Source organism: Gordonia sp. p3-SID1431 (assembly GCF_025143765.1).
Classification (GTDB): domain Bacteria; phylum Actinomycetota; class Actinomycetes; order Mycobacteriales; family Mycobacteriaceae; genus Gordonia; species Gordonia hongkongensis.
This window is the reverse complement of record NZ_JAMBDT010000039.1, coordinates 1-42,522: the sequence shown is the minus strand read 5'-3', so window position 1 is coordinate 42,522 and position 42,522 is coordinate 1. Positions and strand designations below refer to the sequence as shown.

At 65.6% G+C, this 42,522-nt stretch carries 51 protein-coding genes and 1 pseudogene; 42 read left to right on the top strand and 10 right to left on the bottom strand.

Annotation, left to right across the window (positions count from 1 at the left end; all coding sequences use genetic code 11):
* Positions 1-379: 379 nt before the first annotated feature.
* From M4D77_RS12115 to M4D77_RS12090, 6 genes are all read left to right on the top strand, one after another.
* Positions 380-2,539 carry an FtsK/SpoIIIE domain-containing protein gene (locus M4D77_RS12115; RefSeq protein WP_259936303.1) on the top strand — a complete coding sequence of 720 codons (2,160 nt, stop codon included), beginning with the start codon at positions 380-382 and terminating at the stop codon, positions 2,537-2,539.
* A gap of 29 nt (positions 2,540-2,568) precedes the next feature.
* Positions 2,569-2,967, top strand: a complete 399-nt coding sequence (locus M4D77_RS12110) for a hypothetical protein (protein ID WP_259936302.1) — start codon at positions 2,569-2,571, stop codon at positions 2,965-2,967.
* A gap of 47 nt (positions 2,968-3,014) precedes the next feature.
* Positions 3,015-4,178 carry a hypothetical protein gene (locus M4D77_RS12105; protein WP_259936300.1) on the top strand — a complete coding sequence of 388 codons (1,164 nt, stop codon included), beginning with the start codon at positions 3,015-3,017 and terminating at the stop codon, positions 4,176-4,178.
* A gap of 79 nt (positions 4,179-4,257) precedes the next feature.
* Positions 4,258-5,646, top strand: coding sequence for a hypothetical protein (locus tag M4D77_RS12100; RefSeq protein WP_259936299.1), 1,389 nt, complete (start codon positions 4,258-4,260; stop codon positions 5,644-5,646).
* A 106-nt stretch (positions 5,647-5,752) separates the two neighbouring features.
* Entirely contained in the window at positions 5,753-5,932 is a 180-nt protein-coding gene (locus M4D77_RS12095; protein WP_259936298.1) for a hypothetical protein, read from the top strand.
* A 34-nt stretch (positions 5,933-5,966) separates the two neighbouring features.
* On the top strand, positions 5,967-6,458 hold the full coding sequence (locus M4D77_RS12090) for a hypothetical protein (protein WP_259936297.1): 492 nt from the start codon (positions 5,967-5,969) through the stop codon (positions 6,456-6,458).
* 73 nt (positions 6,459-6,531) lie between these two features.
* Here the strand turns inward: M4D77_RS12090 and M4D77_RS12085 are convergent, their stop codons facing one another.
* A complete protein-coding gene (locus M4D77_RS12085; protein WP_075864035.1) occupies positions 6,532-6,735 on the bottom strand; it encodes an AlpA family transcriptional regulator in 204 nt (67 codons plus the stop codon).
* Positions 6,736-6,820: 85 nt separating this feature from the next.
* Here M4D77_RS12085 and M4D77_RS12080 point away from each other — a divergent pair, with 85 nt between their 5' ends.
* The 8 genes from M4D77_RS12080 (at position 6,821) to M4D77_RS12045 (ending at position 11,639) form a co-directional block, all read left to right on the top strand.
* The gene (locus tag M4D77_RS12080; RefSeq protein ID WP_259936296.1) at positions 6,821-7,195 is read left to right on the top strand and encodes a hypothetical protein; all 375 of its coding nucleotides are present in this window, start codon (positions 6,821-6,823) and stop codon (positions 7,193-7,195) included.
* 22 nt (positions 7,196-7,217) lie between these two features.
* Positions 7,218-7,844 carry a hypothetical protein gene (locus tag M4D77_RS12075; RefSeq protein WP_259936295.1) on the top strand — a complete coding sequence of 209 codons (627 nt, stop codon included), beginning with the start codon at positions 7,218-7,220 and terminating at the stop codon, positions 7,842-7,844.
* 219 nt (positions 7,845-8,063) lie between these two features.
* Entirely contained in the window at positions 8,064-8,462 is a 399-nt protein-coding gene (locus tag M4D77_RS12070; RefSeq protein WP_075863463.1) for a hypothetical protein, read from the top strand.
* A gap of 7 nt (positions 8,463-8,469) precedes the next feature.
* Entirely contained in the window at positions 8,470-8,700 is a 231-nt protein-coding gene (locus tag M4D77_RS12065) for a hypothetical protein (RefSeq protein ID WP_259936294.1), read from the top strand.
* A complete protein-coding gene (locus M4D77_RS12060) occupies positions 8,697-9,440 on the top strand; it encodes a hypothetical protein (protein WP_075863461.1) in 744 nt (247 codons plus the stop codon). Before M4D77_RS12065 ends, M4D77_RS12060 begins: the two co-directional genes overlap by 4 nt.
* A 129-nt stretch (positions 9,441-9,569) precedes the next feature.
* Positions 9,570-10,016 (top strand): helix-turn-helix transcriptional regulator, encoded by a 447-nt coding sequence (locus M4D77_RS12055; RefSeq protein WP_075863460.1) that lies wholly within the window; start codon positions 9,570-9,572, stop codon positions 10,014-10,016.
* Positions 10,017-10,083: 67 nt separating this feature from the next.
* On the top strand, positions 10,084-10,779 hold the full coding sequence (locus tag M4D77_RS12050; RefSeq protein ID WP_247452238.1) for an MBL fold metallo-hydrolase: 696 nt from the start codon (positions 10,084-10,086) through the stop codon (positions 10,777-10,779).
* Positions 10,773-11,639: an SAM-dependent methyltransferase gene (locus M4D77_RS12045; protein ID WP_075863458.1), complete on the top strand. Its 867-nt coding sequence runs from the start codon at positions 10,773-10,775 to the stop codon at positions 11,637-11,639. Before M4D77_RS12050 ends, M4D77_RS12045 begins: the two co-directional genes overlap by 7 nt.
* 7 nt (positions 11,640-11,646) lie before the next feature.
* Here the strand turns inward: M4D77_RS12045 and M4D77_RS12040 are convergent, their stop codons facing one another.
* Genes M4D77_RS12040 through M4D77_RS12025 form a run of 4 tightly spaced genes read right to left on the bottom strand, consistent with a single transcriptional unit; the run spans position 11,647 to position 14,202 of the window.
* Positions 11,647-12,603: a hypothetical protein gene (locus tag M4D77_RS12040; protein ID WP_247452239.1), complete on the bottom strand. Its 957-nt coding sequence runs from the start codon at positions 12,601-12,603 to the stop codon at positions 11,647-11,649.
* A 3-nt stretch (positions 12,604-12,606) separates the two neighbouring features.
* Positions 12,607-13,161, bottom strand: a complete 555-nt coding sequence (locus M4D77_RS12035) for an ImmA/IrrE family metallo-endopeptidase (RefSeq protein WP_075863456.1) — start codon at positions 13,159-13,161, stop codon at positions 12,607-12,609.
* Positions 13,145-13,546, bottom strand: a complete 402-nt coding sequence (locus M4D77_RS12030) for a hypothetical protein (protein WP_247452240.1) — start codon at positions 13,544-13,546, stop codon at positions 13,145-13,147. Before M4D77_RS12030 ends, M4D77_RS12035 begins: the two co-directional genes overlap by 17 nt.
* A gap of 26 nt (positions 13,547-13,572) precedes the next feature.
* Entirely contained in the window at positions 13,573-14,202 is a 630-nt protein-coding gene (locus M4D77_RS12025) for a hypothetical protein (RefSeq protein WP_247452241.1), read from the bottom strand.
* A gap of 528 nt (positions 14,203-14,730) precedes the next feature.
* Here M4D77_RS12025 and M4D77_RS12020 point away from each other — a divergent pair.
* From M4D77_RS12020 to M4D77_RS11965, 13 genes are all read left to right on the top strand, one after another.
* Positions 14,731-15,120 carry a hypothetical protein gene (locus M4D77_RS12020; protein WP_247452242.1) on the top strand — a complete coding sequence of 130 codons (390 nt, stop codon included), beginning with the start codon at positions 14,731-14,733 and terminating at the stop codon, positions 15,118-15,120.
* A complete protein-coding gene (locus M4D77_RS12015) occupies positions 15,117-15,416 on the top strand; it encodes a WhiB family transcriptional regulator (protein WP_075863452.1) in 300 nt (99 codons plus the stop codon). The genes M4D77_RS12020 and M4D77_RS12015 overlap by 4 nt, the downstream gene beginning before the upstream one ends.
* A 998-nt stretch (positions 15,417-16,414) precedes the next feature.
* Positions 16,415-16,606, top strand: a complete 192-nt coding sequence (locus tag M4D77_RS12010; protein ID WP_259936293.1) for a hypothetical protein — start codon at positions 16,415-16,417, stop codon at positions 16,604-16,606.
* Complete coding sequence (locus tag M4D77_RS12005; protein WP_259936292.1) at positions 16,603-19,218, top strand: hypothetical protein; 2,616 nt, start codon at positions 16,603-16,605, stop codon at positions 19,216-19,218. Before M4D77_RS12010 ends, M4D77_RS12005 begins: the two co-directional genes overlap by 4 nt.
* A 17-nt stretch (positions 19,219-19,235) precedes the next feature.
* Positions 19,236-19,487: a redoxin NrdH gene (locus M4D77_RS12000; protein ID WP_247452245.1), complete on the top strand. Its 252-nt coding sequence runs from the start codon at positions 19,236-19,238 to the stop codon at positions 19,485-19,487.
* Positions 19,488-20,128: 641 nt separating this feature from the next.
* On the top strand, positions 20,129-21,004 hold the full coding sequence (locus tag M4D77_RS11995; protein ID WP_259936291.1) for a ParA family protein: 876 nt from the start codon (positions 20,129-20,131) through the stop codon (positions 21,002-21,004).
* Positions 21,001-21,435 (top strand): ParB family protein, encoded by a 435-nt coding sequence (locus M4D77_RS23875; protein WP_396266578.1) that lies wholly within the window; start codon positions 21,001-21,003, stop codon positions 21,433-21,435. Before M4D77_RS11995 ends, M4D77_RS23875 begins: the two co-directional genes overlap by 4 nt.
* 64 nt (positions 21,436-21,499) lie before the next feature.
* Entirely contained in the window at positions 21,500-23,194 is a 1,695-nt protein-coding gene (locus M4D77_RS11990; RefSeq protein WP_259936290.1) for a hypothetical protein, read from the top strand.
* Positions 23,194-23,970, top strand: coding sequence for a hypothetical protein (locus M4D77_RS11985; protein WP_259936289.1), 777 nt, complete (start codon positions 23,194-23,196; stop codon positions 23,968-23,970). Before M4D77_RS11990 ends, M4D77_RS11985 begins: the two co-directional genes overlap by 1 nt.
* Before the next feature lies 1 nt (position 23,971).
* Positions 23,972-24,265, top strand: a complete 294-nt coding sequence (locus M4D77_RS11980; protein WP_259936288.1) for a hypothetical protein — start codon at positions 23,972-23,974, stop codon at positions 24,263-24,265.
* A gap of 131 nt (positions 24,266-24,396) precedes the next feature.
* Positions 24,397-24,963 carry a MerR family transcriptional regulator gene (locus tag M4D77_RS23795; RefSeq protein WP_075863882.1) on the top strand — a complete coding sequence of 189 codons (567 nt, stop codon included), beginning with the start codon at positions 24,397-24,399 and terminating at the stop codon, positions 24,961-24,963.
* Between the two features lie 36 nt (positions 24,964-24,999).
* Positions 25,000-25,473 (top strand): hypothetical protein, encoded by a 474-nt coding sequence (locus M4D77_RS11970; protein ID WP_259936287.1) that lies wholly within the window; start codon positions 25,000-25,002, stop codon positions 25,471-25,473.
* 4 nt (positions 25,474-25,477) lie between these two features.
* On the top strand, positions 25,478-27,436 hold the full coding sequence (locus tag M4D77_RS11965) for a ribonuclease catalytic domain-containing protein (protein WP_259936286.1): 1,959 nt from the start codon (positions 25,478-25,480) through the stop codon (positions 27,434-27,436).
* Between the two features lie 776 nt (positions 27,437-28,212).
* On the opposite strand, the gene merB is transcribed toward M4D77_RS11965, so the two are convergent.
* Positions 28,213-28,857, bottom strand: a complete 645-nt coding sequence (merB, locus tag M4D77_RS11960; RefSeq protein ID WP_247452260.1) for an organomercurial lyase — start codon at positions 28,855-28,857, stop codon at positions 28,213-28,215.
* Between the two features lie 91 nt (positions 28,858-28,948).
* Here merB and M4D77_RS11955 point away from each other — a divergent pair, with 91 nt between their 5' ends.
* From M4D77_RS11955 to M4D77_RS11890, 14 genes and pseudogenes are all read left to right on the top strand, one after another.
* Positions 28,949-29,461, top strand: a complete 513-nt coding sequence (locus tag M4D77_RS11955) for a TetR/AcrR family transcriptional regulator (RefSeq protein WP_259936285.1) — start codon at positions 28,949-28,951, stop codon at positions 29,459-29,461.
* Entirely contained in the window at positions 29,458-29,802 is a 345-nt protein-coding gene (locus M4D77_RS11950; protein ID WP_247452258.1) for a multidrug efflux SMR transporter, read from the top strand. The genes M4D77_RS11955 and M4D77_RS11950 overlap by 4 nt, the downstream gene beginning before the upstream one ends.
* On the top strand, positions 29,799-30,128 hold the full coding sequence (locus tag M4D77_RS11945; protein WP_247452257.1) for a multidrug efflux SMR transporter: 330 nt from the start codon (positions 29,799-29,801) through the stop codon (positions 30,126-30,128). Before M4D77_RS11950 ends, M4D77_RS11945 begins: the two co-directional genes overlap by 4 nt.
* A 333-nt stretch (positions 30,129-30,461) precedes the next feature.
* On the top strand, positions 30,462-31,739 hold the full coding sequence (locus M4D77_RS11940; protein WP_259936284.1) for an IS256 family transposase: 1,278 nt from the start codon (positions 30,462-30,464) through the stop codon (positions 31,737-31,739).
* A gap of 36 nt (positions 31,740-31,775) precedes the next feature.
* A pseudogene (locus M4D77_RS11935) lies at positions 31,776-33,061 on the top strand (integrase core domain-containing protein).
* Between the two features lie 48 nt (positions 33,062-33,109).
* Positions 33,110-33,439, top strand: a complete 330-nt coding sequence (locus M4D77_RS11930; RefSeq protein ID WP_259936283.1) for a hypothetical protein — start codon at positions 33,110-33,112, stop codon at positions 33,437-33,439.
* Between the two features lie 146 nt (positions 33,440-33,585).
* Positions 33,586-34,206, top strand: a complete 621-nt coding sequence (locus tag M4D77_RS11925) for a hypothetical protein (protein WP_259936281.1) — start codon at positions 33,586-33,588, stop codon at positions 34,204-34,206.
* Positions 34,207-34,219: 13 nt separating this feature from the next.
* On the top strand, positions 34,220-34,426 hold the full coding sequence (locus tag M4D77_RS11920; protein ID WP_259936280.1) for a hypothetical protein: 207 nt from the start codon (positions 34,220-34,222) through the stop codon (positions 34,424-34,426).
* A gap of 16 nt (positions 34,427-34,442) precedes the next feature.
* Positions 34,443-34,760: a hypothetical protein gene (locus tag M4D77_RS11915; protein ID WP_259936279.1), complete on the top strand. Its 318-nt coding sequence runs from the start codon at positions 34,443-34,445 to the stop codon at positions 34,758-34,760.
* A complete protein-coding gene (locus tag M4D77_RS11910) occupies positions 34,760-35,464 on the top strand; it encodes a hypothetical protein (protein WP_259936278.1) in 705 nt (234 codons plus the stop codon). The genes M4D77_RS11915 and M4D77_RS11910 overlap by 1 nt, the downstream gene beginning before the upstream one ends.
* Positions 35,465-35,475: 11 nt before the next feature.
* Positions 35,476-35,676: a hypothetical protein gene (locus M4D77_RS11905; protein WP_259936277.1), complete on the top strand. Its 201-nt coding sequence runs from the start codon at positions 35,476-35,478 to the stop codon at positions 35,674-35,676.
* Positions 35,677-35,994: 318 nt separating this feature from the next.
* Positions 35,995-36,432 carry a hypothetical protein gene (locus tag M4D77_RS11900; RefSeq protein ID WP_259936276.1) on the top strand — a complete coding sequence of 146 codons (438 nt, stop codon included), beginning with the start codon at positions 35,995-35,997 and terminating at the stop codon, positions 36,430-36,432.
* On the top strand, positions 36,429-37,229 hold the full coding sequence (locus tag M4D77_RS11895; RefSeq protein ID WP_259936275.1) for a zeta toxin family protein: 801 nt from the start codon (positions 36,429-36,431) through the stop codon (positions 37,227-37,229). The genes M4D77_RS11900 and M4D77_RS11895 overlap by 4 nt, the downstream gene beginning before the upstream one ends.
* 174 nt (positions 37,230-37,403) lie before the next feature.
* Positions 37,404-38,603: a hypothetical protein gene (locus tag M4D77_RS11890; RefSeq protein ID WP_259936274.1), complete on the top strand. Its 1,200-nt coding sequence runs from the start codon at positions 37,404-37,406 to the stop codon at positions 38,601-38,603.
* A gap of 602 nt (positions 38,604-39,205) precedes the next feature.
* On the opposite strand, the gene M4D77_RS11885 is transcribed toward M4D77_RS11890, so the two are convergent.
* A complete protein-coding gene (locus M4D77_RS11885) occupies positions 39,206-39,826 on the bottom strand; it encodes a hypothetical protein (RefSeq protein WP_259936273.1) in 621 nt (206 codons plus the stop codon).
* Between the two features lie 155 nt (positions 39,827-39,981).
* On the bottom strand, positions 39,982-40,140 hold the full coding sequence (locus M4D77_RS11880) for a hypothetical protein (RefSeq protein WP_259936272.1): 159 nt from the start codon (positions 40,138-40,140) through the stop codon (positions 39,982-39,984).
* 469 nt (positions 40,141-40,609) lie between these two features.
* On the opposite strand from M4D77_RS11880, the gene M4D77_RS11875 reads away from it, so the two are divergent.
* Entirely contained in the window at positions 40,610-41,443 is an 834-nt protein-coding gene (locus M4D77_RS11875; RefSeq protein WP_259936271.1) for a hypothetical protein, read from the top strand.
* A gap of 36 nt (positions 41,444-41,479) precedes the next feature.
* Here M4D77_RS11875 and M4D77_RS11870 read toward each other — a convergent pair whose 3' ends face one another.
* Entirely contained in the window at positions 41,480-41,998 is a 519-nt protein-coding gene (locus M4D77_RS11870) for a hypothetical protein (RefSeq protein WP_259936270.1), read from the bottom strand.
* 201 nt (positions 41,999-42,199) lie between these two features.
* Positions 42,200-42,522, bottom strand: a 323-nt coding sequence (locus M4D77_RS11865) for a hypothetical protein (RefSeq protein WP_259936269.1), incomplete at its 5' end; no start/stop codon positions are given.

The following is a 42,522-nucleotide window of genomic DNA, read 5'->3' as shown; positions in this document are numbered from 1 at the left end:
GACCCTACGCCGCCGCTCTGACGTCTGGGAAACATCTCGCAGCGCGTCGGCGTGTCGGAGACGGTCAGCCCGGGCCAGTCGCACACCCGACCCGCAAGCGAAGGCAGGAACCAGGGCGCCCATCTCCAGCCGCCAAGGGAGACGCAAACACGCCGAATGTGCAGTTATTTGTGTGTTGTGTTTGCCTGATGTGGTTAGCTTGATTGCAATGTCGGAGTATTCGAATGATGGGTTAGCGATGGGAAGTTCGGGGTCCTCTGATCCGGCTGCTCGGTTCGTGCAGCAGGTGGTCGATGACATCGGTGGCGCATTGACGCACCGCGCCCAGCGGCCTCGTCAGAGCGGCACTGATGGTGCCGGAGTTCGTCTGCCATCGTTTGTGCCGGTCAGTCCGGCGATAGCTGCCGTCACCGTGTTGGCCGTCGAAGCTGATCCGCTCGGTGACTGGCTCCTGAACACCGCGGGTGATCTACCTGTGACGGCACAGGTGGTGTCGGTGCTCGACCAGCTGTCGGGATGGCAGGCAGCCGCGGTCACCGCCACCGTGGGGGCGGTCGCAGTAGATGGGCTGCGCTGGTATGCGTTTCGGCATCGTCGCGCGATCACCAACATGGTTGCTTCGACCACCCATCTGACTCCTAAACGGGTACGGGTTCGACATCCAGCGGGTATCACCGCGCCGCGACGAGTGATCGTGTCGTTCACCGACGGGTCGGTCATCAGCGATCGGCGGTACAGCGAACTTGTCGATGCGCTGACCAAGTACGCCAACCGGTACCGCGGCGACTCGCTGGCCCGCCGGTTGCTGCGGGCGCGAGTGTGGGAGATGCAGGTCGAGTGGCAGGCCGGTAGCGCCCGATTGGTGATCACCCGTGACGACCCGGAATCGCAGACCGCAGGGATGAGCCCGATCGTGCAGCGGCTGACCGAAATTCTCGACGAGAAGTTCCCGCTTCCCGAGGCCCGGATCACCCATATCGACCGCGACGAGAGCGGGACCGAGATCGGGTTCACGATCTCCTACAAGACCACCCTGTCAGCGGCCTTCCCGGGATTGCAGCAGAAGCTGCGAGAGTCGCTGGTCGCCAGTCTGCCCCGGCACGTCACCGAGGACGGGGCGTGGAACTGGTTCGTGGCGGTCATCCCCGAGGAGAACCAGCTCACCATCCGGCTGGCCAAGCCTCTGCCCAGCGGCGTGCGGCACCTGCCGCTGAGTATCAGCGACTACCGGGAGATGAACGACAAGCAGCTCTACGACATCCCGTATGCCACCGCGGCTGACGGGGTGCTGGCGACCTGGAACATCCACAAGTCCTCGTCTCGCGGTCACGTGCTCGCGGCAGGGCGAACCGGTGGCGGTAAGACCTCGCTGATCCGGACCCTGATCACCGAAGCGATCGCGCGTGGAGTGCCGGTGGCCGGCGCGGTGGATGTGAAGATGCTCGAACTCGATGGCTTCGATCAGTACCCGGGTGTGGCGTCGGTGATCTATCACGTCCGCCAGATCGTCGAGTTCATCAACGCCGTGCACGCGGAGATGGTGGCACGCCGGGAGTTTCTGCACCGTCTGCGTATCCCTGACGAGAACCTGCCGCCGTTCATCGTCGTGCTCGATGAGTTCTTCGTGATGAGTGCGTTCCTGCGGCGCGCGGCGGCCTACAAGGGCGACAAAGACGACCCTGACGACGAGCAGGCCGTGTTGGCGCGGTTCGTCAAGAACTCCAACCCGCTGGGCAAGATCGGTGAGATTCTCGCGCTCATCCGAAGCTTGCAGGGCCGCATCATCCTGGGAGTGCAACGCCCTGACGCCACCAACTTCGGTGAAGACGCGACCTCGGTGCGCGACAACTTCGGCACCCGCATCTCGCTGTCGAGCCTGTCGCAGCAGGGCGCGGAAATGATGTGGGGTGATGCCCACGTGGGACGCGACGTCGACGCCAGTGTGCCCGGGCGCGCCACCGTCGCCGACGCCGAAGGCCGGCCGATGCACGCACAGGTGCACTGGACACCCAACCCCGACATGCACCCCAACCGGTGGAACCGCCTGGACTCCGAGGACCAGGAGATCGTGACCGCACTGCGCGAGGCCGCCATCGCAGGAGCCCAGTTGCAGAACTTCGTGCCCGAAGTGCGTGAGCACCTACAGAAGGTCGGCGGGTTGATCCGCACTCCCGGCGATGGGCCGATCATGGCGTGCTTCTCCTCAGAGATGCGCACCTTCCTCACCGAGCAGCGCGAGGCAACCCCCGAACCGCCGGCACCGATCGCCGGCCTCGACCCGACCACCGCCGGAGACGACGGCGTCTACGCCGCCGACCTGATCGAGGGCATGCGGGTGCACGTCGACGACGACGGAACCGTAGCCACAGTCGTCGCGGTTACCCGGGTCGGCAAGAAGCTCGTGCGCGCGAAGCTGCGCGACGACGCCAATCCGCGCGTCACCCTCAACGCCGAGTTCGCACCCGACGAAGTCGTCCTCACCGCCGAGCCGGGCGAGGCCGACGCCATCGATCTCGACAAAACCAGTTCTGTCGCTTAACCCACCACCGAAGAGAGGACACCTCTGTCATGGGCATCCTGCGTTCCATCCTCACCCCCGCTCCCGACGAAGTGGCTGCCGTGCGCACCGCGCTCGACGCCAAAGCCACCAGCGAGCCTGTCGTGCGGGAACAGCGCGCCACCCTGTCCAAGCCGGTCCCGACCTGGGCCGCGCGTATCGACGACAAGACCGAGATCTCTCACGCCAGCCTCGACGAACTCGAGGCCGCGATCACCGAACGGTTGCAGCTGCTGGAGACCTACCCCGCCGGACCGCGGCGAGACAAGGCCATCGAGCGGCATCGCCAAGCCGCCGCGCAGATCGACGCGTGGCGCCAAGAGCTACCCGCCGACGTCGGCACCGAGACCCCCGGGGACACCAGCGACCACGGCGTCAATCACCACGAGCACGCCCTGTCGGCCATCTGATCGGCCCCGCCCGACTGACCCCTCGACCTTGATCTGAGGTTTCTCCGATGAGTGCATCCACTGTCGACAACGCAGTGGTGGTCACAATCACCTCGGCCACCACCGCCACCACTGACGGCATCGAGTTCAGCGCTATCAGCGGCGCCGAGCTCCAGGAACAGATCCTCGACTACGCCCACCACCTCGCGGCGAGCGACGATCAGCCGGTCCTGCTCGAGCTACGCAATCCTGCAACCGGGCGCGGCGATGTCATCGAGATGACGCCCGACGGCACATGGCACCCCGCCCACGCCGCCCCAGAACCCGAGCATCCCGAGGCCGCTCCGATGGAGCCCAGCGCTCCCCCGCCGGTCGAGATGCACGAGCACCCAATCGCTGACGATGGCGGGCACACCGGCGGCCAGATCGTCGCACCTGCCGCTGCGCCGGACGTGCCCCCTGTTGTCGATGAGCAGCTGGCCCAGCCTGCCGCTGATGAGGCCGCGAGCCAGCCCGGCACTGTTGAGGCAGTCGAGCAGGACAGTCCCTGGCGCGGGGTCACCCCCGGTCACGTCAGCCCGAACGCGCGACCCCGCTCGACACCGACCGCCGAACGTCGCAGTCGAGGGCCCCACGTGCCACCACCAGCTGGTGGTCGTCTGCGTACCGTCTGGCGGCGCCACCGCACGCCGCTGCTGGTGATTGGTCTGATCACCCTGGTCGCCCTGGTCGGTATCGGGGTCGGCGCCGGGCGGCTCATCGGCGCTGCCGGCGGCGACGCCACACCTCTCGACCCGGCCACCGCGCTAGCTCCACCCGTCGCCACCGCCGACCCGACCTCTGATGAAGTCGAATGTCCCTCTCGCACAACTGGCGCGCTCACTACCGGCCGTGACCCGGGGAACCAGACGAGTGGGCCGAACGCGATCAAAGCGTTCAACTACGGCTACTACAAGTGGCGCAGCGGAAACGCTGCTCGCGCGGTGGTGTCGTCGAACGCCAAGGTCGGCACCGCCATCACGTTGCAGAGCTACATCGACGTGCTCGACCCCAATATGCGCTACTGCCTTGCCATCACCGAAAAGCGCACAGGTCCCCGCAACACCACCGTGTACGAGGTCGTACACACCATCATCCCGGCGGCCGGCGGTGAGCGTCAGACGTTCCGCCAGGACGTCACCACCACTGTGATCGGCGGCAAGCACTGGGTCTCCGAGATCGACGACAAGTAGAAGTTCCCCGACTTCGGTCCTCAACCGATTCTCCTCACTCCCACGACACCATTCATCACCACCGAAAGGCGCTTCTGACATGTACATCACCTCGCCGGTTCCCACCGGACGTCCGGGCGGCGACGCATTGACACCTCCTCGGGCCGTGCGACGAGGGCGGGCTGCTGTCTCCCCGCCGTCGCCGGCACTCATGCGTAAGGTCATCGCGGCGGTCCTTGTCGGCGGCACGATGACCGGAGCGGTACTCACGACTTCCCCTGCGTGGGCCATCAAGCAGGGCGGAGCCGACCCCGACAGCTCGACCAGCCAAGGTCCGAGCCAAGGTGGCGCTGATCCAGGCCAGCCCGATCCAGGCAGCGACAGCACCCCTCCGCCACAGGCGCCGCCGCCGGCCTACAACCCGGGGCCGGGTGTGATCCCTGCACCGCCGCAGGAAGCGCCGTATCAGCCCTACGTCGAGCCGCAGGTCTACAACGAGCCGACCTATGACCAGGCCTACAACCCCGCTCCGCCGCGGGCCTACACCCTGCCGCGCCCGGTCGCCCCGGTCCGCCCGATCGCCCCACCGCCGAAGACGCTGCGTGTCGGCAACTTCGTCATCGAGGAAGACCAGCTCAAGCGTGACGCGCCGTGGCTGACCGACGGTCAGCGCAACTCGATCAACGCCTGGTCGGCCTACGGCGAAGCCAAGATCGCCCAGGGCCTCATCAGTGTGGGTGTGCCCGAAGACGAAGCCTCCCGCCAGGCCGCGTCCACCATCATCGGTGTCGCGCTCGGCGGCACCGCCGGTGCGGCGGCCGCGGGTATCCCGGCCGCGGTCGTCGGCGGCATCGCTGGGTCGCTGATCGGTCTCGGTGTGGGTGCCGCAGTCGGCTCGTTCCCCGCGCCGGGGCCCCAGACCCCGGGTGCGGCGGCCGCGGGCGCAGCCATCGGCGCTGCCGCCGGCGCGGCAGCCCTGGGCATCCCCGCTGCGGTCCTAGGTGGTGTGGCTGGTGGTGTCGCCGGCGGCGCGATCGCACACGCCCTGGGTGCCGGTGACCCCGGCGCCCGTCCGGACCGCCCCCGGCTCCCGGGCGAGCCCGAACCGGTGCGTCCGCAGCCGCGCAAGCCGCAGCAGCAGGTCGTGATCGACAACCCCGGCGCCAACCAGTACGAGGTGCACCTGCCCGCCGACCAGGCCGCCAAAGCCGGTCTGCCGGCCGTGCACTACCAGGTCAACATGCGCGGAGATGTCAACGCGCAGGTCAACGTCGGTGGTCGCAATCTGGAAGCCAACTGGAGCGGTGAGCAGGCCCGCGCCCCGTATGCCGCGCTCGGTGCGGCGAAGGACCAGGCCGAAAAGACGGTCAACCAGTGGACCCGCCAGGCCAGCGTCCAGCTCAAGCAGGTCGTGCCCGGCATCGACGTCGACTGGCCCCAGGAGAAGAAGCAGCCGGCCAATCCCGGCCCCAGACACGCCCGCCGGTAACGAGGGGTGCGGGCGCAGCATGCCGGGACGGGCCACTCATGGTGGCCTGTCCCGGCATCTATCCCCGTTCACCGTCCTTCCCGCGTGCACCCACAGGAGGCCTGACGTGTTCACCCACAGCCTGACGACCTACCAGGACCGGCGCCTGGGGATGCAGTACCGGGCAACGGTCTACCTCGACGGTCAGTGGTGGATGGAGTGGACCGGCGGCCTCGACTACGTCACCGACCATCTCGCCGCCGCGGTCCGCGATCCTGCGCCAGCTCGCGAGAACCGCGATTTCTGATCACTTTGACTCGATTGAAAGGACCGCTCCGACAATGATCACCGGCCACACTTCAACATTCCGTACCCAAACATTGCTGACGGCCGTGCTGTTACTGAGCGTGCTGGCCACTGCACTGGCCATCGGGGCGGGTGCCGCGACCGCCCGCCCGACCGAAGCGCCGCGGCTGTCGGCCTACGGTGATGAGATCTGGACCTTCGGCAACCACGCGAACTGCCGCGGCACGATCCACGTCAGCGCCAAGACCGATCCCCGCCAGCCCGGGAAGCTGTTCGTCACCTACCGCCCCGGACGATTCACCGGCGACGGCCCAGGCTGGGCCCGCAACCCGGTCTGCACCACCCGTGTCTTCGCCAACTGGACCATTCCCGCCCGCTACCACTGGAGCGCACCGGTCAGCGCCGGCCCCCGCGGCGGCAAGGCAGTCACGCAGGTCCTGCGCACCGGAGCAGGGCTGCACGGCATCGGTTTCGCCACCCCCGCGGTCCCGCAGAAGCCCGTCCAGTACACGCTGTTCGTCTCGTAGTACACATCAACGGACACAACAGGTTCGGCCGGAGAAAGCACCGTACCCATGATCAGGTTTCTCAGAACCTCGTTCAGCGTGGGCGAAGATCAGTGCGGGCGCCGCGGCCGAGCCTGTTGTGGATCCAGTAGTCGACCGTCTCAGCCTTCCAGCCCCGGTTTCGTCCGACCAGCGCGTCAGGGTCGGGCAGGAGTCCTTTGCGCAAGTAACTCTTCATGGTCGCCACGGACAGCCCTGCGCGATCGGCAAATTCCGACAGCGACAGGTAGCGGTGCACGTCTAGGAACAATACCTCCTTTAGGCTACACATTGACCCCTAAAGGGGGTATTGTTCGGCTGCGGGTCAACGGAAGGGAATGACGATGAAGGCCTTGGTTCTTACCGATCGCGGTGACGCCGAGTACGTCGAGCTGCCCACCTCTGATCCGGAGCAGGCGTTGCGGGAAGTCGTTGGCGGGCCGCTCAATCCACTGCCGCTGACCCACCTCGCGGATCACCTGGACCTGTGGACACTGTTCGAACCCCTATCCACGGTGACTGTCGGTGGGATCGGTTACAACGATGTGGCCTCCCAGATCGCCACAGCCGGAGTCGGCACACCGCGGGCGGTGATCGGTACCGCGGTTCTCACCGCGCACACCGACTCGGGCATCCTCGCCGCGCTCTCCCCGCACGACTGCGCCGCCCTGGACCGCATCATCGCCGAGATCTACACCGGCTACCGCACCGCCGGATAACCCCCACCTCGAGGACGAGCTGATGAGCATTCACTCCGCACACCCCGCCGGCGACCCGGCCACCTGGACGGTGGCCCAGCTCGCCGAGCACCCTGCCGTGCGCACCACCTTCACCGTCATCGGGCATTTGAACCCGCGGGTGTTCGAGTCGATCGAGTTCTCCCTGGCCTGCGACGAGATCGCCGCCGTCAATCAGATCCCCGCGCCCTGCGGGCTTTTCGCCGCGGCGATCCGCCACCTGGCGGCCACCGCCGCGCGAGAGGTCGATTCCCGCGAGTCCGATGTCGACGCGCACCCCAGCGAAGACGATTTCGAGTACGTGCCGACCGCACGGGCCGAGCTGCGCATGCTCATCGCCCAACACCAGCGGCGCGTCCTGGCATCCAATCGCGACGTCGACGCCGAACAGCGCACCGTGCACGCCGCGGTCGCCCGCCACCTCAACTACTGCGATCCCCGCAACTACGGCGGCGTCGACGGGCTGCCCGACGTCGAGGTCCGCGACCTCATCGCCGCCTCGATCAACCAGCAGATCCGCGCCACCGCCCACCCCGCGATCCGTGGGCACCTGTACGGCGCGCGCCTGCTGCTGACCGGCGCCGTCGCGCCCACACTCGTCGTCCTCGACCCGCAGGAGGCCGTGCAGTGACCACTCCGACCGGTGACTCCTAGGGAGGACACCATGAGCATGACCCTGACCGCCACTGCGCCTACCCAACTGGGCGTCGATTGTGACTGTGACTGCCACCGCGAGGACCGACACTGTGAACGCTGTTGCCTCGACCCCGACGCCGGGTTCTGCGAGGACTGCGCCTACTACCTTGAGCTGAGCCGCCACAGCCGCACGGTGCGGGGGCGGTGATCGACGGTGACCCAGTTGAGCCTGAACCTGCGCGCCCACGACTTACCGCCACGCTGGGACGGTGACCCGGTCGACTGGTCACCCTGGCAACCGATGCCCGCGGTGACCCTCTGTCCGCCACCACGCACACAGGGATGCGGCAATTGTGGTTCGGCGACCAGGCCGTTCACCTGCTACGGCACCCGCACCATCGCCTACGGCCCCAACGTCATCCCCATCGGCCGGGGCCGTCTGCGCGACCGCCACATTCACGCCCGGCTGGTCGTGCACCGCTGCCCGGACTGCCTCCACGACACCGTCTTCGACCCCCGCACCGGCCAATGGTGGGACCTCGACGACAGCGACTACCAAGACGCCGGCTCCTGGGAACCGACCACAGGCCCCGGCACCCACCACGAGGAGTGACTTAACCATGCCCGGTGCCTACTGCCGCTACTGCGACCACCGATGCTTCGTCGACCGTGTCCTGCCCGACACCGGTCGACGTCTGCACATGGCCACCTGCCCGGCCGGGAAAGCCTATGACCGCAGCGTGTCTGGCTTCGACGCCGACACCGCGATCAATCCGGCGGCGATCAGTGACGACGATCCGCAGGCGGCGGCCACCGCCTCCCGACCGGCAGCCGTCAGGAGTGCTCGGTGACTGCCAGGCTGTCAGCCGATGAGCGAGACCTGCTGCGCGAGTGGGTCCACGTCATCGCCCCGGTCATCGCCAACCCGGGCGAGGAGTGCCGTCGTCTACGCGAGTCGCGCAGAAGCGGGGGAGGGTTCGGCCGCAACTACGAGGTGACCGGTCAACGGTTCACCGGCACCTGGGCGCACTACGAGGTGACCGACCGATTCACCACCGGCCTCCACGCCGGACAACCCTCACGCCTTCGGTTCGAACCACCACACCGCGAAGTGTCGATCACCCTGACGCGCCTGCGCCGGTGGGCCGACGCACTGCCCGCCGAGCTGCGTGAGCGCGCACAACATGCCTGGGCCACCCGCAGCCGCAACCTGACCGCCCTCACCTCGATCGCGCTGGAAGCCATCGACCTGCACGCTCAGACCGAACTCGAGGACGCCCGCGGCGAATGGTTCACTACCCTGCCCTGCACCCAACCGCCGGCACTCTCACCGCACTGCGCTGACGCCGGTCACGTGGGCTGCTGGCATGGCCACGCTCGGCCGAGCTACGTCAGCGTGCGTCACGCCGCCGCGCGCCGCCAGCACGGCCCCCGCGGATACGTCGCCACCTTCCGGCCAGGGTGGTCGCGCTACACCGAGACCACCTCGGCTCGCATCGTTGTTCCCGCTGACCACTACACGTGCGAATGCAGTTGCCACACCGACGGATACGCCGGACAACAGCTCGACCTTTTCGTTGAGATGCGTTGACGTAAGCCAACCTCACACTCGCTGCCGCATCTGACGTCGGTGGCGCTGCTCACTCCTTCAACAAGCTCATTGCACAGTTTCGGAACGGTGATGCACTGCGCATCGGGACGTGTCTTATATCGTTCGCATATGTCCACTGGCGGTTTGGAAGACTTTGAGCCGGCACGACTGAAGCTGCTCCGCGAACGGTCGGGATTGACCCGCGCTGATATCGCTGTGCGGTGCCAAGTGACGCTCGGCACCGCCCGTAGTTGGGAGGTCGGCCGCAGCGTGCCCTCCGAGGTCAATGCGCTGCGTCTAGCTGAGGCTCTCAGCATTCATCCCGCTGACCTGACGAACACCCCACGTAACCAGCCCACGCTGCGCCAGCTGCGGCAATGGCGGGGCCTGCGGGGCGAGGATGCCGCCAACAACGCCGGAATCGGCACCACCCCGTTGTACAACGCTGAAACCTACATCTCCCCCATTCCCGAACACATCCGCTCAGCGCTCGCCGAAGCGTATGGCGTCACGGAGAACCAGATCACCGCGGCGTGGAAGCGCGGACGCAAGCTACGGTTCGGCGACGTCGAGTGAGGCGCGCTGGTTCGGGGAACGGCGACGTCGTCGCCGTGGAACGATCCTGTTGTTGCACCATAGAGGCATGACTTCTTCGTCGATCCCTGTCTCCGAGTACACAGCCGGGGGCCACGTCACTCCTGATCAGAACCCGTTAGTGCGTCAGATAGCTGGCGGCCGGATCATCAAAATGTCGGTGGGCGGCGCAGACAACAACGTGTACCTGCTGCAATGCGCAGCTACGGGAAAGGCGTTGCTGATTGATGCCGCCAATGACGCCGAGCGAATCGTCGAGCTGGTACGCCAGGAGTGTCCCGCCGGACTGGAGCTTGTAGCAACCACTCATGAGCACATCGACCACTGGTGGGCGTTGCCGGACGTCGTCAAAGCGCTCTCCTGTGCGACGGCTGCGTCGAGAGCTGCGGCCTCCGAGCTGCCGGTCACTCCCGATCGCACAGTTGCCTCAGGTGACACCATACGAATTGGCGAGTTGCCCCCTGTAACAGTGATCGAGGCGCGCGGTCATACGCCCGGCTCCATCATCTTGGCTTTCACCGACGCGTCGGGGCAGAGTCACCTCTTCACCGGCGATTCGTTGTTCCCTGGGGGCCTCGGTAAGACCGCCGACGCTGCGGCTTTCGCGAGTCTCTTTGCCGACGTCACCACGCAGGTATTCGATCGATATCCCGACAACGCGATTGTCTACCCCGGCCATGGTGACGACACCACTCTTGGTGACGAGCGACCTCACCTCGAGGACTGGCGGTCCCGAGGATGGTGAACGCTGCGGGGTCGGCCGCTGGTGACTGGACAGAGGGCATCAGCGCAACGGCAGTGTTGACCGCCAAGATGCGCGCCCTGGAGCTCGAGTCCGAGAATCCACTCGTAACTGATCTCGCCGCGGCGCACCTGGTGGCCGCGTCAGGTCTTGAGATGGGCGCAGTAAGCCTCTCTGAAATGACTGGTCAACGGCTCTTTGAGTCGAACGTCGTGCGTACTTGGTGGCTCGATGAACAGATCGGGAGCGTGTTGTACAGCGCCGTCCAGCCTCGTCAGGTGGTCATCTTGGCTGCTGGTCTCGACAGTCGTGTGACTCGACTTTCATTCCCCGCGGGCACCACAGTCTTCGAGATCGATCTCCCACAGATTTCCATGTTCAAATCGACGGTCTTCGCCGAGGAACCATCGATCGAGCTTGCCGCGACCTGGCGGCAGGTCACCGCTTCAATCACTGAACCCGGCTGGTCTGACCAACTTGTCAAGGCCGGCTTCGATCGAGCGGAACCGACGATCTGGGTAGCTGAGGGCATTCTGTTCTACCTCAGCGATGCCGAGACTTCCTCGGTCCTCTCTACCGTCAGCGGATTGAGCGCGTCGGGCAGCACACTCTTGGTGGCCCACTTCGGGCCAGGATCGAGATCAGATGCACAGACCCGCGAGATGAACTCAACAGCAACACAATCGGGGTATGGCTTTCAATCCGTCGTCGAAGACCCAGCGAGCTGGCTTGGCGACTACGGATGGACAACCGACGCTACGACCATCGCGCGAGTAGCTGAGAGTTTGGGCCGCAGCATCGATTACGGAGAGCCGGAGCGCGCTGGCGCTGAGGTCACCTGGCTCATCCGAGCCGACCGGTGAGGTCTACTCACACCCGCGTGGCGTCAGCGATGTCGCTCAGTTCCACCTGCAAGTTGTAAGCCGTCAGAGGGTCTTTGGCTGCTCTCCAGAGGTGAAGTCGGTTGCTACTCGGGATCGCGACCCCGGGAAGGGCGAATTGTGGATTTGAGTGTCGCGCGCGCTCCCACTGCGCAGCCGAGCGACGCAGTGTGCGATACCGGCGATACCGGCGTGGAAGTTGGTTCACCGGATAAACCAGCAAGGTCGCTCCAGCCGACACGACGATGAGAAGTACCAAGGCGAGTGATATCGATGGTGCGTGATCGAGGTACCAGTTGCGGGTGTTGCCATCGGAGGCGTTCTCGACGATGAGATTGAGCATCTTGTTGCCGATGTAGAGGGCTGCCGAAGCTGCGGTGGCGGCCCAACCGAGCAGTGTGAGGCCGAACGGGCCTGTCAGCGGAACGATGGTCAAGGCATTGAGGGCCAGAACCAGGTTGACGACCGCTGCTGTGGCGATGACACCGAGGAAGATGCTCCAGTACGCCCAGGTCGACATGGACCACGGTTGGGGAATGCCGTCGGTGATGTAGGAAGTCGGCCCGCTTCGTGGAATCGGTGACCACAAGAACGTGGCCACCATCGCGACGATAATTGCCAACTCCGCCAGCAACCCGCGTCGCCAGGACGGCTGGTAGCCGGTGAGGCTGAGCATGAACACCACGGCCGGCACAGACACCAAGGCTCCCAACGTCATACCCACCAGGGTCATGAGATTGTGCTGCCCAGTGAGGGCATAGAGCACCGTTTCGCCGAAGCTGTCGGCGATTTCGGGTGTGCGAGCAAGCTTCGCAAGGGCGATGAGCGCAGCCACCTGGGTGAATGCCCACCAGCTTGGCGAAGCGTTCGGCGGGACATTGCACATGCGGTAGAGGACCAGCAGCAGCAGAGAACCGCACAACGCGATCGTGACGACGAGTGCCATCGTCTACTGCCAGCCGAAGACCCGGGAGGCCTGAACAAGCATCCTGCGTTGGGTGGGCGTGGCGTGGTCAGGGACAAGCACGTCCCGGTATTGATCCGCTTTGGAGATGAGCAGCCGGGCAAACCATTCAGCCTGTTGCTCGAACGGGTGCTCGTAGTTGCATCTGGCCAGCGGTGAGCACTGCATTGATGCGACGTGCAATTTGAGGACTTCCCTGGGGACGCGCGGAAAGATCTCTTTGAGATAGTCGGCACGCTCGTCGTCGGTCAGGGTATGAGCCAGCAGGATGTGCCCCAGCTCGTGCGAAATTGAGATCTCGCGCTGGACGTCGGTCAGCTGGTCGCGGATATAGACATAGTCGGCGTGAGGCTTCGGGAACCAGGCGGCCGAACAGTGCTTGGCCAGATCATCAGGCAGGCGGCGCAGAGCGATCGGCCTCCCTCGGCTCAGAGAGACCTTCGCTACCAGCGACTCGATGGTCCAGGGACGGAAGAACGGCAGCGATTCGACAACGTCGTACGCGGCGCGGTAATTGGGATCGTCACGAAGCGAGGTCACCAAGACTGTCCATCGCCTCCGGAGATAGTGGCTTGCTAGAAGCTCTCAGCGCGACGAGTCCTGTCTCATTCGCCGCAAGACTCCACACGGTCCTTGCCTGGAGTGCAATTGGTCCGTACTTCTCGACATCGTCAGAGATCATGATGTCCACCGAGTCGGGTTCGCCCCACCCCAGGACTTCGGCGAGAGCTTGTCGATGCACCTCGCTCGGGGTTTGTCGTCCGTCGAGCCACGACTGGACGGTTCTGGGGGCCATAGCCTCGCCAAGGTGCTCGCCTAGCCGATTGGCCAAGACCTTGGCGGAATCATCTGCCAAGGTCTTGTTCGCCACCGCTAGCTGGATCAAGAGGTGCAGCCGGTCGGCAAAGCTCATCGGTGCGTTCACAGGGGATCACTCCTCGAGGAATGTCGTTAGTTCGTCGTGCGGAGCATTATATCTTTGCGTTTTGCAGCCAATCGGGCCTCGAAACTCGGCACGAGGTGGTGCGCATCGCTTGGCAAAACGAGCCCTGCCAGCCAGCGTCGATACAGCTGCTCGATTCGCGTGCCGTGGTCTTCGGCTAGCGGGGCGGTCAGGTGAGGCCGGAAGGTCACTCCGATCGCTGGCGGTATCTCTGAGCCTGGGCCGCCCACGCGTTCGAGCACCTCGGTGACGTAGACCGCGGTCAGTCGCTGAACAGCGTGGCGGAGGCCGGAGCTGAATTCGGATTCGGGCTGTTCAGAGAGCAGACGATCAGCTGCGCGTACCACGTCGTGAATAAGGTCGACTGGCATCGCTACGGTCGCGAACGACAGGCTGTTCTCCAGGCTCGGCCGGGACACCTCTTCGCGCCGCGCCGCCGAGGTACCAGCATGGAGGGTGCTCGCCGCTGTTCCTTCCGGCCACCGCAGACCTTTGTCGATCTTCTGAAGGGTCGTGGGGCGGGGCGGCGCGGTATCAGGCGTAGGGGCCTCGATACGCGCCAAGGTGGTATCGGCCGGCCCGCCGTTTTCGTGCACCTGTAGACGCGTCAAGCCCAACGTGCGTCGGCGTTCACTCACCGCACTCGCCAGTCTCTGCAATTCCTGTGGCACCTGTGGCCCATCCGCCATAAGTGGAACCGTATCGGATTGACCTAACCACTGTGTGGCCCCCACAGGCGGAAGCGTGTCATGAAAACGAGGATGAAGCCTCATAAGCCACGTAAGATCCACATTTTCCATAGTTTTGTAGTGTATATGACCCACGCTGGGCCGTGCGTGTAACGGTTGTGCACTGAGAAAAAGTGCCTTAGTGTGATGCTCGCATGGACCAGAGTTGCTGACTACTGGACACTAGGGCGACACAAGTGGGTGATAAGGGCACGAAACTCCAGGCACGTCCGCCCAGTCAGGCAATTTAGACGCCACGCAGAAAACTTTTTCACGTCGCACTCGAAGCGACACCACCAGATCGATCCATCACACGCCTTGGGGGCCACTCACATGACCCAACACAGATTCGACAGCGCTACTGCATCGTTAGCCGTGCTCTCGGTTGCAGCGCCAGCACCACAGCCAGGGACGCTTGACTGGCCTACTCCACTCACCGTGGCAGAGTTCCCGCACATGGTTCTGGCGGTAGCTGGGACTGTGCACACTCCTCGGGGCCAGGAGCTGTCCGCTGACAGCGCGTTCGCCACGGGAGTGGCATTGCTCGCTGCGGCTTGGTGGGCAGGGTTCCGCAGCGCCAGTCAACTCACCGAGGCCGAGCAGGCTGATGTGGTGGTTCTGCCGGCACCGGCAACACCCGCTTGGGGAGACCCCGGATATCTCTACTTCTTCTTTCCCGGCAGCTACGTTGCCGTCCGACCCGAGACGGGCACCGTAATTGTCGGAGACGGCACCACGTTGACCGCACCCCTGGCGTGGGCCGAAGGCGCGGCGACAGTGGCGGCTGCACGCTTCGTCGCCAACTCTGATGAGGCGGTAGTGGCGTGAACGCCGATCACCGCCGCGTCGGCGGCTGGGCAGACCTCGCAGCGGAGATTCTCGATACCGATCCCTCGCCGCGTGACTGGATTGGCGATGCTATCTGCGCGCAGACCGATCCCGATATCTTCTTCCCCAACAAAGGACAGTCGACTGCCGCTGCCACCCTGGTGTGCCAGGCATGTCCAGTCAAGACCGCCTGCGCGCAGTGGGCCGCGGATGCTGGTGAGCGATACGGCGTATGGGGCGGTATCAACACCCGCGCCCGTGATTCCGTCATCGTGGCCGGGGCGAAGGCGAGCTGATGATCAGCAAACAGCCGACACCATGCGCCCGACAACCCGAGCAGTGGGACCTCGACGTTCTCATCCACTCCCCCGCATCAGCCCATCAGTCCCTGGTGGCATGCCTGCGTTGCCCGGCCCTACAGCCATGCCGTCAAGACCTCGCAGACAGCGGTGTCGCGCCCCGCGGACTGATCTGGGCAGCTGACGCCTACGGCGACGACGGCGAACGTATCCCTGTCCACGCACTCCTGGCGTATCTGCGGCGACGCCCGCCCAGACGCGAGAGCGCACCATCTGGCAAGCCAACCCCAGGAGCCGCCGCATGACTCGCCCATCGCCCGTGCCGAGGTTGGCAACCCGTGGCGCGCCTCCATCGTCGAAGGTCACGAACGTGAAACGATCACGCTTGGACCCATGTCTACACCTAGCGAGGAGGCCTCTGTCATGTAGCCGACAGCACGCGAATGTCTTGCGTAGCAGTCGTTTTGCCCGTAGCGGGGCGGAATGGGAGCCGCCGTAGGACACCAGCGAGCGAATAACTACACAGCGATGGAGACACCGGTCCCCCCGAAGGGGAGTACACGGATTTTCGAGTGGGGAGCGAAGTTAGCCGCTTCGCTTCACCCCGAGAACTGGTTCGGAATCTAGTTAGCGCTAGACCCCGGGAGCCTCCCTAAAAGGAAGGAATTGCCGCCTCAGGCACTTCTGATGGTAAAGCACACCCTCGGCACGGGCAACCACCGTTGCCGTGTCGCCTCTTTCACATCTCCCGCGCAGACATCACCGCTGGTCACAACGCTCGTTGGAGCGTTGGGTGAGGTCTGTGTGGGAACGCCCCGACCACCTATCCGGTGACTGTCGGGGCGAACGCCCCTACCAGCGTTGTCTTCGATACCCCGCACATAGCCGTATCAGCGTTCGCGGCGACGTGTGGGAGTAACCGTTCAGCTCGATTGGACGGGGGCGCACACACCACACCAGCGGCGCTCACGCGTGCGCGTCAGGCAGCTGTGTCGATGCTGGCGCGTTGCCACACGCTGAGCCTGACCCAGCTGATCGCGGCCGTCGACGCACCACCGCCGGCGACTGTGATCGACGCCGTGCTCGAGCTGGTGGAGACCGGTGTCGCCGATCTGTATCGCCACCGGGTCGATGGCCACCTCGTGGTGGGAACACTCGCGACCACAGTCACAGGTGCCCGGCGATGACCGCCACCCTGCCCGCGCAGGCTGTCGCCAGCACTGATGGGTCGGCACCGTCTCGTAGTCCGGAACATGCTGAGCCACAACGGTTGTTGCCGTCGGCGTGGGCGGCGTATTGCCGGTTGCTGACCGTCGACGGTGCTGCGGTGCGGGTGCTCGACCGCTCTGCGGTGGACAACGAACCGGTCCCGGTCGCTGCCGGGTCGCTGGAGGATATGTACGCCGTCCTCGACGGCCGCGCCGAGACCGCGGCGCTGGTCGCTCCGTTGCGACCGGATCTGGTGGTGGTCGACCTCGACGGCTGCGCCGAACAGATCCTGCCGCCGTTGCGCGACGCCGCCGATATCGCCGGCGGGGTCCTGGTCTATCGAGCCGCGTCTGGGTCCGCCGACTCCTGCCATGCGGCGTGGGCGTTTCCCACCAGCCACGGATGGACGGCATTCACCGAGGCGATCGTCGCAGTGCGGTCGTGGGCCGGGCTGGATACACGGGCAGTCGATGTGATCGCTGGCGGTCGCGGTGTACGCCTCCCTGGCTCAGCGTCATTGAAAGCCGCTGGCGGGCGGTGCGTCCCACTCTCCCTCGACGACGACGCACTCCACGCCCACGCAGGCGTGGAATCCGGCCACACCCCTGCCCTGTCCCCTGCCGAGGCGCTCACACAGACGGCCGCGGCCTTGGCTAGCGTGACGGTGACCTACACGCCCCCGCTCTCGCCTACCCCACCCAGCGTCAACGCGGTGGCCGCCGCACCCGGGCAGTGGCGGCCGCACAAAGAGTTCACGCCCACCCAGCGGGCTGCGCTGGAGGCGCGACCGGAGGTTGGTGAACGCTCCGAGGCGGCAGTGGCCGCGTTCGCAGCACTGTGGGATGCCAATATCCGCGACTGGCAATCCGCCCAAGAGTTCTTCGACCTGCCCGTGTTCGCCAAGTACCGCAGCCGCGCCGACCGCGGACACACGTTCTTCCAGGCCCAGCTCGACCGGTGGTCCAACTTCCGCGGCCCTGTCGACCCGGCCGACCAGGATCTGTGCGACCAGTGGCTCACCCGCGCCCGCCGCTGGATCAATCACCCCCACCTGGAAGCCGCTCTCTGCGCAATCGTCCACCACCGCTTCACCGACGGCCGCGGACTGCACTCCCGACCCATCTCATGCCGCGACCTCTCCCAGTGGCTCCACGGCGGCATCACAGCCCCCACAGCAGCGCGCTACCTCCGCGAACTCACCACCAAAGGAGTTCTCGATCGTGTTCAGAGATCCGGGTATGACAACGACGCCACCGACGCTCACCACTACACCCTGCGCCACCCCGGAACAGAGACCACAGACCTTTACCCAGGGGGTGTGCCACATGACAGGACACCCCTAACCAGCGCACTCCCCCTCCACCCCGTCTGGTCAACCCTCGGGCAACGCTGCCGCCAGCTCTACCAAGCGCTCAGCTCCCCCACCCCCACTGTGACCGCCACCCTGGCCGCCCACAGCGGTCTGGCTCCCGGCGACCGAACCTTCGGAGCCCTCGCGGTGCTCCACCGCCTAACCGAGGCGGGCCTGATTACCCGGGTGGGCCGCGGCCGGGGCACCGCCTGGACCCGCACCTCCCTGACCCTCGATGACGCCGCCGCCGCCCTCGGCGTCACCGAGCGCGCAGCTGCCGCAGCCGCGGTCACAGCCGCCGAGCGTCGCGCCTGGCACGCCCCTGACCAGGAACAACGACGTCGGGCGCTGTCAGCGCTGCATGAGCTGCGTCGCGTCTGCGACGACATCACCACCACCTACCCCGATCTCGCACCCCCTACGACGCCCCCCGACGCACCAACGGCGGCCGAGCGCCCAGCCACAGGGGCCCGGCAACTCGTGCGTGCAGCACGCACCGCGCTCACCAGCCGAATCGCCGACGCGCTCACCCCACAACGCAGAACCGCACTACCACCGTCACGAAAGGACACCCCGCGCATGCCGCCGACCACCCCACACCGAGACCATCAGCCACCGCAGCAACGACGTCGACGCACCGGCGTTTCCCGTACCGCGGCACCGGCGCCATGGGTATGTGCCACCGACACAACAACATTCGCCCGATTCCTACAGGCCGGGCGCCACCGGATCGAAGTACGCCGCACCGTACTCGACCCACCTCAGGACGGGCTGATCGACCTCGGCGACATCCCCGCCGGCGTTCAGGTCCGTATCACCGGTTGCGCAGCCGTCCTGGTCGCCAGCGGTGCCGTCCACGCCACCGACACCGCCCACGTCGAAGCCCACGGCACCACCACCGTCCACACCTACGGCCGGGCCACCGCAACAGGATTCGACGCCGCCACCCTCACCGGACACCACCACAGCCAACTGCAACTCTGTGACCGCGCTCGAGCAGCCGGCACCGATCAGACCAGCATCATCGCCTGGGACCCCGAACCGGTCATCAGCGCCAATGACCACACCCGCGTCCTCATCGCCGCACCCGAACTCGCACCCACCGCAGACCTCCACCTCCGCGGCGACGCACACCTCTACACCCCGATCCGCTGCTCCCCCACCGGCCCCGCCCGCACCCACGTCACCCACACCACAGACCCCTTCGCCGCCGCCGGCGTCCAACCCGCCCACCCCTAGAAGAGAGAGCGCACCCGATGACCATCACCGTCTACACCAAACCCGCATGCGTCCAGTGCAACGCCACCTACAAAGCCCTCGACAAACAAGGCCTGGACTACGAAATCGTCGACATCACCCAAGACCCCGCAGCCCGCGACCACATCATGGCCCTCGGCTACCTCCAAGCCCCCGTCGTCATCGCCGGCGACAAGCACTGGTCCGGCTTCCGGCCCGACCACATCAAGGCACTGGCGAAAGAGGCATCGTTGTCGTCAGTTGCCTCATGAGCACGGTTAGACCATGACAGTTCCCGCAGATCAGGCGACCGGGCTAGGGCCGCTGGCTCACGCCGCCCGGCGTCTGTCCGGGCAATCGTCGATCGTGGCCACTGGGGGCTCCTGCATCAGAACATGGACAGTCGGTCAGCTTCGGCTGGCGGTGCGTTTGGCAGCAACGCTGCTAACGCAGTCAATGAGGGTAATAACGGTATTAGCAGCCCTAGCGACGCAGGACATAGGGGATTGACTGTCGGCAACCAATGGGGTCACCAGGAGACGGCCTCGCGTTCCCCCTTTGACGCGGCGACTGACGACATCAATAGCAGTATTACTGCCTAACCCGTCTTGCGGTGGCAGCGCTGGCTGTCGAGGAAGATGCAGGCGGTCGGCGCATAATGGCGGGCAGGCGGGTGTCACCTATGACTGTAATGATGGCATTAAGGGTATTGACAGCGTAGGTGTGGTTGGTGATAATAGTGCTCATACCGCTAATAGCGGGAACGGCTCCTATGACAGCTTTAGCGGTTTCGGCAGTTAAACAGTCAATGCTGCTATTAACGTCTATGACCACATGATCCGAACGACAGGCACGGAGAGGCACGCACACCATGGCAGCGTCTGAGGCAATTCATCGAGACAGAGTGGTAGCCGTGATCAACGGCAAAGGGGGAGTCCTCAAGACCACCCTCACAGCTAACATCGGCGGCCTCTTGGCTCACAGCGGGTATCACGTGCTCCTGGTGGACCTCGACCCACAGGGAAACCTGGCCGAAGACCTTGGCTACACGGAAACATCTACCGATGACGAGGGGGCGGCCCTAGCGCGAGGCCTCATCGTCGGAGGCGACATAGAGGTCGTCAAAGACGTTCGCCCTAACCTCGACGTCCTTCCCGGAGGCACGAAGTTGGAGGAAGCGACCGCCGCGCTGGTCGCCAGGGCGGGCCGTGATGCGGTGGGGGCGAAGCTCGCGCTAGCCTCCATTCTCGGCCCACTGACCAGTGAATACGACCTTGTGCTCATCGACTGCCCGCCCGGCGATGAAACCCTTCAAACAGCGGCTGTCGCCGCCGCTAGCTGGGCGTTGGTGCCCACAAAGACCGACGCCTCAAGCCTGAAAGGCCTGTACGCAGTCGCGAAACGACTCGAGTCGGTCCTCGACATCAATCCCGATCTCGACCTACTGGGCGTCGTGCTGGCCGGCGTCAGCACGTCGGCCACCACAGTCAAGAAGCGCGCCCGGACAGCGATTTCTGAGGCCTTCGACGACGACGCTGTCGTCTTCGAAGCGGCGGTGCGGCACTCCGAAGCCACCGCAGAGGCAACCCGGGCCCGTGGACTGCTGGTTCACGAGCTGGACAACGTGGTACGCACAGGGCCGAAGTGGTATGAGATTCGCCGCGGCGAAGCCAAACCCCAGTCTCTGGCCCCCCAGTCATCGTCATCTGTTGCCGACGACCTAATGGCTGTCGCCCAGGAACTGGTGCAACGTGTGACTGCCGCAGAAAGCGAGGCCGAAACAGCATGACCGAGGAGACTCCGGATCGCATCATCTCAGGCCTACCCAGCCGTCCTACCAAGGCGGCCGAACCTGCTGGAGGGGACCTTCGCCGCCTACGGAAGAAGAACCGCGAGCAACAACCCCGAGTGACGGCAACTGGTCCGCAGAACCGAGCGCCGGCAACCACTCAGGCTGCACCTACTGCCCCTGCGGAGCGGTCCGAACCGCAGGAAGAACTCACAACGCGGTCGACGATCTACTTCCGTAAACCCAACCTCACACGAGCCCGCCGCGCATTCCGCGCCACACAGCACCTGGAAGGGGACCGATCGTGGTCAGACTTCGTTGACAAAGCTGTGGCCGCCGAAACACGGCGACGAGAAGCCGCGCACAACCACGGCGACGCCTTCGGAGGCCCTGACGGGCCGCTAGCCGCAGGTCGACCCCTGGAGACCTAAGTAGCCAGTTCTGAAACGTCAATGACAGCAATAACGCTAAGCAGTGAAAGGTGGGTCGAGCGCCGTGACCGGACGAGCCACCAGCGCTGACGATCACGCGATGATCGTCACCTCCACGAAGGTGCTGTCCCCGTCGGGGATCGTGTTGGTGGACAAGCCGGTGGATTCGGTCGACAAGCTCTTGAAGGTGTTGGAGTGGCGTCAGCGCAGGCAGCCGTTGTCCCCGGCGGGGTTGCCGGCGCAGGTGTGGGTGATCGACGCCGCGTGCGCACAGCTCGGCTGGGGCCCGGACGATGTCGATCCGGGTGACGAGGCGGACTACTCCGATGAGGAGCTGCGTGAGGGCCGGATGAAGACCGATGTGATCGCCCGCCTGGATGACGCCACCCGCGAACTCCTCGGCCCCTACCTGACGCCGCAGGGTGAGGACGGCTGGCATCTGTACCAGCCGGGGGAGGAGATCGGCTACCGCCTGCACCTGTCTCACACCGCAGGCAACCGCAAACTGATGGTCGATGTCATCCTCGAGGGCTGGGCATGGACTGCACGCATCAACCACGACCGCATGGGCATCCTCGGCTCGGAAACCGCAGGCACCCTCATCGATTTCGATGACGAGATGGACACCGCCCGCGAACTCGCCCGCCGATTGTGCTGGCATGTCGACCACCTCGGCGTCCTGCCTGGGATCACTCCCGCACGTACCGGGGCGGTGATCCTCGACCGGATCTTCCGGGACCGCCGCAAGACCGGGCGCGGCACCATCGTCGATGCGCCAGTTCCGTTGCCGCCCATCGATATAACCGACGCCGACGAACTTGAACCGGTCATCGTGTGGTCGCGTGGCTGGATCGACACCGAGGAACTCGACGCCGCCGATGAGCTGGTGACGATCGACCAACGCGCCTCGTATCTGGCCAGTGCCGGCATGATCAACCTGGGATACGGCGAACTCGTCCACCACAGCACCGGCGCCGAGGAACTCGCCCACACCAGTAGCCCTCTTCCGTTCGGTGTTTGGCAGATCACGCTGCCGGCCGCCGACACCCTCGCCCTGCCGGACAAACTGCCCCTGCCGCATCCGCGGATGCGCACCGACCGGCCCGTGACGACCTGGGTGACCACCGAGACGATCATCAGCCTGACCGCACCCATCCCGGATGGGGGAGCGGGCCTCGACATCGCGGATCTGGCGATCTCCGAGTCCTGGACCACCACCGACCAGGGGCAGGTGCTCAAGCGGTGGAAGGAACTGCTTGCTGCCGCCCGCAAAGCCGCTGTGGAGGCCGATGATCCAATCCTCAAGTCGATGGTCACCGACATCTACAAGGGCTACCTCGGCCGCATCGCCGGTGACCGCAACTGGGATTCCCACATGCGCCACCACTACCAGCCGATCTGGGCTGCGGCCATCAAGGCTCACGCCCGCCACCGCTCCCGCGCCAAAGCTATGAAACTCGCACGCGAACACAATATTTGGCCCATCAAAGGCCTCACTGACGCCTGGACCTACCTCGCACCCGCGGGTGCCGATCTCGCCGACGAACTGACCTACCTCGGCAAGTTCGTGATCGAGAAGCGGCGCCCGCTCGACGACGACGTCATCCTCGCTCTGCTCTCAGCAACTACACCCACCGAGGTGCGCAAGGCGATCAACACCGCCTACACTGCCTCCGGCCAACCAGACGACGATGACTCCGCCACAACTGATCTCACACCCGAGAATGACACGGCCACCACCGCGGAGGTGGTGAGCTGATGGCCCAGTTCCGGCCGCGCCGTCGCGAACGCCGCGACGAACCCACCGCCACCACCACCGCGGCCGCCGGCCGGCAGGTCTCCGTCGCAGCCGGCACCGCGGCTGATCTCGCGCGCGCCGATGCGGGTCTGGTGGGGGAGCGCACCCCTACCGACCACCTCGGCACTATCGGCTACGACGCCGCCTGTAAAGCCGCCCAGGACGCCGGCCGCCGCCCACCCTCACGGCGCACCTTCCGCCGCTGGAAACAACAGGGACGCATCCCCGATGACCGCACCGCCGACCTCGTCGCACGCCGCGCCGAGATCACCCGCATGGGCGGCGTCGCCGGAGCCGCACGACAACTCGGCCGCTCACCGAGTGCCGTCTACGACTGGCGAGCCGGACGCACCAAGAGTCTGCGTCCCGACGCCCAAGGCCGCCTCGTCGATGCACAAGTCGCCCAACGCCTCATCGACAGCGGCGTCGACGTCTCCCGCATGCGACCAACCATCCACTTCACCGCCGACGTCCACGCCCGCACCGACGGCGGCAACTACGACTACCGCATGGCCAAATCCTTCGACTTCGGCGGCCCCCAAGGCCTCGACCACACCCAGATGAGCCGCCAACAAATCGCCGCCCTCGGCGACGCCCTGGCCCGTGACGACCACGCACGCGTCGCAGCCATCCTCGAAGAACACGCCTCGGTCAACTTCGCCGCCTTCGACGACTTCGACGACGACACCGGATTCCACTTCGACGGCGTCCGCGACTTCCGCATCGACTGGAACTGACATGACGGACGCAACCAGACCGACGAGCCCAGATCTGCTACTGACCCTCGACTGTCTCGTAGAACTGGTCGACAGGGTCGAACACGCACGTGGCCAGGCCCTGGCGATAGGGGAGTCCTCGGCGGTCAAAGCCGCCTTCCATGCCGCCGGTTCGGTCAGCCCGCCTACCGCCAGCTACACCCGTGGCGTCGAGGTTGACCGGTTCTACGCACTCCTGGCCACCACCAACCCCGACCTCGCCGAACAGTTCCGCACCCACCGCGCCGGCACGCAATCGCCCGCTCCCGCGCCCTGAGCGGTCCTCAGGCCGCCCAGCAGCGCGCGATCGAGCAACAGTGCCTGCGATTCAGCCGTGGCCGCCTGAGGCCCGATACGCTGACATCAACCCGAGATCCACGATCGCCACCACCGAAGGGACACCAGTCGATGGCACACGACGTAGGGCAGGGCTCGTTCGACGAGCTGGCCCCCGAGCTGTTCACCGTGGCCACTGTCGACACCCCGACCTCGGGTTACCGGGTGCCGGCGGTGCTGGAGATCGTCGGCGTCACCTACCGCCAGCTCGACTACTGGGCGCGCACCGGGTTGGTCACCCCGAGTGTGCAGGCCGCCGCCGGGTCCGGATCGCAACGGCTCTACAGCTTTCGCGACATCCTCGCGCTCAAGATCGTCAAACGCCTCCTCGACGCCGGGATCTCGTTGCGCAACATCCGCACCGCGGTCGAGTTCCTTGCCGACCGCGGCACCACCGACCTCGCGCAGACGACCCTGATCAGCGACGGCACCACCGTCTACGAGGCCACCTCCGATGCCGAAATCATCGACCTGCTCCACGGCGGGCAAGGCGTGTTCGCCATCGCCGTCGGCCACACCCTGACCGATCTGGCCGGCACCGTGCACCAATTCCCCGCCGAAGACGCCACCCCCACCGCAGCGGCGGCCGTCGACGACCTCGCGCAGCGACGCAATGCAGCCGTGTCCGAAGCAGTCTGATCAACGAAGCAACTGGAGGTCTGTGTAGTGGTTGACGTGCTGTCGAAGCCCGTGGGCGTCTACATGATGACGCTGTGGTGGCATTCCCGCGGCGACGAGGTCGCCAATGCCGAACTCGCCGACATCCTCACCGCACGAGGATTTCTCGACGCCACCGCGGACATGAGTGTGTCGCGAGAGCGCAGTGCTGCGGTGCATGCGGCGTCCGAAGACGAGACTGCCCGCGAGTTGCTCGCGCAGTGGTGTGTCACAACCCGTGCGCGCCGTGGGGGAGCGGGCGTGCAGCACCCCTCCCACTGGTTGCCGCAGGCAACCGCGGCCATGGCCGCAGAGACCGACCCCGACGCCGTGAACCGCCAACACCATCTGGTGATCGACATGGTGACCAAGCTCCCGCCCTCCGACGCTGCCGACCCCGCCGTCTCCCAACAGATCGCCGAGCACTTCCACACCTACAACACCCACGCCATCCACCAGGGCCGCAGTCCGAGCCGGTGGCCACGCGAGTGACCAGATGACCACGACCACTGCCACGAAGTGCGCGTTGATGATCGACGCGTCCACCACCCAGGACCGTGACGACGCGCTCACCATCACCCCCACCACCTCAGGCTGGGACGTCGCGGTGTTCGTGGCCAACGTCGCCGACCTGGTGCCGACCGGATCGCCAGCAGACCGCACCGCCGCGACCCGGGTGGAAACCCGCTACCGCGCCACGGGCACGGTGCCGATGCTCGGAGCGCAGCTCGAGCACGCCGCAACCCTGTCGCCGACCCACGACCGCGACGCCCTCGCCATCCACCTCCGGGTGAGCGCCGCCGGCGACGTGGCTCTGGCCGGCCTCGACCGCGAGGTCCTCGCGGCGGGGTCGTGTGTAGCGATCACCCACGATCAAGTCACCACGATCCTCGACAACCCCGAGCACGCCCACCACGGGCAGCTGTCGGCGGCCGCGCAGCTGGCGCAGGTGCTCACCGGGCGGCGGCGCGCAGCGGGGGCGTTCGTGGTCTACGACCTCACCCGCGGGCTGGTCTCAAGTGAAGACGGCCGCCTGCTGGCCTTACCGGAGGGCCACAACGCCGCGGCGTATGTGATCGTCCAAGAGTTGATGATCGCCGCGAATACCGTTGTGGCGCAGTACGCCATCGACGCCGAGCTGCCGATCCTGTTCCGCAACCACCTCCGCAACCCCGTCGCACCCGCTGACGTCGACCGGCTCGCCGATTTGGCCGCCGCGCTGTCCACGGTCACCACCACCACCGAACTGGCCGCGTTGCAAGGACAGCTCAACACCGCGATCTCCAAAGCCACCTACGGCGCAACCGTCCGCGGGCACATCGGATTGCAGGTCCCGGCCTACACCCACGCCACCTCCCCGTTGCGGCGCTACGCCGACCTGGTCACCCAACGCCAACTCCTGGCCCACCTCGACAACGCCGAACTGCCCTACACCGCAGAACAGTTGGCCACCATCGCCCACGCCCTGGCCGCGATCACCGCCGAACGTGACGCCGACTCGGAGACAGCGCAGAAAGCCCGCACCCGCCGAGCGAACCAAGCGGCGATCGCCGCCGGCGACCTGTCGCACATGAACGACCGCGAGTTCCTGCGCGTGCTACGCCTGGGCACCCAAGCCGCACCACCGGCATCGGTGGCCACCGAGCTGACCGAACGGGCTACAGCTGGGCGGTTGCACGCCGGGCACATCGCGGTGCTCTACACCACCGATCACCCCGACTGGAAGACACTGCGCGCCACCCTCACTGCACGGCTACGCGCCGAACACGCGTACCTGGCGCCCTCGGCGATCTCGGCACTCCAGCAGATCGACGGCGGACAAATCGTCACCCCCACCCTCGACACCGACACCTTCGGCCCACCCCACCAACGCACCTTCGCCACCCGCGCCCACCTCGAGGACATGACCACCCGCTGGCACACCGGCCCGGTCAAGAAGGCCACCGAGCACGCTGCCCTGTGGGACCTGCTCGACATCATCGGCGGCCACACACCCTCTGCCGACCCCACCACGCCACCACCCGCGCCCGAGTCGACACCGGCGGTGGCGCCGCCGTGCACACCTGCCAACCACACCCCGCCCCCGGCGGCCCCGAGGACCCCCACGCGAACAGGGGCCTGGGATGCGTTCGCGCTACACGCTGCGCTCGGCGGCGACGACGACACCCGGCGCGCGCGCCGCCGCGCCAACGCCCTGAAAAACCCGGTCGGCTGGCTGACCACCCTCGCCCCCACCATCGGCGCCGGCGAACTGCACGTCGACACACACCCCGAGGGCCCACCCCATCAGCGGATGTTCACCGTCACCCTCACCGCCGGACCCGCCCACGGAACCGCAGCCGCACCGAGTATCAAAGCGGCCAAGACCGCTGCCGCCCACGCCGCAGTCACCGGCCTGTTCGACAACCTGCCAGCGGTGGCCGCCACCGCTTCGGACCACGATGGCGGGGCATGAGCACACCCGTCATCCCCGGAGATATCCACACTGCGCCGCTGTATAGCCCCGCCCGGCGACGCGAAAGGGCGCGAACCCCGGCCAGGTCGGCGGCTTCCCTCCGCGTTCCTCACCGGACGTCCGCGCCCGTGCACCCGATACTACAGATAGACTCGAATATGTGTTCGAGGAGTGGTCTGATCGGCGGACGCTGCGGGTGTCATCTCGCAGGACATCGGTGACAGTTCTACATCAAGACATCGGTGACAGTGTTGGGGGTGTAGGTGGTGACACTTCGCCTTGTGGCGGCGCTAGTCAGAGGGCTAACCGTGGGACGTTTGCACGGATGGGTGACAGTCGGGGTGTCGTGCCGCGTTTCCTCCGAGTTGGCCGAACGCACTCGCGTGGCTTGGCATCGGAGGTGCGGTTCTACGATTGCGTCAGGCCTGCTGACTCTGGAGCGCACGCTGGCGAGTACCAGTACCTATGACGATTCGGCCGTCGAGTGTGGCTCGCGTTCATCACTTCCGCCTGGCCTCGGGGGATGAGTCTCGGCAGCTTTCGGGATCTCCTGAGAGTCTGACCGACCGGCGGTCGGATACATCACACTCACGCTCACGCACTAGCGCCCAGTTGAGACCGATGACATTGATATGAGGCTTGTTGCCTGGCCAATCTGGAAGTACCGAGGTCGGACTCCCAGATTGGTTGTTACTCAGCAACCCATTTCGACGTTGGCGCTGAGAAGTCCAGACGTATTGCCCTGGCTAATATTTCGGGCGACGACAGTCTTCGCGTCAGAACATGTCTGCGAGTGCTTTTGTTCCGGTCCAGAGTTCGGCGATCGGTGCGCATGCTACGTCAGGATCGGCTGCGGCTGCGGCCTCTGCTTTCTCTCGGTCGGCGTAGATGTTAACGCGGTTGCAGTAGATGACGCGGATATCTCCGCCGTGGGCGGGAGCGAGGGTGAACCACGCCTCGGGATGGGAGAGGTCATCGAACCCGGTCGGGATGACGGTGAAGGTGATGGTGTCTCCCGATGCCGGACAGACAGTCGACGATGGCGCGAAGGTGCCCAGGATGATCGGAAACATCACGATGTCGCAGACGCACCAGTTGTAGAACCGGCGACCGTAGATCTCGGAGATGTGCACCGCCGAACGCTCATCGCAGATCAGGGAGATCCCCGCACCCACGATGTCGCCGGCAGCGTTGGTTTCGAGGTGGTAGTCACGGTCCTCGAAGTAGCGGATCATGCCCGTGTCCCGGTCGGCCTCGGGCAGCATATCGTCGGCCACCGCCGTCGGCAGAGGGCCGTGTTCCATCAGGTAGTTTGCGATCTTGGCGCCCTCGCGAATGAGTTCCTGACCGGCAGGTGTGCGCCACTTCCGCAGTAGCGCCTGATCAACATCGTGGTACTTCGCCTTCTGTGCCGGGGTCATCGTCATAAGTGATCGCCTTTACTGTGAGCGCGGCGGGGATCTGGTCGGCCGCTCTTGCAAAACCCTACCATACGTATGGTAGGGTCCGGGGGTGGCCACGAAACCGGAGATACTGGATGCGGCGCTGGCGGTGTTCCGGCGCGGTGACGCGTTGACCATTGATGCGGTGGCGCGGTCGGCTGGTCTGACCAAGCCGGGGGTGGTGCACCACTTTGCCACCAAGGAGGTGTTGACGGTCGCGGTCCTCGATCACCTGCTGGACAGGTGGATTCGCGAGCTGACACATCGAGCGGGAGAGCAAGCGAGCGCCGCGGACAGGCTGCGCGCGTACGTCGAATACACCCTCCTGGGCGATATGGATCCCGCTGATCTCGCACTGCTGGCAGAGCCTCGCCTGCGCGACAAACTGTCCGCGCGGTGGGCGCAGCGCATGAATCCGTGGTTCGGAGAAACCGACGATCCCCAGATCGTCGCGGCCAGACTCGTCGCCGACGGGGCATGGATAGACAGATGTCTGGGCATGCTCGAGCTGTCGAGAGCGCAGCGCCTGTCCGTCGTCGAAGTGGTATTCACGCTGATCGACCAGGAGGGGTCGCACACATGAAGTGGTCATTTCTCGCTGTCGCTATTGCCTTGGAAGTCACCGGGTCGCTGTCGTTGAAGGGCGCCCTGGACACACCAGGGTTGTACGCCCTGGTAGCAGCGGGCTACATCGGTTCTTTCCTTGCCCTGTTCGGGTCACTGCGCAACGGCATGAAACTGGGTGTCGGCTACGGAATCTGGGGCGCAAGTGGAGTCGCGTTGACCGCAGTGATGTCTCTCGTCGTGTTCGACGAGCCGATCACCATCGTCATGGGCCTGGGCATCGTCGTGGTGATGGCCGGTGTACTGCTCGTCGAAGTCGGCTCGCAGATCGCTCAAAAGAACGCGGAGGTCACCCAGTGAACGCACTTGCTCTCGTAGCACTCGTCTGCGCAATCCTCGGTGAAGTGGGGGCCACCATCTCCCTGCGTATGGCTACCACCGGCAGCAGAAAGTGGTGGGTCGCGGTCGCCAGCGGTTACATCTTCGCGTTCGCCATGCTCTCGATTGTTCTGGCCGAAGGAGTCGCACTCGGTGTCGCATACGGTATCTGGGCCGCCGCTGGGGTCGCGATCACCGCGGTACTGAGCCGTGTCTTCTTCAAAGAGCCACTGACCTGGATCATGAGTGTCGGTCTCGTCCTCATCGTCGGCGGCGTACTGCTCATCGAACTTGGCGCAGCACACTGACTGACTAGGAACCTGCGGCGAACGCCCGGCGTTGTTCGCGCACACAGCAGTCATTTGTGGTGACAGCCGGGACCGCATCCCCTGCCGCGCGCTCGGTTCTTGCGCTCCTAGGGATATCCCGCGACCCCCTGTTGCAGGGGTAGCAATCAGACCGGCACCCCCGTCTTCGATTCACACGACGACACTCAACGCTCAGGCAGTGCCTGTTAATGAACCCATTGACGAGGAATGATCAAGACCTGTGGATCTGGGAGGGCGTGCCTTTCCGCAAATATGATCCCGGTAGTCACTTGATCAAGTCAGCGTTGCAGCGCTGGCGGAAAGGCACGCCTCGTGCTCACGGTAGTCAACACCAATGAAGGTTCCAACCCGGCCGACGATCAGAGCCGCTCGATCCTCGATGAGATCGTGCGTGACGGCGCCCGACAGATGCTTGCCGCGGCGCTACGCGCGGAGGTGGCCGCCTACATCGACCAGTTCGCCGATCAGGTCGACGAGAACGGGCACCGACTGGTAGTCCGTAACGGGTACCACAACGCGCGGGAGGTGATGACCGCCGCGGGTGCGGTCACGGTGATAGCACCGCGGGTCAATGACAAGCGTGTCGACCCCGAAACCGAGGAGCGGCACAAGTTTTCGTCGAAGATCTTGCCCGCGTGGGCGCGTAAAAGTCCGGAGATCTCCGCGGTGCTGCCGTTGCTGTATCTACATGGGCTGTCCTCGGGTGATTTCGGGCCGGCGCTCGAGCAGTTCCTGGGGTCGGGCGCCGGACTGTCGGCGGCCACGATCACCCGGCTGACCAAGCAATGGCAGAAAGAGGCCGCCGCCTTCGCCGACCGGGCTATCACCGCCGACTATGTGTACCTGTGGGTCGACGGTATCCACCTCAAGGTGCGTTTGGAGCAGGAGAAGCTGTGCCTGCTGGTGATGATCGGGGTCCGCGCCGACGGCAAGAAGGAACTCATCGCAGTCGCTGATGGGTATCGGGAATCGACCGAGTCGTGGGCGGATCTGCTGCGGTCGTGCAAACGCCGCGGCATGCCGGCGCCGGCTCTGGCCGTCGGGGACGGGGCGCTCGGCTTCTGGGCCGCGATCCGGGACGTGTTCCCCGACACGCGTGAGCAACGATGCTGGTTCCACAAACAAGCCAATGTTCTTGCTGCGCTACCGAAATCAGCCCACCCCAACGCGATCAAGGCGATGCAGGAAATCTACAACGCCGAAGACGAACACCACGCCCGCCAAGCGATCACCGCGTTCGAGAAAGCCTACAGCGCCAAGTACCCGAAGGCCGTGGCCAAGATCGTCGATGACGACGACGTGCTACTCGAGTTCTACCGGTACCCGGCCGAACACTGGATACATCTGCGCACCACCAACCCGATCGAGTCCACGTTCGCGACCGTGCGACTGCGGACCAAGGTGACCAAAGGCCCCGGATCACGGGCCGCCGGCATCGCGATGGCCTACAAGTTGATCGAGGCTGCCCAATCGAAATGGCGGGCGGTCAACGCACCGCACCTGGTGAAACTGGTCCGTGACGGCGCCACCTTCGAGAAAGGCAAACTCGTCGAACCCGACCCCAACTCAGACTCCGAGGAGGCCGCCTGAAACTCGCCCATCCACAGGTCTTGACAATAACTCCCCATTGACCCTGTCGTGCGCCTGGCGATCTCGCAGTGGCCTGATGATGCACCGCGCGGGGCGGTCTCGACGTTCTGCGCCGAACACGGGATATCCCGAAAGTCGTTCTACAAGTTGCGTAAACGAGCGAAAGAAGAGGGGCCCTCGGCGGTCCTCGAACCTCGTACTCGCCGCCCGAAGTCGAGCCCGTCAGCGTTGAGCGATGACGTCAAGTTACAGGCGGTGGCCGTGCGTGCCGCCCTGGAGGCGTCGGGTCTGGATCACGGACCGATCAGCGTGCACGACAAGATGCAGTCGATGGGGCTGGTGCAGGTGCCCTCGACGGCCTCGCTGGCGCGGATCTTCCGCGAGGCCGGTGTCGCGCGGCACGAGCCGAGGAAGAAACCGCGTTCGGCGTGGCGGCGGTTCGTCTACCCGGCGCCGAATGCGTGCTGGCAACTCGATGGCACCGATTACGTTCTCACCGGTGGCCGCAGATGCGTCATCCTGCAGCTCATCGACGATCACTCGCGCTACGCCGTGGGCTCGCACGTGGCCGCAGGCGAAACCGCTGACGCCGCGATCGCCGTGTTCGACAAAGCCGTAGCTGCCCACGGAGTACCCCAACGGCTGCTCACCGACAACGGGCCCGCGCTCAACCCCTCGCGCCGCGGCCGCCTCGGCCAACTCGTCGCACACGTCCGCGCGCTCGGGGTAGAAACGATCACCGGCAAGCCCTACAAGCCCACCACGCAGGGCAAGAACGAACGTTTCCACCAGACGCTGTTCCGCTACCTGGATAAGCAACCGTTGGCCGACACCCTGGCCGAGCTGCAAGCCCAGGTCGATTCGTTCGATCACATCTACAACACCCAGCGACCTCATCAAGGCCTGCCGGGGCGGGTCACACCGCTGACCGCCTGGCAAGCAACAGCGAAAGTCGACGCGCCGCACCCGATCGCCGGTGCACTGCTGTTCGATCGGCCGACCCCGCGACCGCGGCCCGCGCCCCGGCCACCCACCGATCTGCCCGAGGGTGTCCTGGTCAGGACCGTCAGCACCTCGGGCACTATCAGCGTGGACACAGTGACCTACATGGTCGACGTGGACTACGCCTTCGACCAGGTCCTCGTCGCCGCCGACGACAGCACGATCGTCATCGCCAGCACCGACGGCGAAGTCCTTGTCGAACATCCCCGACCGGCTCCCGGAGTCAGCTACGTCGGCAACCGCCGACCTCGCGGCCCGCGTCCCACGAAGACCAGACCGTCACCGAAGTCCTGATGCACCAAGTGTCACCGATGTCCTGACGCAGAACTGTCACCGATGTCCCGATACATCACAGGCGGACGCTGCGGGTGTTCGACCCGCCGCGCCCGGTGTGGGTCGACATGGCCGCGGCGGGCATCTCAGGCGGGTTCACCCCGGCCAACACGGTCCCGCTGCGAGTCCGCACCGGCGGCGCGCGCCTCGAGCAACGCATGCAGGGCTGGCAGCACGCCTGGCTCCAAACCAGCCAAGGCAGATGGGTCGCGGTGGTCTCGGTGCACGTGGCCAGCGCCAACGAGCAATCCCAAGCCTCGATCCCGCTCACGGTCGCCGCGGCGGCAATCCGTCCCGCCGAGCCGGCGGCGAACATTCCACCGGCCGGCACCACCGACGACGTCTGTGCGCGTGAGCGACGGTAGCCGGAATCTGCTGCTACAGTGTGGAGGGTGCGTTGAACCGACGCAACATCGGGCCGTCGAGGCCAACCTAGTCGATAGGGGTACGTTTCATGTCTCTGCCTACTTTTGCATCGGCCGGGTTTCCGGGCGGTAAGCGAGCATTGCTGGTGAAGCCGGCAGTCGCGGCTGCGCGTCTGGGGGTGTCGCGCGGGTCGTTCGACAAGCTCCTGGCCTCGGGCATTCTGCCCAATCCGACGCCGGCCGATTTCGTCGACGCACTCGCTGCCCGCCCGCAGTTACAGGTGGTCGACGGGGAACTGACGGTGCTGCGGACCGCGGCCCGCGCCGAGGCCTACGACGCCGACCGGGAATGGATCGGGTTCCACGTCGAGCACACCGACGACGAGCTGGAAGCGACGTCGCTGCGGTGGTGGCGCTCGGATGCGGACAAGGTGTGCGACAACCGGCTGTACGCGGTGACGGTCGCGACGATCCCGGTCGCGGTGTACGAGATCACCGGCGTCATCGACACCGAGCAGCGCACCACCGAGACGGGCCTGCGATACCACTACAGCGGTCGGCTGTTGGCCCGGCTTGGTGGGCCGCGCCCACGAAGCGTGGCCGACTACACCGTCGCCGGACCCTCGATCGAGGACCTGGCCGGGATCCGGATCGGTGAGGACGACGAGCTTTACGAGCGGACCCGTCAGATCATGGCCAGCCGGATCGCGGTCGACAGTGGAGGGCCGATCGGCTACCTCGAGGCCACGACCGCGGCGAGCAAGTGACAGGGGACGGCTCATGACCGAGAACATCGAATCTGTCGGCGGGATCAGCGATCGCCGCGCCCCCAAGCGCGACCGCGCCGCCCTCGGGGACCTGACCCTCATCGTGCGACCACCCGGGCGGCCGGCGCAGACCCGCGCGTTCACCGACGCCGAGCGCGCCGCCGCGGACGCGTACGCGCGGGAAACCGGCGCCAGCGTCGAGCACCTCGGCACGGCGTGAGCACGGTGATGGGTCGATGACCGCGTACCTGTGGGGTGTGGCGACTCTTCCCGCGATCGCCTACCTGGCCTTCGGCCCGGTCTTCGGCTGGCACCTGTGGAAGGAGTACCGGCACACCGAGCACTGGCAGCACCAGTCGCCGTGGGTTCCGGCGCCGTTCTACACCCGTAATCGGTGGACCGTAGGCGCCTTGGCGATCCTGGCCGCTGTCGGACTGTGGCCACTGGTGGCGGCAGCGGGGCGGTTCAGCGACTGGAATTGGCGACGTCGGCACAATGCCGCGGCCCGCCAGTCGCGGCCGGCGTCCACCTCGAGCACGACGGTGGCCGGCTGATGGTCTGCGATCCTCGTTTCCGCCTGGCCCGGGTGTATCGCCGCACCCCCGCGGCGCTGGAGGTGCTGGCCGAGGTGCAAGCCGCGATCGACACCATCGACACCATCGACACCGGGTCCATCCCGTGGCCCGATAAGCGTCTGACCGTGTTGAGGACCGCGCATTCCCGCACCACCGGACACCCGTTGCCGGCGCGGTGGCGGCAGCTGCTGCGCGCCGCCGCACGGTGCTCGGATCTGCCGGCGTCGGGTGAGCTGGTCGCCCCCGGGGCGTTGCCGCATGTGTGGCCGTATCTGCGTGCCGCCGAACACGATCTGCCGTGGCAATTGGCCGTGGTGCTCGATGAGTGCTTCACCGAGCGTGAGTGCATCGGCATCGGCACCGGTCGGGTCGTGTTCACCGACGGGCCGGACCGGGTGCTCAAAGTCCCGTTCACCACCGTTGGTGTCACCGCCAACCGGATCGAAGCCTCGGCCGCGGCGGACAGCTTGTCGACAGTGGTGCCGATCGCGCCGTGCCAGCTGGTCGCCCACCCCGGCGTGCCCGTCGATCTGCCGTTGCTGTCGATGGCGCGGGTGCACATCCCGACCGTCGTCGACGTCGACCGACTCCCGGAGTGGGCCGGTGAGGTCGACGACCGCCAACTCGGCCTGCACGAGGGTCGCTGGGTGGCCTACGACCTCGGCGACACCACCACGGCGTGAGGCGGGAGAATATGACTTTCGCTGTCGGACACCGCGTACGCACCATCGACCTGCTGTCGTCGTTCCGTGACGCCGAGGGCCGACGGTGCGCGTTGGCCGGGAAAGTGACCGCACTCGACGACGGTGATGTGCAGGTCGCAATCAGCGCCCCCAGGGGCTGGGCGGGCAAGACGATGACGTTCTCCCCAGACCTGATTGAGCACATCGACTGACGGCGCCGCGGCCGTCAGATTGCCGTCATCTGAGCGCTGTCGGCGGCCGACCGCCGATAAGGGGACCGGCCAGCTTTTCGAGAGGACCGCCGCGGCTACCCCAGCCCTGATCGTGCGCCCGCCGGGATGGCTGGGCGCCTGTGTTGACGTCCCCGCGATGGGCATCATCATGCCGAGGCCTATGGGGTATACGTGGGAGTATACTGACTGTATATGCAGAAGACATGCGACGCGGTGTGGCATGAGAAGGGAACAGCGATGTCGACAAAGGTCAGGCGTGGACGTCCGAAGGACCCCATTGGTGAGGAGCTGCGGAGGGTGGGGGCTCAGAAGCGAGTGGCTGATTTTCGTGAGCGGCAGAAGATCGTTGAGGCGGCTATGGCTGGGGTGAACCAGAACGTCATCGCGGAGTCGTTGGAGGTGTCGCAACCGCACATCAGTCGTCTGTTGGCGGCAGTCAAGCGGCAGAACGCCGGGGCGTTGCGGGAGATCCCGCGCACCGCGTTGGACATCATCACTGAGCGCGATGCTGGCGTTATCAACGATGAGCAGATGATGCAGGCGCTCAAGGAACTCGACTACACCGATGGGCATGTCCCTAAGGTCAATGGCGTCGCCACCGACGCCTATGTGCGTGGTAGCTGGGACGATATCGAGTTCGCTTTCCAGCGCGACCGTCTCACCTTCGATCAGTACTCCGAGCTGTTCGCAGCTCGCCGCGACCGGCAGCGCAACGCTGCATCTGACGCCGGGTGAGTGCTGACGATGAGCTGCGCAACGCGGTAGCCGCCGAACTTGCTGCCCTGACCGCACACGGCGGCCCTGCGGGTACCTGGAGTTCCCGGGCTACCGCTCAGCAGTTTGCGGACGATCCATTGCGCGCCCGGGTGCGCAAGGACATCATCACTGACTACCTCGTCGACGAGCTGGCGCCTGGCGGGGGCGTGCGTGAGGCGGTGATCACCGCTGGTGTTCCCGGCGCGGGAAAGTCGACGGCGGTCAACGCGATCCTGGGCGCCGATGCATCGCAGTACCGGCGCGTGGACGCCGACGAGATCAAAGACGCACTGCTCGAGGACGCAGTCGCCAGCAATCTCTATGCGGACCTGCTGGGAAGACGGCTCGCCGACGACAAGCCCGTAGCGCCGCGCGAGCTGGCGGCCCTGGTGCATGTCGAGTCGACCCAGATCTCCGATGCGGTCCGCCGCCACGTCCTCACGAGCGGCGAGCCGATCATCATCGAGGGCACCCTGACGTGGCCCGGGCTGGGGAACATTCTGCTCACCGAGCTCCAGGACGCCGACTACACCCACGTCCGGGTGATCCTGGTTGAGGTGCCCGAACAGATCGCGCAGGAACGGGCCTTGGATCGATGGTGGCGGGTGCGCCGCGACGGAGGTGACGCGCTCGGTGGGCGGTTCACCCCGCCCGACGTCATCGCCAGCTACTACGGGTCCGATGGGATCAGCGTGTCCCGCGCCAACGCCGAGACGCTTGTCCGTGATGCCGCCGGCTACGACCTCACAGCAGAGCTGGAGGTGTGGTCGGAGTGACCGACGGCTGCGTCCAACGACCGCGACCGCGGGGCCGGGGAATACCAGGCCGCCAACGTGTGATGTAGAACACATGCGAGTGTTGGTCGAAATCGCCGGTTCTCCCGCCTAGGAGGTAGGAGGTCGACACAGAAACGGAGCGACCTCCCTCGAAACACGAAGGAGAACCGCGCCATGACCGACCACATCGAACCCAGCGACGACGGCACTGAGGGCCCGGACCAGAAGAACGTGGACCAGGGTGCTGCCGAGACCGAAGGGCCTGCCGACCCGTCTACGACCCGCCCTGATTACCGGGCTGCGTCGCGAGGTCCGATCACGCCGGGCATGGATGCCGCGGCTCGTGGCCTGCGCCAGTTCATGGCGAGTTCGGCCTACGACGACGTCCTGCGAGCGATCCGCCGGCACGCGATGCCCGAGACCCCGAAGCTGCTGCCGGATGTGGTGGTGCCGAAGGTGTTCCCGGATGTCGTGGTGCCCAAGCTCCTCCCGCCGATGCCGAAGGTGTTCCCGGATGTGGTGGTGCCGGGGGTGGACGTGCAGAAGCTGTTCAACAATGTCTCTCCGCAGGTGCACGCTGCCAGCGCGATGAAGATCAATTCGTTGCTGCCCAAGATCGGGTTGCCGCACCAGGCTCAGGTCGCCGCGGTCGCACGATCGGTGTCGGAGATGGTCAGCGGTCACCTCGTGATTCCGGACTTGTCGGCGGGGCTCCTCGGCGGCGGCGTGCTGGCGGGGATGCAGGAGAGCATCGTCTCTCTGTTCCGGGACTGGCACACCCTGGCCGGGGCCGGTCACCGTCTCGCACGGCTCGCACTATGGGCAGCGCGCGGTGCCCGCAACGCGGTCCTGCACGGTGACACCGAGGCGGTGAAGGCCTTCGCCCGGGATTGGTTGGAGTTCGCGCGGCTGCCCGCGACGATGCTCGAGGCGGTCATCGCCGCGCTGCTCGAGCCGGGCTGGGATACGACGCCGATGGACGACGACACGCTGATCAAGCATCTGCGTGCGCGCAGCAAGGCCAACCACAACCTGTGGCGCCCGAGTGACGAGACCCAGATCGGTGGCCGGTTCGTGCGGCCCTTCGATGCGCGGGTGACCGCCGATGGGCTCAGCCTCCTGGATATCACCCCGGCCCCGGATACGAAGCTGGCCGAGACCTACACCGACCCTCGGCTGCGGGACGTTCTGAGCCACTTCTCCGAGATCGAGATCGCCATCATCGAGGTGCATGCCGATGGTGGGTGCAGCTGGGCCTCGGCCGCGACCCTGTGCGGTCAGCCCACCGAACTCGGGGAGAGCATCCGCCGGCGCCTGAACCGCCGCAAGGCGCAGGTCGAAGCCCGCCGCGGACCCCGGACTGCTGCGGGTTAGGGCCGGACCCCGGGCTGCGTGGATAGCGCGGCCCGGGCCCCGGGGCGGTGGGAAGGTGAGACGGGCGCTGACCTCACGATTGGGCCTCGCGCGGGTGAGGCCGATTGTCGGATCGATGCAGCATGATCGCTCTGATCGGACTTAGCGAGCGCATGCGGGGGAACAAACGAGATGTCGGCTAGCGACGCGGTGAACTCTTGGACGGTATGGGATGGCACCTGGCACATCGCTATTGCTGCTGTGGTGACCGGGTTGGTTCTGGGGGTCGCGCTTTTCGTCTTCGGGCTCGGTGAGTCACCGGTACCGCAGATCGACAACGGCACGCTGAGGGGCTGGTCGTGGACCGCGGCGATTGTCGCAGGCTGTGCGACGGGATACCCGGTAGGTCACCACCTGGGAGTTCCTGTACTGCTTGTCGCGCTGCTCATCGCGAGTGGGGTGGGATTGGGCGGGGCGGTGTGGGGTCTGCGGCGAACGCGTTTGGCGTTGGCGCCCTACAGTGTCGGCGCACGGCTCCATAACGGTGGTCTTGTGCCGTGGCCTCTGCTGGGCGTGTGTGCTGCATCAGTGGTGACCGTGACTGTCGCAGTGAGCTTGATCGACTACTTGTTTCCACTCTCTTCGCTGGTGGAGGAACTTCTGAACAGATAGGGCCCGACGATTCTGTTGTTGCGGACGTAGTTGAGGAAGAACTCGCGTTCCAGGAGGTCGTCGAGGTGATTTGTGGTGTCGATGATGGCTCCGTTGTGGGCGGCTAGGTTCTCGCGTGCTGGCCACCGGCCGAACCGGCGCAGTTCGTCTGCGGTGATGCCTTGTGCTCGCCACTCGGGGGCGGGAAGTAGGAATCCGTCGCTGGTGTAGACGGGTGTGCTGTCGGACCATGTTGTGTAGCAGCTGATGCGTTTTCGCCGGTCACGTTCCGAGCCTCTGACGCGGCGGCGATAGATCCCGATGATCACTGCACTGGGTGCGTGCCAGGAGCCAGCCTCGGCGGGGAAGTCTGTGTCGATGTCGACTGTGCCTTCGGGCCGTACCTCATAGACGGTTCCGTGTCGTGCATCGGGGAAAGGGGTGTGTGCGTAGCGCAGCGCCCAACCGATGGCGAAAGAGGTGTTGGTGGTCAGATACACGCGGCCGGTGTCGGTGGGGTCGATCGTCGAGTGAATCGCCTTGTCGTAGTTGTCGTCAGGGAGTTGCGAGCGAGGGATGATGCGGTCGCCCACCGCGAGCCCGGGTGCGCCACCATGCCAGAACCTCAGGGAATCTGAGCCCATGCCGCGCAGGGTAGCGGATGGTAAATCCGCTGCCGTGACGGCGCAGGTCGGCCTGGTCGCGCCTACCCGGACGGCTTTCGCTTCAGGTCCCCCGGGGAGAGTGGCTACGCCATTTGCGACCACCACGTGATCGTGGCCGCTGCAATGAGCAGGGGGCGCGGCAGCTGGACGGACGCGATGAGTAGTACGAGTCGCAGAGTGGCAGGCCATCCGTGTTCGGCGGCGGTCTGGGCGAGGACGGTGATCATGTGACGAAGGTTCATGCGCAGCATCGTCGCCAACCGGGCCATGCCTCGTCACCCCGGTTCCGGGCCACTGATGGCGGTACATAAAGCCATTGATGGCGGGGGATACTGACATAACACCTTCTATGTCTAAGTTCCGCCATCAGTGGCCCCGCTAACGGTGTACAAATTGGATATGCAGAAGGGTTGGGGAGTGCTCGCTGCGAAGTTCACTCCGGAGGAGCAAGAGAAGTCCAGGCGTCAGTCGGAATGGCGTGAGCGTGCGGAGGCCAGCGCGCGAGCAGCGGCAGGTACGCGACTGAAGGACCTGGACGCTAACGAGTCAGGAATCGCGCGGGCAGTGGAAACGTACGGCGTCCTTGATCGCGGTGACCTGACGGATGTTCGCATCAGGTCGGAGTTTGTGCATCTGGGCAAGGGGGTCCGAACGACCGGTGAGCGTGATGCGACATGGGATCGTGAGCGTGACATTGCGTCACGACCCCCGATGACCAAACTCATCGCTGCGGCCGGGAGCCGGGCGCTGCCGCTGTACCTGACTGCGCTCTACCTCGCGCAACTCCAACCCCACGCGAGCACCCGGGCGTTCGTGAACGAGCTGCCGAACACGCCGCGGCGAGGGTCGCCGGCTTGCTGGGTGGACCTTGGGGGTATGCGGTTGACCAGTGATCGCCCACGAAGCCCGTCGGACAATCGACGTCGCTGGCGTCGATCCCTCACCACCGCGATCGACTCTCTCGTCGACTACCGGCTCGTCTCGCTGACCAAACCGCCCGGCCGTGCCGGCGGTTATGACCAGTTCCAAATCCTGAGGGAGGACGGCACTCAGCGGCCGTATGTGGCTGCGGGTGAGGGGGCCGCGCCGAAGACTGTGGTCCGCGTGCCCAGTGCGTTCTTCTACAACGGCTGGCACCTCGCTCTCACGCCGGCTGAAATCGCGACCCTGCTCGTCATCGCGGACAGGACGGAGCGGTTCAGAGCGACCCGTCGCACAGACGCAGTAGGTGATGCCGGCGTAGACCTCAAGGAGTCAGTCAGGTGGAGCGAGTATGGGTTGAGTGATGAGGCGTACAACTCGGTGCACATGCTTCACCAACTCGGGCTCATCGGCCTGATCGACCCCATGCCGGACCGCGCCCGCCCGCTGACGGTCGGGCGAACAGTGACTCATGCGGATGGCAGCACATCAATGGTGTTCGAGAACCGATCGCGCATCCCGTTCCGGCTCATCTATCCCCCCGAAGGCCGGCGCGTAGATGATCTTTTCAACGAGCGGGCTTTCGACGTCGTGAGGCAGGCCGTGGCCGACCGTACGACGTGATCGTGGTCCGGCAAGTCAGACCCGTCGATCAAACGGTCAACACTTTTCCGGCTGGCCGTCTCCTGTCCGGCGCCAGTCGACCCCTCCGATCCGGTAGAAGATCGTGGACGACTTCGATCTCAGTTCTCGTCCGCTGAACTCTTCGTCCGGAGCGGAAAATGGGTCGGTGTCCATGGTGATCCTCTTCGATTCGCCTGCTGCGATGGGAGCGAACGAATCCCAAGCGCGCTGCGGGCGGACGCCGTCTACGGAGGTGCCCTGCCAGCTCACGGGTTCTGTGGTGTCGTTGGAGATCTCGACGTGCACAGACTGCATCACCTTTTCGCCAGGCTGCCCGTAACCGCCTCCACCCAGCAGTCGATAGCGCACACCGCGCGCGAGTGCCTGCTCGTTTTCCAGGCGGTCTCTGACCCGTGCTTCGGTCTCGGCACGGAAGACGTGGATGGCCCAGAGGATGGTCGCGATGGTCGCGATCGCGCCGACCCAAGTACCCGCCGCCCCCGCGGTCTCAGGTGACAACTCCGCAGTGACCAGCCACCCGAGGGCGAAACCCACCCCAAGGCCACTCACCGCTATGACCCAGGCGTCCCCGCGTAATCGTCTCCAAATTCTCTGTCCCACCGACCTATTCTGTCCCACCCCTTGAAGGTCTTGGTGAACTGGTGATCGCCCCTCGAGTGTTGATGCCGGCGCCAGGATGACGCAGCTGCGCCCCAACCGTGGTGGCTGAGGCGCAGCGGGAGGTTCTGTATCTGGTCAGTAGGCGTTGGGGTTGCCGCTCTTACGCCACAACTTCCGGGCCCCCACCACAAAGTCGCGGCCTCGGGCGCTAATGCTCAGGAAGTTGTCGAACTCGTAGGCGAACCGGAACTCCGGCTGGTCCTGCTTGCCGGTGGAGACCGGGTCGAGTGCTTCGATGGTCAGCTTGTTGATGGCGGACCAGGGATAGAAGTGGATGGCGGGCTTTGCCTCGGCCTCACCGGTCACGTACACGATTCCGCGTTCGGTCGCGATGTAGGTCTGCCAGAGATCGTTGGGAAGGTGGGCCGTGTAGTGGGGGGGAGTCCGATACGGCTGCG

What these genes read in the sequence shown, in the direction of transcription:
- M4D77_RS23875 (WP_396266578.1), top strand. Translation starts at nt 21,001, where the DNA reads ATGACCGAGGAGACTCCGGATCGCATCATCTCAGGCCTACCCAGCCGT.
- M4D77_RS11965 (WP_259936286.1), top strand. Translation starts at nt 25,478, where the DNA reads ATGACCACGACCACTGCCACGAAGTGCGCGTTGATGATCGACGCGTCC.
- merB (WP_247452260.1), bottom strand. Translation starts at nt 28,857, where the DNA reads ATGACCCCGGCACAGAAGGCGAAGTACCACGATGTTGATCAGGCGCTA.
- M4D77_RS11905 (WP_259936277.1), top strand. Translation starts at nt 35,476, where the DNA reads ATGACTTTCGCTGTCGGACACCGCGTACGCACCATCGACCTGCTGTCG.
- M4D77_RS11880 (WP_259936272.1), bottom strand. Translation starts at nt 40,140, where the DNA reads ATGAACCTTCGTCACATGATCACCGTCCTCGCCCAGACCGCCGCCGAA.
- M4D77_RS12005 (WP_259936292.1), top strand. Translation starts at nt 16,603, where the DNA reads ATGACCGCCACCCTGCCCGCGCAGGCTGTCGCCAGCACTGATGGGTCG.
- M4D77_RS12080 (WP_259936296.1), top strand. Translation starts at nt 6,821, where the DNA reads ATGAAGGCCTTGGTTCTTACCGATCGCGGTGACGCCGAGTACGTCGAG.
- M4D77_RS12075 (WP_259936295.1), top strand. Translation starts at nt 7,218, where the DNA reads ATGAGCATTCACTCCGCACACCCCGCCGGCGACCCGGCCACCTGGACG.
- M4D77_RS12055 (WP_075863460.1), top strand. Translation starts at nt 9,570, where the DNA reads ATGTCCACTGGCGGTTTGGAAGACTTTGAGCCGGCACGACTGAAGCTG.
- M4D77_RS11910 (WP_259936278.1), top strand. Translation starts at nt 34,760, where the DNA reads ATGGTCTGCGATCCTCGTTTCCGCCTGGCCCGGGTGTATCGCCGCACC.
- M4D77_RS11890 (WP_259936274.1), top strand. Translation starts at nt 37,404, where the DNA reads ATGACCGACCACATCGAACCCAGCGACGACGGCACTGAGGGCCCGGAC.
- M4D77_RS12045 (WP_075863458.1), top strand. Translation starts at nt 10,773, where the DNA reads ATGGTGAACGCTGCGGGGTCGGCCGCTGGTGACTGGACAGAGGGCATC.
- M4D77_RS11920 (WP_259936280.1), top strand. Translation starts at nt 34,220, where the DNA reads ATGACCGAGAACATCGAATCTGTCGGCGGGATCAGCGATCGCCGCGCC.
- M4D77_RS12090 (WP_259936297.1), top strand. Translation starts at nt 5,967, where the DNA reads ATGATCACCGGCCACACTTCAACATTCCGTACCCAAACATTGCTGACG.
- M4D77_RS11985 (WP_259936289.1), top strand. Translation starts at nt 23,194, where the DNA reads ATGGCCCAGTTCCGGCCGCGCCGTCGCGAACGCCGCGACGAACCCACC.
- M4D77_RS12010 (WP_259936293.1), top strand. Translation starts at nt 16,415, where the DNA reads ATGCTGGCGCGTTGCCACACGCTGAGCCTGACCCAGCTGATCGCGGCC.
- M4D77_RS11875 (WP_259936271.1), top strand. Translation starts at nt 40,610, where the DNA reads ATGACCAAACTCATCGCTGCGGCCGGGAGCCGGGCGCTGCCGCTGTAC.
- M4D77_RS23795 (WP_075863882.1), top strand. Translation starts at nt 24,397, where the DNA reads ATGGCACACGACGTAGGGCAGGGCTCGTTCGACGAGCTGGCCCCCGAG.
- M4D77_RS12110 (WP_259936302.1), top strand. Translation starts at nt 2,569, where the DNA reads ATGGGCATCCTGCGTTCCATCCTCACCCCCGCTCCCGACGAAGTGGCT.
- M4D77_RS11950 (WP_247452258.1), top strand. Translation starts at nt 29,458, where the DNA reads ATGAAGTGGTCATTTCTCGCTGTCGCTATTGCCTTGGAAGTCACCGGG.
- M4D77_RS12100 (WP_259936299.1), top strand. Translation starts at nt 4,258, where the DNA reads ATGTACATCACCTCGCCGGTTCCCACCGGACGTCCGGGCGGCGACGCA.
- M4D77_RS11980 (WP_259936288.1), top strand. Translation starts at nt 23,972, where the DNA reads ATGACGGACGCAACCAGACCGACGAGCCCAGATCTGCTACTGACCCTC.
- M4D77_RS12105 (WP_259936300.1), top strand. Translation starts at nt 3,015, where the DNA reads ATGAGTGCATCCACTGTCGACAACGCAGTGGTGGTCACAATCACCTCG.
- M4D77_RS12040 (WP_247452239.1), bottom strand. Translation starts at nt 12,603, where the DNA reads ATGGCACTCGTCGTCACGATCGCGTTGTGCGGTTCTCTGCTGCTGCTG.
- M4D77_RS12065 (WP_259936294.1), top strand. Translation starts at nt 8,470, where the DNA reads ATGCCCGGTGCCTACTGCCGCTACTGCGACCACCGATGCTTCGTCGAC.
- M4D77_RS12050 (WP_247452238.1), top strand. Translation starts at nt 10,084, where the DNA reads ATGACTTCTTCGTCGATCCCTGTCTCCGAGTACACAGCCGGGGGCCAC.
- M4D77_RS11915 (WP_259936279.1), top strand. Translation starts at nt 34,443, where the DNA reads ATGACCGCGTACCTGTGGGGTGTGGCGACTCTTCCCGCGATCGCCTAC.
- M4D77_RS12000 (WP_247452245.1), top strand. Translation starts at nt 19,236, where the DNA reads ATGACCATCACCGTCTACACCAAACCCGCATGCGTCCAGTGCAACGCC.